The sequence below is a fragment of the Chryseobacterium shigense genome (assembly GCF_900156575.1).
Lineage (GTDB): Bacteria > Bacteroidota > Bacteroidia > Flavobacteriales > Weeksellaceae > Chryseobacterium > Chryseobacterium shigense.
In genome coordinates this window covers 173,014-230,684 of record NZ_FTNY01000005.1, presented here as the reverse complement: position 1 = coordinate 230,684, position 57,671 = coordinate 173,014, and the positions used below count along the sequence as shown (strand labels likewise).

General features: G+C 39.0%; 50 protein-coding genes and 2 riboswitches (2 of these 52 only partly in view). Of the genes, 27 read left to right on the top strand and 23 right to left on the bottom strand.

Going from position 1 to position 57,671, the window contains the following annotated elements; translation table 11 throughout:
- A protein-coding gene (locus BW964_RS18125; protein ID WP_076509311.1) for a bifunctional aconitate hydratase 2/2-methylisocitrate dehydratase crosses the window boundary here: on the top strand, positions 1 to 1,450 show its 3' portion. 1,331 nt of this gene lie to the left of the window's left edge; 1,450 of the gene's 2,781 nt are visible here — the last part of the coding sequence; its start codon lies beyond the left edge, outside the window; it ends in the stop codon at positions 1,448 to 1,450.
- A gap of 340 nt (positions 1,451 to 1,790) precedes the next feature.
- Entirely contained in the window at positions 1,791 to 4,058 is a 2,268-nt protein-coding gene (locus BW964_RS18120) for an aconitate hydratase (RefSeq protein ID WP_076509309.1), read from the top strand.
- Between the two features lie 49 nt (positions 4,059 to 4,107).
- Here the strand turns inward: BW964_RS18120 and BW964_RS18115 are convergent, their stop codons facing one another.
- Together BW964_RS18115 and BW964_RS18110 are read right to left on the bottom strand one after the other, a co-directional pair.
- Positions 4,108 to 4,791, bottom strand: coding sequence for a LytR/AlgR family response regulator transcription factor (locus BW964_RS18115; protein WP_076509307.1), 684 nt, complete (start codon positions 4,789 to 4,791; stop codon positions 4,108 to 4,110).
- Positions 4,778 to 5,794, bottom strand: coding sequence for a sensor histidine kinase (locus tag BW964_RS18110; protein WP_076509305.1), 1,017 nt, complete (start codon positions 5,792 to 5,794; stop codon positions 4,778 to 4,780). The genes BW964_RS18115 and BW964_RS18110 overlap by 14 nt, the downstream gene beginning before the upstream one ends.
- Positions 5,795 to 5,955: 161 nt before the next feature.
- On the opposite strand from BW964_RS18110, the gene BW964_RS18105 reads away from it, so the two are divergent.
- Positions 5,956 to 8,076: an outer membrane beta-barrel family protein gene (locus tag BW964_RS18105; RefSeq protein WP_076509303.1), complete on the top strand. Its 2,121-nt coding sequence runs from the start codon at positions 5,956 to 5,958 to the stop codon at positions 8,074 to 8,076.
- 493 nt (positions 8,077 to 8,569) lie between these two features.
- On the opposite strand, the gene BW964_RS18100 is transcribed toward BW964_RS18105, so the two are convergent.
- Positions 8,570 to 11,314 carry a TonB-dependent receptor domain-containing protein gene (locus tag BW964_RS18100; RefSeq protein ID WP_076509476.1) on the bottom strand — a complete coding sequence of 915 codons (2,745 nt, stop codon included), beginning with the start codon at positions 11,312 to 11,314 and terminating at the stop codon, positions 8,570 to 8,572.
- A 537-nt stretch (positions 11,315 to 11,851) separates the two neighbouring features.
- A riboswitch (SAM-I-IV-variant riboswitch) is annotated at positions 11,852 to 11,949 on the bottom strand.
- Positions 11,950 to 12,070: 121 nt separating this feature from the next.
- Between BW964_RS18100 and BW964_RS18090 the strand changes: the two genes are divergently transcribed.
- Entirely contained in the window at positions 12,071 to 14,284 is a 2,214-nt protein-coding gene (locus BW964_RS18090; protein WP_076509299.1) for an outer membrane beta-barrel protein, read from the top strand.
- A gap of 68 nt (positions 14,285 to 14,352) precedes the next feature.
- On the opposite strand, the gene BW964_RS18085 is transcribed toward BW964_RS18090, so the two are convergent.
- The 11 genes from BW964_RS18085 to BW964_RS18035 form a co-directional block, all read right to left on the bottom strand.
- Positions 14,353 to 15,063: a HesA/MoeB/ThiF family protein gene (locus BW964_RS18085; RefSeq protein ID WP_076509297.1), complete on the bottom strand. Its 711-nt coding sequence runs from the start codon at positions 15,061 to 15,063 to the stop codon at positions 14,353 to 14,355.
- A 141-nt stretch (positions 15,064 to 15,204) separates the two neighbouring features.
- On the bottom strand, positions 15,205 to 16,323 hold the full coding sequence (gene thiH / locus BW964_RS18080; protein ID WP_076509296.1) for a 2-iminoacetate synthase ThiH: 1,119 nt from the start codon (positions 16,321 to 16,323) through the stop codon (positions 15,205 to 15,207).
- A gap of 14 nt (positions 16,324 to 16,337) precedes the next feature.
- A complete protein-coding gene (locus BW964_RS18075; protein ID WP_076509294.1) occupies positions 16,338 to 17,114 on the bottom strand; it encodes a thiazole synthase in 777 nt (258 codons plus the stop codon).
- Complete coding sequence (locus BW964_RS18070) at positions 17,111 to 17,725, bottom strand: thiamine phosphate synthase (protein WP_076509292.1); 615 nt, start codon at positions 17,723 to 17,725, stop codon at positions 17,111 to 17,113. Before BW964_RS18070 ends, BW964_RS18075 begins: the two co-directional genes overlap by 4 nt.
- 46 nt (positions 17,726 to 17,771) lie before the next feature.
- Positions 17,772 to 18,362 (bottom strand): thiamine phosphate synthase, encoded by a 591-nt coding sequence (locus tag BW964_RS18065; protein ID WP_076509291.1) that lies wholly within the window; start codon positions 18,360 to 18,362, stop codon positions 17,772 to 17,774.
- Positions 18,359 to 20,170 (bottom strand): phosphomethylpyrimidine synthase ThiC, encoded by a 1,812-nt coding sequence (gene thiC, locus BW964_RS18060; RefSeq protein WP_076509289.1) that lies wholly within the window; start codon positions 20,168 to 20,170, stop codon positions 18,359 to 18,361. Before thiC ends, BW964_RS18065 begins: the two co-directional genes overlap by 4 nt.
- 25 nt (positions 20,171 to 20,195) lie before the next feature.
- Entirely contained in the window at positions 20,196 to 20,402 is a 207-nt protein-coding gene (gene thiS / locus BW964_RS18055) for a sulfur carrier protein ThiS (protein WP_076509287.1), read from the bottom strand.
- A 58-nt stretch (positions 20,403 to 20,460) separates the two neighbouring features.
- A riboswitch (TPP riboswitch) is annotated at positions 20,461 to 20,559 on the bottom strand.
- 115 nt (positions 20,560 to 20,674) lie between these two features.
- Positions 20,675 to 21,352: an RluA family pseudouridine synthase gene (locus BW964_RS18050; RefSeq protein ID WP_076509286.1), complete on the bottom strand. Its 678-nt coding sequence runs from the start codon at positions 21,350 to 21,352 to the stop codon at positions 20,675 to 20,677.
- Between the two features lie 3 nt (positions 21,353 to 21,355).
- The gene (locus BW964_RS18045) at positions 21,356 to 21,679 is read right to left on the bottom strand and encodes a hypothetical protein (RefSeq protein ID WP_076509285.1); all 324 of its coding nucleotides are present in this window, start codon (positions 21,677 to 21,679) and stop codon (positions 21,356 to 21,358) included.
- Positions 21,680 to 21,682: 3 nt separating this feature from the next.
- Positions 21,683 to 22,498 (bottom strand): 3-methyl-2-oxobutanoate hydroxymethyltransferase, encoded by an 816-nt coding sequence (gene panB / locus BW964_RS18040; protein WP_076509283.1) that lies wholly within the window; start codon positions 22,496 to 22,498, stop codon positions 21,683 to 21,685.
- Between the two features lie 63 nt (positions 22,499 to 22,561).
- Positions 22,562 to 23,275, bottom strand: coding sequence for a Crp/Fnr family transcriptional regulator (locus BW964_RS18035; protein ID WP_076509280.1), 714 nt, complete (start codon positions 23,273 to 23,275; stop codon positions 22,562 to 22,564).
- A gap of 88 nt (positions 23,276 to 23,363) precedes the next feature.
- Between BW964_RS18035 and BW964_RS18030 the strand changes: the two genes are divergently transcribed.
- The 10 genes from BW964_RS18030 (at position 23,364) to BW964_RS17985 (ending at position 33,894) form a co-directional block, all read left to right on the top strand.
- Positions 23,364 to 25,742: a heavy metal translocating P-type ATPase gene (locus BW964_RS18030; protein WP_076509474.1), complete on the top strand. Its 2,379-nt coding sequence runs from the start codon at positions 23,364 to 23,366 to the stop codon at positions 25,740 to 25,742.
- Positions 25,743 to 25,851: 109 nt separating this feature from the next.
- On the top strand, positions 25,852 to 26,079 hold the full coding sequence (gene ccoS / locus BW964_RS18025; protein ID WP_076509278.1) for a cbb3-type cytochrome oxidase assembly protein CcoS: 228 nt from the start codon (positions 25,852 to 25,854) through the stop codon (positions 26,077 to 26,079).
- 5 nt (positions 26,080 to 26,084) lie between these two features.
- Positions 26,085 to 28,346, top strand: a complete 2,262-nt coding sequence (gene ccoN / locus BW964_RS18020; protein ID WP_076509276.1) for a cytochrome-c oxidase, cbb3-type subunit I — start codon at positions 26,085 to 26,087, stop codon at positions 28,344 to 28,346.
- Positions 28,347 to 28,362: 16 nt separating this feature from the next.
- On the top strand, positions 28,363 to 28,563 hold the full coding sequence (locus BW964_RS18015; protein WP_062652071.1) for a cbb3-type cytochrome oxidase subunit 3: 201 nt from the start codon (positions 28,363 to 28,365) through the stop codon (positions 28,561 to 28,563).
- 10 nt (positions 28,564 to 28,573) lie between these two features.
- Complete coding sequence (locus BW964_RS18010) at positions 28,574 to 29,455, top strand: cbb3-type cytochrome c oxidase N-terminal domain-containing protein (protein WP_076509274.1); 882 nt, start codon at positions 28,574 to 28,576, stop codon at positions 29,453 to 29,455.
- A 92-nt stretch (positions 29,456 to 29,547) separates the two neighbouring features.
- Positions 29,548 to 31,002, top strand: coding sequence for a cytochrome c oxidase accessory protein CcoG (ccoG, locus tag BW964_RS18005; RefSeq protein WP_076509272.1), 1,455 nt, complete (start codon positions 29,548 to 29,550; stop codon positions 31,000 to 31,002).
- A gap of 77 nt (positions 31,003 to 31,079) precedes the next feature.
- On the top strand, positions 31,080 to 31,532 hold the full coding sequence (locus BW964_RS18000; RefSeq protein ID WP_076509271.1) for a FixH family protein: 453 nt from the start codon (positions 31,080 to 31,082) through the stop codon (positions 31,530 to 31,532).
- Complete coding sequence (locus tag BW964_RS17995) at positions 31,523 to 32,281, top strand: sulfite exporter TauE/SafE family protein (RefSeq protein ID WP_076509269.1); 759 nt, start codon at positions 31,523 to 31,525, stop codon at positions 32,279 to 32,281. Before BW964_RS18000 ends, BW964_RS17995 begins: the two co-directional genes overlap by 10 nt.
- A 16-nt stretch (positions 32,282 to 32,297) precedes the next feature.
- Complete coding sequence (locus BW964_RS17990; RefSeq protein WP_076509267.1) at positions 32,298 to 33,038, top strand: hypothetical protein; 741 nt, start codon at positions 32,298 to 32,300, stop codon at positions 33,036 to 33,038.
- 79 nt (positions 33,039 to 33,117) lie between these two features.
- Entirely contained in the window at positions 33,118 to 33,894 is a 777-nt protein-coding gene (locus BW964_RS17985) for a hypothetical protein (RefSeq protein ID WP_076509266.1), read from the top strand.
- Between the two features lie 76 nt (positions 33,895 to 33,970).
- Here the strand turns inward: BW964_RS17985 and serS are convergent, their stop codons facing one another.
- Entirely contained in the window at positions 33,971 to 35,239 is a 1,269-nt protein-coding gene (gene serS / locus BW964_RS17980) for a serine--tRNA ligase (protein ID WP_076509264.1), read from the bottom strand.
- A gap of 67 nt (positions 35,240 to 35,306) precedes the next feature.
- A complete protein-coding gene (locus BW964_RS17975) occupies positions 35,307 to 35,831 on the bottom strand; it encodes a hypothetical protein (RefSeq protein WP_076509263.1) in 525 nt (174 codons plus the stop codon).
- Positions 35,832 to 35,902: 71 nt separating this feature from the next.
- Here BW964_RS17975 and BW964_RS17970 point away from each other — a divergent pair, with 71 nt between their 5' ends.
- Both BW964_RS17970 and BW964_RS17965 read left to right on the top strand, forming a co-directional pair.
- Positions 35,903 to 37,135 carry a lipopolysaccharide biosynthesis protein gene (locus BW964_RS17970; RefSeq protein WP_076509261.1) on the top strand — a complete coding sequence of 411 codons (1,233 nt, stop codon included), beginning with the start codon at positions 35,903 to 35,905 and terminating at the stop codon, positions 37,133 to 37,135.
- Entirely contained in the window at positions 37,122 to 37,730 is a 609-nt protein-coding gene (locus BW964_RS17965; protein WP_076509259.1) for an acyltransferase, read from the top strand. Before BW964_RS17970 ends, BW964_RS17965 begins: the two co-directional genes overlap by 14 nt.
- A gap of 21 nt (positions 37,731 to 37,751) precedes the next feature.
- On the opposite strand, the gene BW964_RS17960 is transcribed toward BW964_RS17965, so the two are convergent.
- The 5 genes from BW964_RS17960 to BW964_RS17940 all read right to left on the bottom strand — a co-directional run bounded on the left by BW964_RS17960 (position 37,752) and on the right by BW964_RS17940 (position 43,792).
- A complete protein-coding gene (locus BW964_RS17960) occupies positions 37,752 to 38,240 on the bottom strand; it encodes a hypothetical protein (RefSeq protein ID WP_076509258.1) in 489 nt (162 codons plus the stop codon).
- A 103-nt stretch (positions 38,241 to 38,343) separates the two neighbouring features.
- Complete coding sequence (locus BW964_RS17955; protein WP_076509256.1) at positions 38,344 to 39,129, bottom strand: (Fe-S)-binding protein; 786 nt, start codon at positions 39,127 to 39,129, stop codon at positions 38,344 to 38,346.
- A gap of 79 nt (positions 39,130 to 39,208) precedes the next feature.
- Positions 39,209 to 40,552 (bottom strand): 4Fe-4S dicluster domain-containing protein, encoded by a 1,344-nt coding sequence (locus BW964_RS17950; protein ID WP_076509255.1) that lies wholly within the window; start codon positions 40,550 to 40,552, stop codon positions 39,209 to 39,211.
- Between the two features lie 7 nt (positions 40,553 to 40,559).
- Positions 40,560 to 41,510: an MlaD family protein gene (locus tag BW964_RS17945; protein WP_076509253.1), complete on the bottom strand. Its 951-nt coding sequence runs from the start codon at positions 41,508 to 41,510 to the stop codon at positions 40,560 to 40,562.
- A gap of 131 nt (positions 41,511 to 41,641) precedes the next feature.
- The gene (locus BW964_RS17940; RefSeq protein ID WP_076509251.1) at positions 41,642 to 43,792 is read right to left on the bottom strand and encodes a peptidylprolyl isomerase; all 2,151 of its coding nucleotides are present in this window, start codon (positions 43,790 to 43,792) and stop codon (positions 41,642 to 41,644) included.
- A gap of 260 nt (positions 43,793 to 44,052) precedes the next feature.
- Here BW964_RS17940 and lon point away from each other — a divergent pair, with 260 nt between their 5' ends.
- Positions 44,053 to 46,458, top strand: coding sequence for an endopeptidase La (gene lon, locus BW964_RS17935; RefSeq protein ID WP_076509248.1), 2,406 nt, complete (start codon positions 44,053 to 44,055; stop codon positions 46,456 to 46,458).
- 379 nt (positions 46,459 to 46,837) lie between these two features.
- On the top strand, positions 46,838 to 47,950 hold the full coding sequence (locus BW964_RS17930; RefSeq protein WP_076509246.1) for an AI-2E family transporter: 1,113 nt from the start codon (positions 46,838 to 46,840) through the stop codon (positions 47,948 to 47,950).
- An 87-nt stretch (positions 47,951 to 48,037) separates the two neighbouring features.
- Here the strand turns inward: BW964_RS17930 and BW964_RS17925 are convergent, their stop codons facing one another.
- Positions 48,038 to 48,277 (bottom strand): bacteriocin-like protein, encoded by a 240-nt coding sequence (locus BW964_RS17925; protein ID WP_076509243.1) that lies wholly within the window; start codon positions 48,275 to 48,277, stop codon positions 48,038 to 48,040.
- A 157-nt stretch (positions 48,278 to 48,434) separates the two neighbouring features.
- Between BW964_RS17925 and BW964_RS17920 the strand changes: the two genes are divergently transcribed.
- Complete coding sequence (locus BW964_RS17920) at positions 48,435 to 48,812, top strand: DoxX family protein (protein WP_076509241.1); 378 nt, start codon at positions 48,435 to 48,437, stop codon at positions 48,810 to 48,812.
- A 101-nt stretch (positions 48,813 to 48,913) separates the two neighbouring features.
- Here BW964_RS17920 and BW964_RS17915 read toward each other — a convergent pair whose 3' ends face one another.
- Entirely contained in the window at positions 48,914 to 50,272 is a 1,359-nt protein-coding gene (locus BW964_RS17915; protein WP_076509239.1) for an acyl-CoA dehydrogenase family protein, read from the bottom strand.
- Positions 50,273 to 50,482: 210 nt separating this feature from the next.
- Here BW964_RS17915 and BW964_RS17910 point away from each other — a divergent pair, with 210 nt between their 5' ends.
- The 8 genes from BW964_RS17910 to BW964_RS17870 all read left to right on the top strand — a co-directional run.
- Positions 50,483 to 51,385 carry a DUF4349 domain-containing protein gene (locus tag BW964_RS17910; protein WP_076509237.1) on the top strand — a complete coding sequence of 301 codons (903 nt, stop codon included), beginning with the start codon at positions 50,483 to 50,485 and terminating at the stop codon, positions 51,383 to 51,385.
- 157 nt (positions 51,386 to 51,542) lie between these two features.
- Complete coding sequence (locus BW964_RS17905; RefSeq protein ID WP_076509235.1) at positions 51,543 to 52,412, top strand: TraB/GumN family protein; 870 nt, start codon at positions 51,543 to 51,545, stop codon at positions 52,410 to 52,412.
- A gap of 25 nt (positions 52,413 to 52,437) precedes the next feature.
- Positions 52,438 to 52,947 carry an RNA polymerase sigma factor gene (locus BW964_RS17900; protein ID WP_076509233.1) on the top strand — a complete coding sequence of 170 codons (510 nt, stop codon included), beginning with the start codon at positions 52,438 to 52,440 and terminating at the stop codon, positions 52,945 to 52,947.
- Complete coding sequence (locus BW964_RS17895) at positions 52,937 to 53,545, top strand: hypothetical protein (protein WP_076509231.1); 609 nt, start codon at positions 52,937 to 52,939, stop codon at positions 53,543 to 53,545. The genes BW964_RS17900 and BW964_RS17895 overlap by 11 nt, the downstream gene beginning before the upstream one ends.
- A 464-nt stretch (positions 53,546 to 54,009) precedes the next feature.
- Complete coding sequence (pgi, locus tag BW964_RS17885) at positions 54,010 to 55,650, top strand: glucose-6-phosphate isomerase (protein WP_076509227.1); 1,641 nt, start codon at positions 54,010 to 54,012, stop codon at positions 55,648 to 55,650.
- Between the two features lie 3 nt (positions 55,651 to 55,653).
- Positions 55,654 to 56,478 (top strand): class I SAM-dependent methyltransferase, encoded by an 825-nt coding sequence (locus tag BW964_RS17880; protein ID WP_076509225.1) that lies wholly within the window; start codon positions 55,654 to 55,656, stop codon positions 56,476 to 56,478.
- A gap of 21 nt (positions 56,479 to 56,499) precedes the next feature.
- On the top strand, positions 56,500 to 57,384 hold the full coding sequence (locus tag BW964_RS17875; protein ID WP_034701320.1) for a bifunctional 5,10-methylenetetrahydrofolate dehydrogenase/5,10-methenyltetrahydrofolate cyclohydrolase: 885 nt from the start codon (positions 56,500 to 56,502) through the stop codon (positions 57,382 to 57,384).
- A 7-nt stretch (positions 57,385 to 57,391) separates the two neighbouring features.
- Positions 57,392 to 57,671: the 5' end (the start) of a 7-carboxy-7-deazaguanine synthase QueE gene (locus BW964_RS17870; RefSeq protein WP_076509223.1), read on the top strand. It continues 350 nt past the right edge of the window; the window shows 280 of its 630 coding nt (coding positions 1-280); the start codon lies at positions 57,392 to 57,394; its stop codon lies off the right edge, out of view.

The window sequence follows — 57,671 nt, the reverse complement described above, 5'->3', positions numbered from 1 at the left end:
AGGTCTTATGACTGCCCAGGAGCTTGAATCAATGGCAGCAACGGTCATTTCCCCAATTGTTGACGGTGCATACCAATCAGGTTGTCATACGGCTTCTGTTTGGGATAAAAAAGCGCAGGCCAATATTCCAAAACTAATGAAATTCATGAACGAATTCGGTTTGATCACAGCCCGTGACCCGAAAGGTGAATATCACGCGATGACGGACGTTATTCACAAAGTTCTGAACGATATTACAATTGACGAGTGGGCGATCATCATTGGTGGTGACTCTCACACAAGAATGTCTAAAGGAGTTGCTTTCGGAGCAGACTCCGGAACGGTTGCTCTTGCACTGGCTACCGGTGAAGCTTCAATGCCAATCCCTGAATCTGTAAAAGTGACGTTTAAAGGAGATATGAAAGAGCACATGGATTTCCGTGATGTGGTTCATGCTACCCAAGCTCAGATGCTGAAGCAGTTTGGCGGAGAAAACGTATTCCAGGGTAGAATCATTGAGGTTCACATCGGAACACTTCCTGCTGACCAGGCCTTTACCTTTACAGACTGGACTGCTGAAATGAAAGCAAAAGCTTCTATCAACATTTCTGAAGACGAAACACTTATTGAATCATTGGAAATTGCAAAAGGCAGAATCCAGATTATGATCAACAAAGGCATGGATAATCACAACCAGGTTCTTCAGGGATTAATTGATAAAGCGAATAAGAGAATCGCTGAAATCAGATCTGGTGAAAAACCAGCTTTAACTCCGGATGCCAATGCTAAATATTATGCTGAAGTAGTGGTAGATCTTGATATCATCGTAGAACCTATGATTGCTGACCCGGATGTAAACAATGATGATGTTTCCAAGAGATATACTCACGATACCATCAGAACCCTTTCTTTCTATGGAGGTGAGAAAAAAGTAGATCTTGGTTTTGTTGGATCTTGTATGGTTCACAAAGGAGATTTAAAAATCGTTTCTCAAATGCTTAGAAATATTGAAAAGCAACAAGGGAAGGTAGAATTCAACGCTCCTCTTGTCGTAGCTGCTCCCACCTATAATATCATTGATGAATTAAAAGCGGAAGGAGACTGGGAATTTTTAGAAAAATATTCAGGCTTCGAATTTGACGATAAGGCTCCTAAAGGGGAAGCCCGTGTTGAGTACAAAAACATGATGTATCTTGAGCGTCCTGGCTGTAACCTTTGCATGGGTAATCAGGAGAAAGCAGCTAAAGGAGATACCGTATTGGCCACTTCTACCCGTCTTTTCCAGGGAAGAGTAGTTGAGGATTCTGAACGTAAAAAAGGAGAATCTTTATTGGCTTCAACTCCGGTTGTTGTACTTTCTGCCATCATCGGAAGAATTCCTAATATTGAAGAATATAAGGCTGCTGTTGAAGGCATTGACCTGACTAAATTCGCTCCCCCTATTAAAGAGCTGGTTCAGGTTGGTCATTAACCGAGTTTGACGATAAGCCTTAGGGCAATTTTATACATTACATAATTGAAAGATTTTGATCCTGCGGGTTTTAAAATCTTTCAATTTTTGTTTAGAACCTTTCTATTTAAGACTGATTAAGAATTATTTTAAATAGAATAGAGAAAAGAAATTCTATTTTTTCTTAACTTGATAGATATAAAATAGATATAGAAAATCCTGATTATTTATTGTAATTATCCTTTTTATAGATTGAAGGAACAGAATTTGATGGATTGCAGTAACGAAGAATATTTTCCGTCGTAGATATGAAATATTGACGGAAAAAGTCTATTAAAAAAAAGAAAAATTAAATTAAGATATGACTTTTGATATTGATATGATCAAAAAAGTGTACGAGCGTTACCCTGAAAGAATTGCTGCGGCAAGAAAAATTGTGGGAAAACCTCTTACCCTTTCAGAAAAAATCCTTTACACCCATCTTTGGGAAGGAAATGCTACCTCAGCACATGAAAGAGGAAACTCTTATGTAGATTTTGCACCGGACAGAGTAGCGATGCAGGATGCCACTGCTCAGATGGCGCTTCTACAATTTATGCAGGCCGGGAAAGCTAAAGTTGCTGTTCCCTCCACCGCTCATGCCGATCACCTGATTCAGGCAAGAGTAGGTGCAGAATCCGATTTACAGGAAGGTATCAACAAAAACTCGGAGGTTTTCAACTTCCTGAGTTCTGTTTGTGATAAATACGGAATTGGCTTCTGGAAACCGGGAGCTGGTATTATTCACCAGGTTGTGTTGGAAAATTATGCATTTCCAGGAGGAATGATGATCGGTACGGATTCCCACACTGTAAACGCAGGAGGATTGGGAATGGTGGCCATTGGTGTAGGTGGTGCTGATGCAGTAGACGTTATGGCGGGAATGGCCTGGGAGCTTAAAATGCCCAAACTTATCGGTATAAAATTAACTGGTAAAATGAGCGGGTGGACGTCTGCAAAAGACGTTATCCTGAAAGTAGCAGGTATCCTTACCGTAAAAGGAGGAACAGGATGCATCGTAGAATATTTCGGAGAAGGAGCGGAATCTCTTTCAGCAACAGGTAAAGGAACCATCTGTAACATGGGTGCTGAAATCGGAGCGACTACTTCCACTTTCGGATATGATGATTCCATGAGAAGATATTTAGCGGCAACCGGAAGACAGGATGTCGTAGATGCTGCAGACCAGATCGCAGAGCACTTAACAGGTGATGCTGAAGTATATGCTAATCCTGAACAGTATTTTGATCAGGTGATTGAGATCAACCTTTCTGAACTTACCCCACACTTAAACGGACCTTTCACTCCGGACCTGGCTACACCAGTCGCTGAATTCAGAGCTAAAGCTGAAGCTAACGGATGGCCGATAGAAGTAGAATGGGCGCTGATCGGTTCTTGTACCAACTCTTCTTATGAAGATTTATCAAGAGCGGCTTCCATCGTAGAAGATGCGGTAGCCAAAGGAGTTAAACCTAAAGCAATATTAGGGATTAATCCAGGTTCTGAGCAGGTGAAATTCACGGCGGAAAGAGACGGATTCTTAGATTCTTTCAGAAAATTTGAGAATACAAGAATCTTTACGAATGCTTGCGGACCTTGTATCGGACAATGGGACAGAGAAGGCGCTGATAAAGGGGAGAAAAACTCCATTATCCACTCTTTTAACAGAAACTTTGCCAAGAGAGCGGATGGTAACCCGAATACCCACGCCTTTGTAGCTTCTCCGGAAATGGTAGCTGCAGTAGCGATCTCGGGAAGATTAGACTTTAACCCGATTACAGATACATTGACCGCAGAAAACGGCGAACAGGTGAAGCTGAATGAGCCTAAAGGTTCAGAACTTCCTGCCAAAGGTTTTGCGGTGGATGACAATGGATATCAGGCCCCTTCGGAAGACGGTTCTTCAGTAGTAGTGAACGTAAGTCCTACTTCAGACAGACTTCAGTTGCTGGAAGAATTCCCGGCATGGGACGGTAAAAATATCGAAGGAGCTAAGGTTCTGATCAAAGCATTCGGAAAATGTACTACCGACCATATTTCTATGGCTGGACCATGGTTGAAATACAGAGGACATCTTGATAATATTTCGAATAACATGTTGATTGGAGCTGTGAATGCTTACAACATGGAAACCAACCACGTTAAAAATGAATTAACGGGTGAATTTGGTGAAGTTCCTGCTGTACAGAGAGCTTACAAAGCTGCAGGAATCCCTACCATCGTTGTTGGAGACCAGAACTATGGTGAAGGTTCTTCAAGAGAACACGCCGCTATGGAACCAAGACATCTTGGGGTAAAAGCGGTACTGGTAAAATCATTCGCACGAATCCATGAAACCAACCTTAAAAAACAAGGGATGTTGGGAATCACTTTTGCTAATGAGGCTGATTATGACAAAATCCAGGAAGATGACACGGTTAACTTCTTAGATCTTGATCAATTCGCTCCAGGAAAGCAGCTGACTTTAGAATTCGTACACGCTGACGGAACTAAAGACATCATCATGGCGAATCATACGTACAATGATCAGCAGATCGACTGGTTTAAGGCAGGTTCTGCTCTTAACCTGATTAAGAGACAGGAAAATTAATTAAATCAACAATTAATTATACTAAAGCGGCTTCCAAGGGAAGCCGCTTTTATTTGATCTTACTCAGAAGATTGCTCCGGTAGCTCTCTCCAATTGGAATTTCCTGTTCGGAAAGCAGAACAATTCTCTTTATTCCGATATTTTTAGTTTTATCCAGATTGATGATGAATGATTTATGGACACGGACAAACCTTCCAGAAAGCTGGTTTTCCAGAGATTTCAGAGTATCCAGTACAATGAATTCCTCATTTGAAGTCTTTATATTCACATAGTCTTTAATACTTTCTATGTAAAGAATATCGCTGAAATTGATGCGGTGTTGCTGACCGGAAGATTTCACGAAAAAATAAGATTCGCCGGTATCTTCAGGAAATACAAAACGCTCCTGCGCTTTTACTGCACTTTTATAAAATCGGTCAAAAGAAACCGGCTTCAGAAGATAATCTATAATATTGTGCTCATATCCTTCCAGTGCATATTCCGAATAGGCCGTTGTTAAAATATATTTTTTCTTCTCCCCTACAATCTTCATAAAATTGATTCCCGAAAGTTCTGGCATCTGAATGTCCAGAAAGATAAGATCAGCATCATTGTTTTGTATATATTCCAGCGCCAGAATAGGATTTTCCGCAGAAAAAACCAGCTCTAAAAAAGGAATTTTGCGGACGTAATTTTCCAGTAGCGAGATCGCCAGCGGTTCGTCATCTACAATGATGCATTTAATCGTTCTCATAGGGGAAAATTATTCTTAAATCTACGATAAATTCAGATTCCAGATCCTTTATAAAGAGTTCATGTTTTTTAGGATATAAAATTTCCAGCCTCTTTTTTACGTTGTCAATCCCGATTCCGGACGCGGTATCTTTCATTCTTTGATTTTTATAATTATGAAGATAAAAATGAAGTACTTTATTGTCATCCGAAACTTTCAATACAAAGCCTTTATCTCTGAAGTCTCCGTGTTTAAAGGCATTTTCAACAAACGGCACCAACAACATAGGAGAAATATTGATTTTAGGATGACTGATATTTTTCTCAATAATCAATAGTTCCGGGTTTTTGATTCTGAGTTTTTCGAGACCAATTAAGCTTTCGATGTATCCTATTTCCTTATCCAGACTGATCACCTCTTTTTCAAGATCTTTAGTGCTGTACCTCAGCAATTCGCTTAGTTTTTCGATGGCCGGAAGTGCCTTATCTGAATTTTGATAGACAAGCGAGTAGATATTATTCAAAGAATTAAAAATAAAATGGGGATTGATCTGCGTTTTTAAGGCCTGAAGCTGGGCATGTTTCCTTTCTTCAATAAGGACAGACTTTTCTTCTTCAACCTTCAGATAATACTTAAAGAACCATAAATTCGTACTTACAAAAACCGTCAGGCTCGAATAATAGATGTTATCATAAAAATAGTACAGGAAAGTAGTTCCCTCCGCATAATTTCTGAAACCAGCCACCACAGGAAGCAAAAGCTCTTCCATTGAATATCTGAAAAGTACGAAAACAAATACCCCCACAAAAAAACCGATGATCATCAGGTAAAATCTTTTAGGATCAAAAAACCTTGGTACAACGAAAAAATAATTAACGTAAAACCCCAGAATATTAGCCAGGAATATGGTGACATCCAAAATATCAAGACCTCCTTCACTGTAAACAGCCCTGGCAAGGAGTCCATTAAAGATAATCAACAGCCAATAAAAAAAATGCAGAAAGAAAACTTGTTTTTGCTTCATGCTCAAATGTAAGCCACAGAACTTTTACATTCCTACTCATTTCCGATGAAACCCGTTTTTTTTCCGATGAAAATCTTTTGAGCGGATTAATTCCACCTGAAATCTAAATGCCATTTCATAAAAAGAAGTTTGAAAATACCTTTGGACCAAGATTTTAAACTATGAAACTAAAATATATTTTTATCGGCACCCTTTTATCTGCAACGCTATCCGGACAGACCCAAAAAGACAGCATCCGGAATGTGGAACAAATCAATCTTTTGGTCAAGAAAAAACTTCTTGAAAGAAAAGCAGACCGTCTGATCTTTAATGTAGAAGCATCGGTAGCTTCTCAAGGGATGGATGCAACAGAAACATTGGCGAATGTTCCTATGCTGAAAGTAGATGAAAACATGGGCTACATTTCTATTACCGGGAAAAGTACCGTGAGTGTGATGATCAATGGAAGAATGCTGAATCTTTCAGGCAATGCTCTTTTAAATTACCTGAAATCTATCCGTTCTGAAAATATCTCTAAAATCGAAGTGATTACTACCCCTCCTTCAAAATATGAAGCTCAGGGAAACAGCGGACTTATTAATATTATCCTTAAAAAGAATCCGAATTTAGGGTTCAGCGGAAATATCAATTCCAACCTCATCCAGCGAAGTTATTCCGGTTTCAGTTCCAATGGCTCCCTTAATTATCAGACCGAAAAATTCAGCAGCAGCCTGAAACTGACCTATTATGATTCAGCGAAGCGCACCGACGAAAATTACAATATTATCGGAGCTTCCCAAAATTACAGCAACTCGATCCGGAAAGATATGTGGAAGGAACTCACTCCAACCCTTAATCTATCTTATAAAATCAGCAAAAATGCCGAAATCGGAATGGAATACATCTATGCCCATCAAAAATCCGGGATGGATATCGTCAACACAACAAGGAATATTGATTCCCATCTTAAGGAGGAAAACCTTTTAACCAACACCTTCCACCGTGAAAAACTTCCCACTCATACATTAAGCGCTTATTATGACCTAAAACTGGACTCATTGGGTAAAAAACTGAGCATTGCCGGGAATTTTTACAACAACAATTCTGATACTGAAGTGAATTTTTCTACCTTAAAATCTTCAGACCATTCTACTCAGGACGTGAAAACAGTATCTTTGATTTCCCCACAGATTTTCTCTGCTCAGGCAGACCTGGAACTTCCATTCTCTTTCGGAACCATTGAAACCGGAGTGAAGTTTAATCAGTTTAAAAACAGTTCAGACATTCAGTATTTTAATTTGAATGGCGGAGAATATATTTCGGACCTTTCGAGAGCTAATTTATTCACGTATCAGGAAGAAAATTACGCAGCCTATTTCAGCTATGCCAAAACATTCGGTGAACACTGGGAAACGAAAGCTGGTATCCGCTATGAAAACACCCATGCAGAAAGCTTTACCCCTTCTTCCAATTCAGGAAATAAATATAATTACGGACAATGGTTTCCCTCCGCTTATGTTTCGTATAAAGAAGACAAAAATGTATTCAGCCTGTCGTATTCAAGAAGGATCAACCGCCCGAGTATGAGCAATCTGAATCCGTTCCGATGGTATGAAAACCCTTATTCATATTCTTCAGGAAATCCTCTTCTTACGCCTGCTTATATCAATAATTTAGAGCTGGGATATACACTTAATAACAAGTTTTCCGCCAGTGTTTATTATTTGAGAATGAAAAATGGATTCGGCCAGATCTCTTATATAGACGAACTTTCACAAATCAGCACCTATCTGAATTATTACAACAATAATTCTTTAGGACTCAATGCCTCTTACACCGATACTTTCTTCAAGTTCTGGGAAACCAACCTTTCCCTGAATGCTTCCCTTCAGACGTCCTCCGTGTTCAATATTCAGGCAGAAACCCAAAAAGGCAGTTCGTTCAGCTATTCTATCAACAATACTTTTACGTTAAACAAAAATAAGACACTGGTCTTTTTCCTGAACTACAGTCACAGCCTTGCTTACAAAAATGTGAACTCCTATTTCCAGGCTTTCCCGGAACTAACTTCAGGAGTAAAGGTTTCACTTATGGAAAAGAAACTTCAGATCAATGCTACGGTAACCAATATTTTTGCCCAGAGATACCGAGGAGAATTGTATTTTTCTGATAACACCCAATACATGAATAACTATTGGGACGGCAGAAGCTTTCGCTTAAGTGTTAATTATACTTTTGGAAGTAACAAAAAGAAAATCAGTAAGAAAAATATCAATTTTGAGGAAAAAGAAAGAGCACAGTAATTGTTTTTGTTGGCTCAATTTCAAAACTTCGGGAGTAAAATAAATGCAATCAAACCTTATAGGTTTCGTTCTCTAACATATACATTTTGATTTTTTAAAACTACAAAAGAGTGTTTATAATGATAGCTCTCGCAGATCTGGAAGATGGAACAGATTCTTATTTCATACTTTTTTTAAAACATTAAGATCAATGAAGGAGGTAAGGTCAGTTAAGAAAAAAATCAAATGATTTTTTTAAGTTGCACGTCTTAAAGAGAAGCTAAAAACTTACAATTCTTAAAAGCTTAATACAACCTTAATGGTTTAAATTTTTACTCCCGCGGATGAACGAGCAAAAGTGAAAAATCTGCACCATCTCCATCATCTGCTTGAAATTTTAAAATGATGTGATTTCTATCCATTTCCACTTTTTGCAATTGATCCTTTGCCCTATTCACCCAAACAAAAAAACAGAGAATCATTCTCTGTTTTTCTGTTGTATCCTTTATCAGTTTTAAAATTTAAATTCTAATCTCGCGAACACGAAACGTCCACCTATCCCATATTGCGAAACCTGTCTGGAATACACAAACTGGTTATCGGCTGTCAGTGAACTGATGTCCGGACTCCTGGAAGGTAATATGTTGAATATATTATTGCTTCCTATCGTCGCTGAAATATTTTTATTAAAATCATATCCTACAGAAAGATCTGTCACAATACGGTCATTTAAAATAAAATGTTCCCTATTTTCGGTAACGCCATCAAAATTGGCATCCAATACATCGGCATCTGTCACTTTACCAAAGTAGGAATTCCTAAGAGAAACAGTAAGTGCTGAAAATTTCACCGTATTGGCAAGGGTGGCTTTAATACGGGGTACCGCTTCTTCAAAATAGACTCTGTTAGGCTCAGAAAAATAATTATCAATCTGGCTTACCAGTTTCGGAGAGGCATGTATATCGCCCACTCTTCTGGTCTGATTCAGATTAAGTCCAAGATTGTTTTCCAAAGATATTCCCTCTGCAATTCTTGTATTCTGCGAAATAGTGATGTCTAATCCTTTCGTCTGGGAATCTACCGCATTGGCAAAGAAATTTGCAGCACTGGCTCTCGCAAGATCGAAAGCTCCCTGCAACACAGCCTGGTCAGATCCCGGGGCAAAACTTCCTTCTGGACGGTAGAATAAATCTGTAAGCACTACCCTGTCTTTAATCTTTATCAGATAAGCATCCGCTGTCAATACAAGACTTAAAGCCGGAATCTTCCAGGTAATTCCCGTGCTGTACGACTGTGACGTTTCCTGTTTCAATTTTGGAATTCCCAAAGCCTGAGCAGCCTCAGAATTATTTCTGAAAGTGCCCACTTGTGTTGTTTTCCCCTGCTGGATCAATGTAGACGTGGAACTATAATAAATCTGTGCTAAAGAAGGCGCTCTGAATCCTGTGGAAACAGCACCTCTCACATTGAAATTTTTAGCCAGTTTTATATTCGTTGCCAATTTATAATTAAAAGTAGACCCAAAGTCGGAGTAGTTTTCGTACCGTACAGCTCCTTCTACTAACCACCAATCTGTTGGCTCAATTTCAACGTCAGCATAGGCCGCGACACTGTTTCTGCTTCCGGAAACCGCATTATCAGGACTGAATCCCGGGAAAACCTGTGACCCGGCAGGTCTTATATGTCCAAAAAAATCGGTAACCTTTTCATTTTCAGGAGTAGCAGCAGTTACTACACGTCCGAAAATATCGTAGGAGACATAGGAGTTTTCATTTCCTGCATTCACTTGATAGTTTTCATAACGGTATTCTCCTCCGAAAGCTACATTTAAGCCGTGAAGAACGTCATATTTCTTTGAGAAATCCAGATTCAGAGTATTCTGTAAAAATTCTGATCCTCCTGCTTTAAAAGTTCTCGGTGAATTGTCACCCAGAGAGGCGTTAAATGTATTCACGACCCCAAAATTGAAAGCATTCTTCCCGAAAGTATTGCTCAGATCTACATTCCAGCCGTTCCATTTTCCTTTGATTCCTCCGGCTAAGGAATAATCATTTACACTGGCTTCAATTTGCGGAAGGTATCCATTCGGGGTAACCGCATTGATATTTCTTTCTGTGTTGGGCAGACGGAAGAATCCTCCGGCATTTCCCAAACGGTAACTGTAGCCTCCAAAGGAATAGACTTTCCAGTCTTCATTCACCGGAATTTCAGAATTGAAATAAAGCTGTGCCGACTGCAGCTTGGACTGCCCCGCCCTAAGGCTGAAATCTTTTCTTTCCAATCCTCTGTAATTAAGCTCATCATTCGTAAAATCTTTCCCTAATAAACCTTGTAGTGCAGCAATAGTATTGGCTCCTGAGATCTGATCCCTGAAATCCTGTGAAAAATAGCCTACCTGCGAGGCATATTGTTTGACGGTATTGATGATCTGCTGGCTGTTGGAAGTATTGGTAATGTTTTTGTAAAGTCCGTCGATATTGACTCCATCCTGCAATGCTCTGTAATTAATGGCATTATAAGCATTATAGATGTCTCCCTGACGTACGCCTGCTCTTGAATACGGATCACGGTATTGTACCGATCCGGTCACATTAATGAAGCCCTTCTCCCCGATTTTAGCTCCGTAGTTCAGATCTGCGGAGATCGTCTGCCCGTCTACTCCTCCGGAAAAATTATTGGCGACAGGGGAAGCATATCCTCCAAGGAAAACCTGTCCTGAAAGCCCTAATCTTCTTTTAAGTCCTAAATTCACGACTCCTGCAATGGCATCAGAACCATATTGAGCAGATGCTCCGTCTCTTAGTACTTCTATTTTCTCAAGAGCAAAAGCAGGAATTGCATTAAGATCTGTTCCTACCGATCCTCTTCCCGGAGTCAACGTAACATTGATCAGAGAAGACTGATATCTTCTTTTTCCATTCAACAAGACCAGGACCTGATCCGGACCAAGTCCTCTGAGGAGAGCAGGATCTACAAAATCGGTTCCGTCATTGACCGTATGTGAAGTGGAAGAAAATGAAGGCACCACATAATTGAGGGCCTGACTTATATTGTTAACCGGACTTTGTCTTAAGATTTTTGAAATATTGATGATATCTACGGGAACAGGAGTGTCTGTAAGCGACCTGCCGGCCCCTCTTGATCCGAGGATAACCACGTCATCAATTTTTTTGGATGTTGCCGAATCCGACTGGCCAAAGTAAAAGGCTGAGATAAGAGCTGCTGAAGCTATGATTGTTTTTTTCTCGAAATTGCGCATGTGTTTTCTATTTTTTATTACTGATTGTTGGTTTGATTTCAGGCCATAGTTTTCCTGCAACCTCTATTTCAGGTCGCTGTATAAAGCCGGAATATTTAAATTATTTTTTAGAGAAGTCTGGGATCATATGCAAAACTTGGAAAGAAAAAATGGTTTTTAACGCAAAGCTTCATCTTGTTAACGTTTAGTTTTGAGGAAGGCAAAGAATGTGACTGCGTCACTGATGAAGCTGTCGGTTTACAACACTTGCTTAATCGAATCAATGAAATTGATTCCGCCTTTGCTTCCCTTTATCAATGGAATAATTAATTTCTTTGCGTCAAAAAAAGCTTATCTCTAACACAGGTTTTGAAGTTGATTCAAAGTCTAGAAACAACAACACATGCGCATATGGAAATGGCATGAAAAGAGGTCAGAATAACGAAGTGAGACTTCATGATCTGAGAAACGAAAATTTAAATTGGTCTTGTGGTTTCCCTTGTCTTTAAACATTGATTTTATTTTTAATACAAAAATGTCAAGATGGGATGAAAATAGAGAATAAACATTTTTTCCGGGCATACCGGCTTATCTATTGTAGCACCTTGCTTGTTTTGCAGGTTGCTATCCCATCTATGAGATTCTTGATAATTACCTGGCAAAGATATAATTATTTCGGAATAAAAAAAATAATTGCTTAAAAATTTAACTTTTCGCAAATTTTGCCGTAACAAATTGCTCTTTTTTACGTCTAACTGGGGAGTAGTAAAAAACATTATGAAAAAAACTATACTAGCTTTATCCCTTTTGGGGTCTTTTTTCGCCTATTCACAGGAAAAGAGTACGAGCAGTCCAGAGAAAGAAAAGCAGATCGAAGGCGTAGTTATCACCAAAACTAAAAAAGCCGTTGAACAGAAAGCAGACCGTACTATTTTTGACTTTTCTGAACAGCCACAGCTGAATAACGGGAACGTTCTGGAGGGCATCAAAAAACTTCCGGGACTGGTTTCTACTGATATCGCGGGAATGATGTATCAGGGGAAAATTCTGGATGTTTATCTGAACGGAAGACCTTTAAATATTACTTCGAATGAATTAAATTCTTTCCTGGAAGGGATGCCGGCCAACTCGGTAGACAGAATTGAGGTGATCACACAGCCTGGTGCTGAATATCCTGCGACTTCCGGAGGAGCAATCATGAATATCATTACGAATAAAAATGCCAATAAGTATTTAACGGCAACGTATTCCGGCAACTACTCCTTTACCAACTACGACAGGTTCAGAAGCAGAACAACCCATTCTGTGAACCTGAATGCAAGAAATAAAATTTTCGGCTGGCAGCTGAATGTAGGCCAGAATTACCGTGAAAGTATGCTGAATGGTGATCAGGATGTTATTCTGCACAACAATACGGACAGAATAGGACGCGGATATTTCGCTAAATCAGGTCTGACTTTTGATCTTGGACAAGACCGATTACTGGTGAACTACGATATTTATCACAATAATAACGACAACTACACCGCGAGTAGAGGACTTGCCGACATCCTTGTCAACCTTAATCCTGTCACTTACCGTGAAGCTGATTATGAAGCATCAGATGTTGCTCATACCAACAACCTGAGACAGGAGGCCGTTGTGACGTATCAGAAGCGTTTCAGTGACAAGTCTCAAAAGCTGGATTTTCAGTTTGGATATACTAAATCTACGTCTAAATTCGCTCAGGATAACTTTTTCCAGAGAGGATTTTATACAGATCTTTGGCAGCCTTTTCTTAACGTTGGTGGAGAAAATGTGCTTGACAACAAATCGGATATGAGGGTCGCCAATTTCAAGATAGACTACTCACAGCCGATCAAGCTTATGGATGGTGGGAAAGTAAGTTTAGGAGGTTTATATGAAAGACAGGATTATGACACGGAAAACAGAGGCCTTACCAATCTGGAATACCAGAGACAGACGGCTTCCACTTATCTTGAATTTCAGGCAAAACTGAAGAAGTTTGATTTTACGCTGGGTGCCAGAGCTGAAAACTATGACATTTCCGGGATCACAAGAATCATAAAGGACGATGCTGTTCTTGAGAGAGATCTTACCCCCTTCAACAGGTTTAAGCTTTTCCCTAATGCAAGTGTACAGTACAGCCTGATGAATCAGGTGTATGTAGCAGCCAACTATAACAAAAAGATCAGCCTTCCGAGCATTTCTGCCCTGAACCCGAATAACGTAACGTTCGGCAGCCCGAATACACAGGTTACCGGTAATCCGGATCTTCAGCCAACAATCTTTGATAATTATGAATTAAAAGTATCGGCTTTTGATTATGCTTTTATCGGGTACAGTGTGAGTTCTGCTAAAGATCAGGTAGCACAGATCGTGATGAAAGAAGGCAAGAATCTTTTCAATAAGCAGGTGAATATTTCGAATATGAGAATTCACAATTTCAACCTGGGTCTTCCGATTCCGTTTATGATCTTCAGCAAACCGATGAGTGAGATCATGAAGTTCAATTTTAACCCTGATAAAATTAATTTCATGTATCTGTACGCCGGATATCAGAAGCACGAGATCGATAATGTAAACAATAAAGGTTTCTGGATCTTCAATATCATGACCCAGTTGCTTTTACCGAAAGATATCAAAATGACGGCTAACTACAGCTATCTGACTCCAAAAGCGGGATATTTCTACTTTACGGCGGATAAACCTTTCAACAATAATCTGGATATCACGCTTACGAAGAAGTTTATGAACAACCGTCTTACGGTTTCTGTATTCGCAAATGATATTTTCAACGGACAGGTGATGCAGGTTTACTCCAATCCACCTGAAGGGCAGGCTGTGATGATCAGAAGTAAGTATGATACAAGAAATTTCGGAATTTCCATTAATTATAAAATTCCAACAAGAAATAAACTGGCGAAGGAAGATCCAAACATCCTGAACCAGACTAAAAAAGAGGAGACAGGCGTAATGCAAACTCCATAGTAATTAATTCCCATAAAATGAGGCCGTAAAATTTCTTTACGGCCTCATTTATTTAAAAACAATATCATTTAAAAATCTATAGTCTGGAATCTCCAGTTCAGGATATCAATAAGTGTAAGCTGATCAATAGGTACAGGAAGTCCGGTAATCATCTTTAAGATCTGCATTGCCATCATACTTCCTACAATTCCAGGCAGCGCTCCCAAAACTCCGAGACTGTCACAGTCCGGCAAATCTTCATCGAAAGGCGGTTCCGGAAACAGGTCTCTAAGGTTTTTACTGCCTTTATAATTGAATACCGCAGTTTGTCCCGAAAAACCGAGTATGCTTCCGTATACCAGTGGCTTCCCAAGTTTCACACAGGTATCATTGATGAGGTATCTGGTTGTAAAATTATCAGATCCATCTAAGATAATATCATATTGCGAAAGAATTTCGTCTGCATTTGCACTTTCAATTTTTTTATCAATTCCTATAAACTCGACGTGATGATTTAAATTTTTCACAAAGGCTGCCGCACTTTTAACCTTCGAAACTCCAACTGTATTTTCATTGTGAATAATCTGCCGGTTCAGGTTGTGAAGTTCCACCTCATCAAAATCTGCCACGCCCAAAATTCCCACACCGGCAGCTGCAAGGTATTGAATAACGGGACTTCCCAAACCTCCTGCTCCAATGACAAGGACTTTGGACGACCTGATCTTCTTTTGTCCCTCCAGCCCGATTTCTTCTATGAATATCTGCCGGCTGTATCTTGCAAAAATATCTTCGCTTTTCATTCTAAATTATCTACTTTGAACCATTAAGTTTTTTTAAGAGGTGAAGAAGTATTAAGGTAAGCTCTGCTTTAGGATTTAAAAATGGATTTGATCTTTCTTAATTGATCTTAATGACTTCAATATTCTTAATGGTTTAATTTTTTAAAATCCGCTGTACGCAGAATCCCAGTCTTTCATCACCGGATCGTAACCCGCTTTTCTGATGCTGGTTTTCACTTCTTCCATGCTTCGTTCGTCACTGGTTTCAAACTGTTCCAATGATTCTATGTCTACAGCATAACCTCCGGGGTTGGTTTTAGATGCTGCACTCATAGCGGTTGCTCCCAGTGATATGATATTGTTCCTGAATTTTTCATTTTCTCTTGTGGATATTGAGATTTCAAGATCTTCGTTCCATATTCTGTAGGCACAAATCAGTTGTAGCAGATCTTTATCTTCCATGATAAAATTCGGTTCAATGATTCCTTCCGCTGGTCTTAGTCTGGGAAATGAAACTGAAAAACGGCTTTTCCAGTATTGCTTCTGGAGATAATCAATATGAAGAGCATTAAAGAAACTGTCTACGCGCCAGTCTTCAAGCCCGAGCAGAACGCCGAGCCCTATTTTATGAATTCCTGCTCTTCCGATCCTGTCAGGAGTATCCAAACGAAAATGGAAATTGGATTTTTTCCCTTTGGGATGGTATTCCTTATACACTTCCTGATGATACGTTTCCTGATAAACCAACACGGAGTAAACCCCTTCCTGATGCAACTGCAAGTATTCTTCTTCTGACAAAGGCTGTACCTCGATCGAAATATTGGCAAAATGAGGTCTCAGCAGGCTGACAGCATTGAGAAAATAAGAAATCCCTACCGTTTTATTGGCTTCTCCACTGACCAAAAGGACGTGATTAACGCCCATCGATTTTAAGACAGAAGCTTCTATCATGACTTCCGTATCAGAAAGCGTTTTTCTTCGCACATCATTATCGAGACTGAAACCGCAGTAGGTACAGATATTCTGACATTCATTGCTGAGATACATCGGTGCATACAGCTGAATGGTCTTTCCAAAACGTTTCTGGGTAAGTTGCCTGGTCATTTTGGCCATCAGTTCCAGCTCCTGTGCGGCGGCTGGGGAAAGCAAATTCAAAAAATCATCCAATGTTTTGTTTTTCTTCTGAAGGCTGTTCAGCACATCTGAATGCGTCACCTTTCCGATCCTGTCTTTTATCTCATCCCAATGATAACGTTCAAAGATATCTTTAAAACTGTTCATTTTTTTCTGCTTTATTATTCAAATAAAAAAGAGGTCAACGGACTTGAGGCTTCTGCATGGTCTGCTATTGCTCCCAGGCCTGATTCAAAAGCTCTTCTTCCCGCAATGACTCCTTCTTTAAAAGCTAAAGCCATATTAACCGGGTTTCTTGCTACAGCAATCGCGGTATTCACAAGAACGGCATCCGCACCCATTTCCATGGCTTTTGCCGCATCGGAGGGCGCTCCGATTCCGGCATCTACTATAACAGGAACCTTACTTTGGCTGATGATAATTTCTAAGAAATCCAATGTTCTCAATCCTTTATTAGTTCCGATCGGAGCTCCCAAAGGCATGACCACAGCTGTTCCTGCATCTTCAAGACGTTTGCATAAAACCGGATCGGCATGAATGTAAGGCATCACGATAAATCCCAGTTTTGCCAATTCTTCAGTTGCATAGAGGGTTTCGATAGGATCCGGAAGAAGGTATTTCGGGTCGGGATGGATTTCCAGTTTCACCCAGTTCGTTTCCAGGGCTTCTCTAGCAAGCTGAGCTGCCAATACAGCTTCTTTTGCCGTTCTGGCGCCTGAAGTATTGGGAAGAAGATGAACATGGGTTTCTTTTAATGAATCCAATAACCCATCTTCAGCTGCACCGGAATCTATTCTTTTTAAGGCCATGGTGACCATATCTGTTCCTGATGCTATCACAGAGGTTGCCATTTCACTGAGATTACCGAATTTTCCGGATCCCAGAAAGAGCCTCGACTCAAATATTCTGTCTGCTATTATTAATTTCTGATTATTCATATCATTGCTTTTTTAAATTCATTAATGATAGTCGGCTGGTTCGTAATCTGCCCTGAAACCGCCACTCCATAAATTCCGATTTGCTGTAGTGTCTGAATATCTTCAAGATTTACCCCTCCAATGGCAAATATTTTAGGAATCATCATTGATTTTTCATGAAGCTGATCTATCATTTTCTGGTACCCTTCAAACCCAAGAATAGGACTTAATTTTTCTTTTGTAGAAGTAAATCTTAAGGGTCCAAGGCCGATATAATCACACTTTTCCTGTATTCTTTGGATCACATCCGACACTGTATTGGCTGTCCCTCCAATGATCTTATGATCCCCTAAAACAGTTCTTGCCGTATCAATTGATACATCGTTTAACCCCAGATGCACCCCATCAGCATCGATTTCTTTTGCGATCTGAACATGATCGTTGATGATACAGACCGCCTGGTATTCTGAGCAGAGTTGTTTTGAAACCATACAAAGCTCATTTAATTCTTTCTCTGAAGCGTTTTTCCAGCGGACCTGCACCCATTGTATCCCGTTTTCCAAGGCCGTTCGGATATTAAGTTCCTGTTCATGCCTTGTTTGACCTTGTGATATGTATTGTAACTTTTCCATTATTAATTTAAACTGAATGATCTACGATTTTCTCTCCGGATCTGTTTTATGAGGAAAGAATTGTCTTTCTGCACTTTCTGAATGAGTTTATGGGTTCACTACTTTCCCATATGCCACCCAAAAGCGCTGCTCCGTCTGCTCCTCTCTCAAAGACTTTACTGATATTATCTTGATTAATTCCTCCCAAAGCAATCAATTTGACCTTCTGGTTATTTCTGTCTTTGACATCTTCCATAATAGTAGACTGTTCACCATAACCTTTTTTAGAAATACTAGGAAAAAAAGGACTTATCAATGCATATTCCCATTCTTTTTCCAAGGCATTAAATCCTTCGATGTCATGAACTGATGTTGAGATGATAGTTCCGTCTGCAAAAACTTTATGCCACTCTTCCAAGCGATCTGCTTCCCTGAAATGAAGACGGGAAATAGAATACTCTTTCCTCATATCATAAAATCCGTGTACTACCAATTGAGAATAAAACTCCTCATCAATACCATTCAGAAAACTTTTCATTTCTTCATTGCTGAACATGGGTTTCCTGATGTGAAGCAGATCCAATCCTTCGTGAAACAGCTGATTGATGATTTCTGTCTCTTTTGAAACGGGAGCTTCAGGAGTAATCACAATAATCATAGGTAAATTTCTTTTCCTTTTTCAATAAATTCCTGGGATTTGTCCAGCATTCCTTTTTCTGCAGAATCGCGGATTTCCTGGGTAATTTTCATGGAACAGAATTTTGGTCCGCACATAGAACAGAAGTGGGCGATTTTAGCTCCTTCCGCAGGTAATGTTTCGTCATGGTAGGCTCTTGCCGTATCGGGATCCAATGATAGATTGAACTGGTCTTCCCATCTGAATTCAAATCTGGCTTTACTTAGCGCATTGTCTCTGTATTGGGCTCCCGGATGACCTTTTGCCAGATCTGCAGCATGAGCAGCTAGTTTATAAGTAATAACCCCAACCTTTACATCTTCTTTGTTGGGAAGCCCTAAATGTTCTTTCGGGGTTACATAACACAGCATGGCACATCCGAACCAACCGATCATGGCAGCCCCGATTCCTGAAGTGATGTGATCATATCCCGGAGCAATATCCGTCGTCAATGGGCCTAAAGTATAAAACGGAGCTTCCTGACAAACTTCCAGTTGCTTCTCCATATTTTCTTTGATCATATGCATGGGCACGTGACCAGGCCCCTCAATCATTACCTGTACATTATGCTTCCATGCGATTTTGGTCAGTTCACCTAAAGTTTCCAGTTCTGCAAACTGGGCAGCATCATTGGCATCTGCGATAGATCCGGGACGCAGACCGTCTCCCAGTGAGAAAGCCACATCGTATTTCTTCATGATCTCGCAGATCTCTTCGAAATGGGTGTACAAAAAGTTTTCTTTATGGTGGTAAAGACACCATTTTGCCATGATAGAACCACCTCTGGAAACAATTCCCGTTACTCTTTTTGCGGTCAGATGGATGTATCTCAGCAATACTCCGGCATGAATCGTAAAATAGGAAACGCCCTGTTCTGCCTGCTCGATCAAAGTATCTTTAAAAACTTCCCATGTGAGATCTTCAGGAACTCCTTTAACTTTTTCTAAGGCCTGATAAATCGGAACCGTGCCGATAGGAACAGGGCTGTTTCTGATGATCCATTCTCTGGTTTCGTGGATATTTTTCCCCGTGGAAAGATCCATGATGGTATCTGCTCCCCAACGGCAGGCCCAAACCGCCTTTTCCACTTCTTCATCAATACTGGATGAAACGGCACTGTTTCCAATATTGGCATTAATTTTAACCAAAAAATTACGGCCGATGATCATCGGTTCGCTCTCCGGATGATTGATGTTGTTGGGGATGATTGCTCTTCCTGCAGCAATTTCATCTCTAACGAATTCGGGACTGATCTTTCCTTTTGGGGTATTGGCTCCGAAACTATTTCCCGGATGCTGCAATGCCATTTCTCCGGAAACCGTGTCCAGTTGTTCAATACGTTGGTTTTCCCTGATGGCTACATATTCCATTTCAGGGGTAATGATTCCCTTTTTGGCATAATAGAGCTGGGTAAGCTCCAATCCGTCTTTCGCTACCTTAGGTTTGTGATCGTATCCGAAACGCAATTCATCAAGGCGCTGATCCGCAAGACGTGCTTTTCCGTATTCTGAAGTGATTCCGTTCAGGATATCCACATCCTTTCTATCCAGTATCCATTGTTCCCGGATTCTTGGAAGCCCCTTCATGATGTCAATTGATGCATTTTCATCCGTATAAGGACCCGAAGTATCGTAAATGGTTACAGGAGGGTTTTCCTCCAGGGTTCCATTGGTAAGACGGGTCGGACTGAGATGAATTTCACGCATTGCTACGCTGATAGGATGTATTTTTCCTTCAACATAAATTTTCCTGGCGTTCGGAAATGGTGAACAGGTGATTGAATGAGCCATAAATTTTTGCTTTATTAAATGAGAATTATCCGCCTTGAGTGGCAGTAATGATTAACACTGAATCTTTATCTTTAAGGAAGGTTTCTGCCCAGGCGGACAGTGGAATAATACGGTTGTTGAGGGCTACGGCGATCCCTTTTTTCTTTCCGGGAATTTCCATAGCGATAAGCGCTTCCAGAGTATCGGGAAGTACTTCAAATGTTTTCGTTGTGTGGTTGATTGTAATTTCCATTCCTAATTATTTTATCTATACTTTAGGAATGGCCATTATTGTACAATAGAATGTACAGCAAAAGTCATTTACTTTTCCCTACGCTGGTATGATCCAGATCAGGTTCAAAGGGTAAAGTCTCAGTCTGTAAAGTCTACAGACACCCCTAAAGTTGTGACGAAGGTAGGAATTTTTTGAGAACGGGCAAAATCTAAGTTTTACTCAAAATAAAAAAGACCATTTCAATGATGAGATGGTCTTCTATTATTTTTAAAGTTTTAATCCAATAATCTTTATTCTTCACAAGCTCTCCAGATGGCGTCGTTCTGTGGAACGGGCGCTATAATTTCTATTTCTTCTTTAGTTACCGGATGAATGAACTCTAGTTTTCTTGCATGAAGATTGATACCACCGTCCGGATTTGAGCGGGGTGATCCATATTTCAGATCTCCTTTGATAGGAATTCCTGTTTTTGACAGCTGAGCACGGATCTGATGATGTCTTCCGGTTTCCAGATCAATCTCAAGAAGCAAATAATTATCTAATGTTTTGATAAGATGGTAGGTGAGAATAGCTTCTTTTGCGCCTTCGGTTACTTTTGTAAAAACAATGGCTTTATTATTCTTTTCATTCTTCTTTAAATAATGAACAAGCCTTTGGGTCTGAGGAATCATTTCTTTTCCCACTACAGCCCAATATGTTTTTTTGACTTCTCTGTTTTTCACCATCTGGGTAAGGCGGGAAAGTGCTTTGGAAGTTTTGGCGTAAATCACCAGACCCGAAGTTGGGCGGTCTATACGATGAACCAAGCCAAGAAAAACATTTCCCGGCTTGTCATCTCTTATCTTTATAAAATTCTTAATGGACTCCAGTAAAGATTCATCACCGGTTTTATCGCCCTGAACAAGCTGTCCTACTTTTTTGTTAACAACCAAAAGATGGTTGTCTTCATATACAATCTGCTCTTTCATACCTTACGAGCGTCTTGGCCTGTTGGTAAAAGAAATAATAATTCCTCCAAGAAGACCAATGGTTTTAAGCATTGAAAGTTTAGAATCTGCCGGTAAAAATGCCCCGATTACACAAAGTGCCGCCGCAGCATACATTCCGTACATAAAATTTTTATTAGAAAGTAATGGTGCCTGAACGAAGAAACTCGCTCCTATCAATACGTAAAAAACTTTTCTGGAGAGAAGCTCGTTGATCTCCGGAGAGAATAAATTAAACCAGCCTACCGCCATGCATATAATGGCTGCAATTGATAAAATGCCCTGAAGTGATTGTTGTTGGTTCATCATCAATTAGTAGCTTTCATTTTCATTAGGGAATTCAACACTTTTCACATCTTTTACGTACTGAGCCACGGCTCCTGTAATTTCTGTATAGAGATCAAGATATCTTCTTAAGAACTTTGGACTGAAACCTTTGTTCATTCCAACCATATCATGGTAGACAAGAACCTGTCCGTCACAATCGGCTCCGGCTCCGATTCCGATCGTTGGAATCGTAATGCTTTCGGATACTCTTTTGGCTAAATCAGCAGGGATTTTTTCTAAAACGATAGAGAAACATCCCAGTTCTTCCAAAAGCTGGGCATCACTGATCAGTTTTTCTGCTTCCGCTTCTTCTTTGGCTCTTACTTTATAAGTTCCGAATTTATAAATGGACTGTGGCGTTAACCCCAGGTGTCCCATGACAGGAATTCCTGCGTTGATAATTTTTTTAATAGATTTAGAGATTTCTTTACCTCCTTCAATTTTTACAGCGTGAGCCCCTCCTTCTTTCATCATTCTAACCGCAGACTCAAGGGCTTTTTCAGGATTACTCTGGTAGGTTCCAAATGGAAGATCTGCTACGACAAGAGCTCTGTCTACTCCACGAACAACGCTTTGAGCATGGTAAATCATCTGATCTAACGTGATGGGCAGAGTGGTTTCAAAACCAGCCATTACATTGGCCGCAGAATCCCCTATCAAAATAGCATCTACCCCTCCGGCATCTACCATTTTTGCAGTGGTGAAATCATAGGCTGTTAGCATTGTTATTTTTTCCTTGTCGAATTTCATTTTACGCAAGGTTTCAGTCGTAACTTTTTTAATTTCAGAGTGAACAGACATAATGTATCTATTTTTTAAAAGTTAAAAAGTCGGCTTTCGCCGACTTAAGTTTTTGTATGATGGTTATAAAACTACGTGACCTAGTTTCATCAGTTTGTCGTGGTTCAGAATTTTGATATTTCTTCCGTCTACTTCTATAAGACTATCCTGTTTGAATTCAGAGATCAAACGGATGGCACTTTCTGTAGCGGTCCCGATGATGTTGGCAATTTCTTCTCTGGTGAGCGAAATTTTAATAAATCCTTCGGGATCTACACCCAATTTCTGTTCCAGAAGAATGAGAATTTCTGCCAGTCTTTCCCTTACTGTTTTCTGGGCAAGGAAGGTAATGGTATTGGATGATTCTCCCAATTCGTAAGAGATTTTCTGAAGCATCGCAAAAGAAAGTTGCGGATCTACTTCCAGAAGATACATGAAAATATCGGCGGGAAGGAAAATGCATTCAATGTCTGTCATAGCTTCTGCTTTTGCCTGGAAATTTTCCCCGCAAAGCAATGAACGATAGCCGATGATGTCCCCCTCTTTGATAAATCTTAAGATCTGATCTTTTCCAAAAGCTCCTGACTTCGAAAGTTTGGCAGCTCCTTTTTCTAAAAAGAATACCCCCTTTGGTGTTTCTCCGTCTTCAAAAATAGTGTCGTGCTTTTGAAAACTTAATTTTTTCTTGCTGTTAAAATACTTTTCAAAATCAGTGCTAGAAAGTCTTTCCTTAAATGATTTATCATTAAAAACTCTGGCGAACCTCTCTTCAATTGCAATCTGTTGTTCCTGCGACATTTTATATGACATTTATCACAAAAATAGAACTTTTTAACACGATAAACAAAAAAATTTGTTATAATTTTGTCGTTCAATATATTATGTGGTGAGCGAGAACTGTTTTCATTGTGGTCAAGGTATAGAAAAAGAGAGAATTTTGTTTGATGAAAAGACTTTCTGTTGCAACGGATGTAAGTCTGTCTACGAAATTCTGAATATCAATAATTTAACTAATTTCTACGAACTTAATAAAAGAGCAGGAATTCGCCCTGGTGATGAGAGTTCTTCACAGTTTGAATATCTTGACACTCCTGAGATCTTTGAAAAGGTGACCGATTTTTCCGAAGGAAAAACCAGTCTTGTTACTTTTAAAATCCCCGTAATACACTGTTCATCATGCATATGGCTTCTGGAAAGCCTTCATACACTGAACGATCATATCAATTATTCACAGGTTAATTTCACAAGAAAGACCTTACAGATCTCATTCAATCATAACGATCTTAAATTAAGCGAACTAGCTAATTTCTTAACTAATCTTGGATATAAACCCGTGATCAGTCTTGAAACAGCTGATAAAAATGTAGATCATCTTGATAAATCCCTTCTTATAAAATTTGCTATCGCAGGGTTTGCATTTGGAAACAGTATGTTCCTTGCTTTTCCTGAATATGTAGGTGGTGAAGATTTCTGGATGGAACATTATAAGGGTCTTTTCAGAACACTGATGTTTCTTCTGGCATGTCCTGTTGTATTTTATTCCGCATCAGATTATTACAAATCTGCATGGTATGGATTAAAAAACAAGATCGTGAATATTGACGTTCCGATCGTACTGGGTATTCTTGTTCTTTTCGGACGAAGTATTTATGAAGTAGTAACCAATTACGGTCCAGGATATTTTGATACCCTGTGTGGATTATTATTTTTCATGCTAATGGGTAAAATCTTCCAGAAGAGAACCTACAGCGCGCTTTCATACGACAGAGATTATAAATCATTTTACCCTATTGCTGTTACCAAAGTGGATTTCGAAGGGAAGCAAAACAACATTCTTCTTTCCGAGATTAAAGTTGGAGACAGAATTCTGGTGAGAAATCAGGAAATTATTCCCGTAGATGCCATCCTGATCAACGGAGAAGGAAATATAGACAACAGTTTTATCACCGGAGAAAGCGAAAGCATCAGCAAACAGCCGGGAGATAAAATATTTGCAGGAGGAAAGCAGATCGGTTCTTCACTAGAGCTTGAAGTGATTAAAGATGTCGATCAGAGTTATCTGACTCAACTTTGGAATAAAGAAGCATTCAAAAAGCACGAAACCGGTCTTGACACATTAACCAATAACGTCAGTAAATATTTCACATTCATTATTTTAGGCATCGCTGTGGTCTCTGGAATCTACTGGTCTTTCATTGATCTGAAGATCATGTTCCAGGTCATTTCAGCTATTCTAATCATTGCATGCCCGTGTGCTCTAGCTTTATCGGCACCTTTTACTTTCGGGCACATTATGCGGATTTTAGGCCGAAATAAATTTTATGTAAAAGATACTTTGACTATTGAGAAGATTGCCAAACTAGACACTATTGTTTTTGATAAAACAGGAACTATTACCCACAGAAAAAAATCCAATATCAGATATGAGGGTATTGAAATCAGTGATTTTGATCAATTGAATATCAAAACGTTATTAAAGAACTCAAACCATCCGCTTTCCAAGTCATTATATGAATTTATTGATATCAATGACGACTATTTCCCTGTCGAGAAGTTCCAAGAGATTTCCGGAAAAGGATACGAAGCAAGTGTCCGAGGAAACCTTTATAAAATAGGCTCCGCCCGATACAATAATCAGGAACCGAAAAATCTTGAAACGGCTGTTTATATCAGCAAAAATGGTGAATTCATTGGCAAATTCATCTTCAAAAACGAATACCGTCCGAAACTAAAAGAACTGTTTACAAAACTCAGTTCTTACAAAATATTTATCCTGAGCGGAGATAATTCTTCCGAAGAAAACCAACTTAAGGAACTTATCCCGAACTACAAGGGAATGGCTTTCAATCAAAGCCCTGAGGACAAGCTGAACTATATCAAAAATCTTCAGGATCAGAATATGAAAGTAGCGATGCTCGGGGATGGACTGAATGATGCGGGAGCTCTTAAACAGAGCAACGTAGGAATCGCCATTTCGGATGATACCAATAGCTTCACCCCTTCTTCCGATGTCATCATGAATGGTGACAAAGTTGTAACTCTGAACAACTACCTGAATGTCTGCAAAGGCTCAATCACCATTGTAAAAATGACATTCATAATTAGTTTTCTATACAATATTGTTGGTTTAAGTTACGCAGTTACAGGCCACATGCATCCGCTCTTCGCAGCAATCATCATGCCAATTAGCTCCATCACTGTCGTTACATTTACGACTATTTCCACATGGATTTTGGGCAGAAAACATTTCAAAAAGCAGGCTTAGAAGGCCTTATTTAGACTGATTTTAAATTAGCTGAAATCGGCATTTCGTGATGAATGTCATTATTTTTCACTAAATTTGAACCCCGAAAATAGGTTAATTTTGTTGTCCAATGGATATTCTATATTTAATGATCCTCTGCAGTGTTTCTTTGGCTGCGATTTTCTTGATCGTATTTATAGTGTATGCCCGAAAAGGACAGTTTGAAGATGATGAATCTCCTGCTGTAAGAATTCTTTTTGATAGTGGAGAAATCAAGGAAAAGGATGAAAAGGGCAACAATGATAAAGACAAGAAAAAAATAGGAGAGAATAATAAAATTGAAGAAAAAAGTGAATAGTTGATATGGAAACACAAAAGTTTAGTTATGACAACAGTATTGTCCGTGCGTTCCTTTATGCGACCTTAGTTTTCGGTCTTATAGGATTTACGTTCGGGCTTACGGCGGCATTAATGCTTTTTTACCCTGAATTACCGGAATTTATATTCGGTACTGATGATACAACCATCAAGAGTCTTGCATCAGGCAATATTCAAGGGTTAATAAACACTCATGGTGCATTTGGTTTTGGTAGAATCAGAATGCTTCATACCAATACCGTGATCTTTGCATTCGTATGTAATATCGTTTATACCGGTATTTATTACTCATTACAGAGATTATTAAAAACAAGAATGTACAGTGATACATTATCCTGGTTACATTTCTGGACTTGGCAGTTTATGATCGTTGCTACGTTCGTTACCTTCTTTATGGGGATCAATACCTCAAAAGAATATGCTGAACACGAGTGGCCGATCGACATATTGATTGCTTTCTCATGGATCATTTTCGGGATCAATATGTTCCTGACGATTTCAAAAAGAAGGGTAAGACACCTTTATGTAGCCATCTGGTTCTATATCGGAACATGGATTGCCGTGGCGATGCTACACATCTTCAACAACCTTGAGGTTCCTTTATCTTTCACTGGCTGGAAATCTTATTCAGCATATGCAGGGGTAAAAGATGCTATTGTACAGTGGTGGTACGGTCACAATGCGGTTGCATTCGTACTGACAACTCCGGTTCTTGGTTTGATGTATTACTTCCTTCCGAAGGCAGCAGACAGACCGGTTTTCTCTTATAAACTGTCTATTATTCACTTCTGGTCATTAATTTTCGTCTATATCTGGGCTGGTCCTCACCACCTTCAGTATACAGCTCTTCCTGCATGGGCGCAGGCTGTGGGAACTGGTTTCTCCATCATGCTTATCGCACCGTCTTGGGGAGGAATGCTAAACGGACTTCTTACGCTGAGAGGAGCTTGGGATAAAGTAAGGGAAAACCCTATTCTTAAGTTTTTCGTAGTAGCGGTTACATGCTACGGTATGGCAACCTTTGAAGGTCCGCTTTTAGCCACTAAAAACATCAACAAAATTGGTCACTTTACAGACTGGGTTATTGGTCACGTACATTTAGGAGCTCTTGGATGGAATGGTTTCATGGCATTCGGGGTTATCTATTACCTGGTACCGATCATGTGGAGAACTAAACTTTGGTCTGTAAAATTAGCTAACTGGCATTTCTGGTTAGGGACATTAGGAATTATTTTCTATGCAGTCCCGATGTATATTTCAGGATTTACACAAGGATTGATGTGGAAGCAATTCAACCCGGATGGTACTTTGATGTATAAAAACTGGTTGGATACCGTTACTGCAATCATCCCTTATTTCAAAATGAGATTCGTAGGAGGTCTGTTCTATATTTCAGGATCTATCCTAATGATCGTTAACGTAATTGCTACGGTAAGAAAAGGTTCATTCCAGAAAGAAGTTCCTGCTGAAGCACCTGCTTTGGCCAACATCGGAAACAAACGTAAAGAAGGTGAAGGGACTCACTTATGGCTTGAAAGAATGCCTGTATTATTAGGTATTTTATCTTTCATCACCATTTCAATCGGTAGTTCGGTAGAGATTATTCCTACCCTGTCTTTAAAGAAAAGTGTACCTACGATTTCAGCGGTAAAACCATATTCACCCCTAGAATTAGAAGGTAGAGATCTTTATATTCGTGAAGGATGTAATGCTTGTCACTCTCAGATGATCAGACCTTTCAGGGATGAGATTACGAGGTTCAACGGTAAAAACGGACAATATTCGAAAGCGGGAGAATTTGTATATGACAGACCATTCTTATGGGGTTCTAAGAGAACAGGACCGGATTTACATAGAGAAGGAGGGAAAAACCCAAGTTCTTGGCACTACAAACACATGTACAACCCAAGATCTACCTCTGCAGGTTCTATCATGCCTCGTTATCCTTGGTTAATTGCAACTAACCTTGACAGAACTAAAATGGTTGACAAAATGAAGCTTATGAAGAACGCATTCGATGTTCCTTATAGCAAAGCTGAAATAGACTCTGCCAACGCATGGGCAGACAACCAGGCAACGAAAATTGTAAAGGATATTTTCTCTGAAGCGAATGACCTGAAGGTAGCATATGCTAAGAGACCTAAAGGGGAATTAGAGAAAAAAGAGATCGTAGCTCTTATCTCTTATCTTCAGAGATTAGGTACAGATATCAAGACGACGGAAATAAAAACAGCAAGTACTAACTAAACATTAAAAGGTTCACATGATTCCTCAGAACTTTAAAGATATATTATCCAATACAGAAAACGCTGGTCTATACCAGACGCTGGCTCTGATTTTCTTTATGCTATTCTTCGTAGCTCTGGTAATCTATGTTTTTAGCAGGCCTAAAAAATATTACAAAGAGGAAGAAGAGGCACCGCTTGGGGATGATGAGGATGACGATTTTAATTTAAAAAATTAAACTATTTATTATGAAACAAAGAACACCTGTTGTTGTAAACATCTTAATAATAACTGGACTTCTAATAGTTTTTTATTATTTGTTTGTACAGAGCTACTCGTTTCTGGCTTCACCATACTTCTGGGGAACTGTAGTGATCAGTGCTATTCTGGCATACATTCACAGTGCTATTGGAGATTTGATTGAAAACAATAAATTCAAAAAATTATCTCCGGAAGAAAAAGCAGCTTATTTAACAGAGAAAAAGATACCTTTCCTGAGAAGAATGTACGATGCTGCATTCAAAAAGCAATCTGAAACTGAGGAAAAGGATATCCTTATCGACCACGGTTTCGATGGAATTATGGAATTAGATAATCAACTTCCAAAATGGTGGGTAGGATTATTCTATTTTGGGACTGCTTTTTGTATTGTATATATCGCAGCCTATTCTTTCACAGATTTTGCACACCCGTTGAGCGAGTACGAACAGGAATATAAAGAACAGATGGCTAGTATTGCAGATTACGAAAAATCTCAGCCTCCTGTTACAATAGAAACTGCAAAATACTCTGCTGACAATATTGCAGAAGGTAAAGAGCTATTTAAAACCAACTGTGCCTCTTGTCATAAAGAAGACGGTAGTGGTGGTATCGGTCCAAACCTTACGGATAACTATTGGATCAACCAGCCTGAGAAGACTTTGTTTAAAAATGTTTTCCACATGGACTGGAATGGTTCTCCTACGAATCCTGCGATGAGAGCCTTCGGTAAAAACGGAGAGGTTTCCGGAGCAGAGATTGAGAAGATTGCAGCGTATGTATATCACATCAATCAGGAACAACCACCAGTGACTCAGGCTCAGGGAGGAGCAGCTCCTCAAGGAACTGAAGCACATTGGGAAAAAGAATAATTTAAAAAATTAGAAACATATGAAAAAAACATAATTTGTTATTAAAAAAATAGTAACGAATTATGTTTTTTCTTTTTTAAACCTATTACGAAATGTCAGAAATAGAAGAAACAGAAGTACGCGGCGGACAGGGACAGGTTCTGGACCCTGAAACTTACAGGGATTCTATCGGGACAATGGAGCAATCCGGTAAAAGAAGATGGGTATTTCCAAGAAAACCAAAAGGGAAATACACCAACTACCGAAACCTTGTAAGCTATGCTTTATTAATTATTTATTTTACAGTACCATTCATTAAGGTTAATGGTAACCCTTTCTTTTTATTTAATGTTATCGATAGAGAGTTTTTCATCATTGGGCAGCCTTTCTATCCACAGGACTTTTTTATCCTTACTTTAGGAGCTATTGCATCTTTAATTTTTATTATCATTTTTACGATTGCGTTCGGAAGAATTTTCTGCGGGTGGATATGCCCTCAGACAATTTTTATGGAATCGATCTTCCGTAAAATTGAATATCTTATTGAAGGTGACCGGAATAAGCAAATGAAACTGGACAGACAGGAGTGGAACAGCGAAAAGATCTGGAAAAGAAGTTTAAAATGGACTGTTTATGTGATTATTTCCTTAATTATCACCCACTTCATGCTGATGTATATCGTCGGGTATGAAGAAATCTTAAGAATCATCTCCGAAGGACCGTTTGCCCATCCTACGAATTTTATCGTCATGGTACTCTTTACCTCTGCATTTTACTTTGTATTTGCTTGGTTCAGAGAACAAGTTTGTACGTTGGTATGCCCATACGGTAGATTACAGGGAGTCCTTATTGATAAAGATACAATCAACGTTTTCTACGACTTTAAAAGAGGAGAGAACAGATCGAAATGGAGAAAAGGCGAAGACCGTAAAGCAGCGGGAAAAGGAGACTGTATCGACTGTCATCAGTGTGTCGTAGTCTGTCCTACAGGGATTGATATCAGAGACGGGCAACAACTGGAGTGCGTTAACTGTACGGCATGTATTGATGCCTGCGACGAGGTGATGGAAAAAGTTGGTCTTCCTAAAGGATTGGTAAGATATGCTTCCGAGAATGAAATTGAGAACCAGACTGAGTTTAAGTTCACAGGAAGAATGAAAGGCTTTGCTGTCGTTCTTGTTTTATTGGTTGGATTCCTTGGATTCCTTCTTTATAGCCGAGGCGAAATGGAAGCCAAATTCATTAAACCCGCGGGAAGTACATTCTTTGTAAGGGATGGTAAAATAACCAATACGTATAATTATACCTTCCTGAATAAAACCAATGACAAGAAGATTGTCACGATAAAAGTGATTGAACCTGCTCATGGTGAGATTATCTACAGTGCATCAAGCAAAATTCAGGTAGATCGAGATAAAATTTCGAAAGGAACCATCAATATCAGTTTCCCTGAAAATGAGATGAAACTGTCCAAACAGAATATCACCATCGGCGTTTATGATATGAAGGGCAAACTTGTCGATTCCTATCAGACGTATTTCGAGGGACCATTCAAACTGCAATTCTAATTTTAGGGAACCTCCAGGGTTTAACCCATTTAGAGGCTCCCTATTACTATAAAAAATAAATAAAAAATCCGGAAGAAATGAAAAACTTTAGTTGGGGACACGGTGTTGTACTTGCATTATTTGCATTCATTGTTTTTATATTATCCATGCTGTTTCTTTTCCCGAACGGGCAGAAGAATTCTGAGATGGTAACCGATAATTATTACGAAGAGGAGCTTAAATACCAGGACGTCATTGATGCTAAAAAGAAAGCTGATGATTTACAGGAAAAACCAGTATACAGTCAGGAGAAAAACGGAATTAAGATTGTTTTTCCAAAAGAATATAATAATACGAATACTACGGTAAAATTTGTTTTAAACAGAACCGACGACCAGAATTTGGACATTAAAAAACCTGTTCAACTGGATGCTGCACAGTCTTTCATGATCCCTGCACAGGTATTAAAAGTAGGAAACTACACCCTGAGACTGATGTGGACGAAAGACAAAACAGACTACAGAATGGATTATGATGTGATATGGAAATAGGACTTATTGTATCGGCAATCGCACTAGGCTTTGCTTCCGGTTTTCACTGTATCGGAATGTGCGGCCCTATTGCTTTATCGATGGGATTGACCAAAAAACAGGCCGCTAACTTTTATCTTCAGAACCTTACCTACCAGTTCGGAAGAATATTCACCTATTCAGTATTGGGTGCCCTTTTGGGAATTATCGGACAGGGATTTGAAATGGCGGGATTTCAGAAATATCTTACCATTACTGCAGGAGTTCTTCTGATTATTATGGCTGTATTTTCATTTGGTGGAAAAGATTTTGCTTCAAAAATTCCTTTTCTCTCAAAATTCTTGTATTCTGTAAAGTTGAATCTGGGAAAACTTCTTCAGAAATCAGATTACCGCTCAAGGTTTACAACAGGGATTCTGAATGGCTTTTTACCATGTGGTATGGTGTATATGGCTCTTACTGCCAGCCTAGCAGGCGGCGGAATATGGCAGGGAGCTTCATACATGGCTTTATTCGGGCTAGGAACCCTTCCATTCATGTTTGCGGTAGTTCTTGCCGGCAACCTCGTGAATCAGGCCTTTAGAAGCAAGGTTTTAAAAGCAGTTCCTGTCATCATGATCATTTTAGGTGGATTATTCATTCTAAGAGGTCTTGAGCTGGGAATTCCTTATATTTCGCCACGGGCAGAAGCTATGACCATCTCTAAAGATCATAATGGAGCCAACTGCCATATTGAAGGACACGATCACAGTTCAACCAACTGTCATTAATACAACTACTAACCCCATGAAAAAAATATTCTTCTTCTTGATTGCAGCGGCATTTGTCCTGCAATCATGTATCATTAATTCTGAAATTGTCTATCACAAAGATGCCGCCTCCACTGCTGTCACTGATATCAATATGAAGCAGTTTATAGCAGAAATGAAGGCCATGACTCCCGACTCGCTGAAACAGCAGAAAGAATTCGGTGAAATGGATAAGCTTCCAACGGTATGGACAAGTATTTTTGATATACAGAAGGGAGAAGGAAAACTGAACACCACAGATCCTGACTCTATCAGAATTATGAAAAAGGTTTTCATGAAAACCACCAAAGAAAATAATGAACCCACAGGGTTTTCTCTAAAAATGGAACATTTTTCTCAGGCAGATTATCAGATACTGAACAACTACAACAAAAAAGAAAAGCTCCCCTTTGATCAGAATATTTTCAATAACTGGGATGGAAAAACACTGACCATCAACACCGAGAATTTTAACCTTAAAAACATTGAGGAAACGATTAAAAATAAAACTTCAAAAGATGAAGCTGACAAGGTGGAAGGAATGATTACCCTATTTTTCAAAAGCATCGGAACGACTCTGAAATTTGAAAACAAGATAAAATCCATCACCGGAAAACATGATTGGGTGAAGCAGGTTGACAACTATACTATCAAAATAGATTACGATCTCAAAACGATGTACGATCAAGAGGCTCAATTCAAGAATGCGGACAAAGCGATTGTCATTGTAACAGAATAACACTACCGGCTGAAATTTCAGTCGGTTTTTGCTTGGTATCCCTTTTGTAATATATATAGAAACAGTAAAAATTTTAGCAATGAGAAAACAGATAAAGTTTTTATGGGCTGCCATTTTATTGGTGATCCTTCAGTCCTGCTCTATCGATACGGAAACCACCTATTATAAAGATGCCGCTACCAGCATGCAGTCCAACATCCTGATGGACAAAAATGTAATGGGGATGATGAGCATGATGGGATCAGACTCGAAGAAATTGAGCGAACTTGATAAACTGCCTACCGACTGGACCAGTCTTTATATGGTACAGAAGCATGGAAAAGTAACCCTTAATGAAGATTCGGCAAAGGTGCTGAAAAAAGTCTACATGAAAGTGGATAAAGATAAAAACGAAATTGTTGGTCTTTCCCTGAAATATGATAAACTTATGCCCTCCGAAATTACCCAGCTTTTAGCCAGCGACAAGCGCCTGAAAAAGATCCCTTTACAGGATATTGCTGTCTGGAATGGCCAATCACTGACTATTAATACGGATAAATTTAATTCTGACGGTATCCTTAAAATGCTGGAAGAAAAAGATTCAGAAGAAAAAACGGTACCCAAAACCAAAAGTGATTCTATTGAAGCATACGGAAAGCAAATGGCCTCGGGAATGGCGGGAATGCTCAGAATGTTCAACCTTACCTTTACGAACACTCTGAAGTTTCAGAAACCAATCAAAAGTATTGAAGGAAAACATGATTTCGTCAAACAAGTGGATAATAAAACCATTCAGATCATCGTAAGATCCAATGATCTTGTTGATGGTAAAAACCTGATCAACAAGGATAAAAAGGTAGTGATTACAACAGAGTAATTTTCAATACCCGGAAAAATATAAAAATCCCCTTTCAATACTGAGAGGGGATTATTTATGATATAGGAATATTCTTCTAGTTAATCAGATCAAATCTTGCATATTCTGCAATCTTTTTAGGTATTCTGATTCCTTCTTCAGTCTGGTTATTTTCCAGCAATGCGGCCATAATTCTCGGAAGAGCCATTGCAGAACCGTTTAAAGTGTGTACCAACTGAGCTTTACCATCAGTTTTGAAACGGCATTTCAGACGGTTGGCCTGGAAAGTCTCAAAATTAGAGACAGAGCTTACTTCCAGCCACATTTCCTGAGCAGCACTCCACACTTCAAAGTCATAGGTCATCGCAGACGCAAAGCCCGTATCTCCTCCGCAAAGTCTTAATACTCTAAATGGAAGCTCAAGATCTGTAAGGATTTCCTTGATGTGTTCTACCATTTCCTCTAATGCCGCATAAGAGTTTTCAGGTTTTTCAAGTCTTACGATCTCTACTTTTTCAAACTGATGAAGACGGTTCAGGCCTCTTACGTGCGCTCCGTAGCTTCCCGCTTCTCTTCTGTAGCACTGAGAGAAAGCTGTATTTTTGATAGGAAGATCTCTTTCTTCCAGCAGCACATCACGATAAAGGTTTGTTACCGGAACTTCAGCTGTAGGGATCAGATACAGATCATCAATACCTATATGATACATTTGGCCTTCTTTATCAGGAAGCTGCCCTGTTCCATAGCCTGAAGCTTCATTCACAACGTGAGGCGGATTAACCTCCATATATCCCTTTTCAACATTTTTATCCAGGAAATACTGAACCAATGCTCTCTGAAGTCTTGCGCCTTTACCTAAATAAACAGGGAAACCGGCACCGGCAATCTTTACTCCCAGTTCAAAATCTATCAGATTATATTTTTTAGCCAGTTCCCAGTGAGGGATCGCGCCTTCTCCAAGGCCTTCCACATCATGAGACTGGTAAATATTCTCATTGTCTTCTGCAGAAGATCCGCTTTTTACCAATTGAAAAGGAACGTTTGGAATCTGGTATAAAATATCCAGCAATGCCTTTTCCGTTACCTCCAACTGAGCCTGCAGTTCTTTACTCGATTCTTTGTATTGAGCTGTTTTAGATTTTGAGGACTCCGCTTCTTCTTTTTTTCCTTCTTTCATCAAAAGTCCAATTTCTTTGGAAATTTTGTTGATTTCGGCAAGTTGGGAATCTAATTCAAACTGAATTCTTTTTCTTTCGTCGTCAGTAGCGACAGCATCGTCTACCAACCCAAGATTCTTGAATTGTCTTTTTTGAAGACCTTCTAAAACGCGCTCTTTATTGTCGCGTAAAAAATTGACTTGTAACATTGTATTTAGATGTTAAATATTAGATGTTAAACTTAAATACTAAGCTAACAGTTTTACAAATTTAGAATTATTTTATGATAGTAAAGGTATTAATTGCATTGGGAGCATCAGCCGCTTTGGAAAACACAACCTGACCATTGTAAAGCACCTCTGAAACCTGAAATAACGAAGGAGTCCACCGGTAATGAATTTCCATGGCATCCGTAACGGTAACCACCTGGTTGTTCACCGTTCTGCTAAACGAGAATCTCAAATCCGAGCGGTATGTTTTATTTTCCGGACTGATAGAGTCCTTGATAATTCTTCTTGCTCCGCTCAAATATTCAAAATAATATAATGAATCTGTCGTCATTTTAAGGGGAATCGATACTGGAGCCACATCCGTTAAGCCATTGAAATCATTCACAGAATAAGCGGTGTATGATCCGGCCTTTTTACCGTTCAGCAGATCTTGTCCGGCACTGTTCTTGAGAGAAAAGTTCATGATCTGATCAATCCTCTGTAAAGATTCATCGTCACTTCCGCATGAAACTGCTAAAAAAAGTAAGGCTGTAAGCTGAAGCAGGAAAATATAATTGGGCTTAAATTTCATCTTTCGTTAATTTTCAATAATCTTTTTTATGCAAATGTATAATTATATATTTGTTCTCGTAATATTTTACCATGTTTTTAGACAAACTCAAAAGATTAAACAGCAGCCACATCACCACCATTTTTAAAGGGAACTTTATTTCCAAGTTCGTTTTGGTGATCGGAGGGCTTCTGCTGGCAAAATATTACGGTTCCTCCGAATATGGTATATTCAGCATCTACCTGAGCATCATGAGCATATTCACCGTAGTTCTGAGTCTTGCACAGGAACATATGATCATGCTGGAGGGAAATGAACAGGAGGTGAATAATAATTTCAGTGCGGCCGGCATTGTTTCAGGCGCGGTCATGATTTTGGCTTTCCTGTTGGTATTCATTCCTTTCGACATTCCTAAAAATATCTTATTTCTTGGGATTTTTACGGGTTTCATTTATTTATTTACCAATAATGCGAAATTCCTTCTGGCCAAAAAGAAACTCTTCAAACTGGTTTCGGTACTGACGATCGTAGATTCTCTGGTAAGCTTTCTGTTTCAGGTGGTATTTGTATTTGTTAAAATAGAAAACGGCCTTGTGATCGGCAGTCTGATCGGATATATTGCCGCTTTCCTTGCCGCTATCTATTACTCCAGAAAATACTATGTAAAACCTGATTTCAAAAGATATATAGCCAATGCGAAAAAACGACCCGAGCTTTTTAAATACTCCTACCCTTCAACGCTGATCAATGCATTAGGGAATAATATCATGCCGATCCTGATATCGCTTTATTTTGCAGATTCATTGCTTGGAGAATATTCTTTAGCGGTAAAAATTATGTCCGTCCCCCTTCTTTTGATTTCCTCTTCTATTGCAACGGTTTATTATCCGAAAGCCGCAGAAATCAATAATAGAGGGAGAAGCAGAAGTGAGCTGTTTGCCTATACGAAGAAAATGAGCTTAACGAATTTTTACATTATTTTTGCGCTTTATATCCTCGTCAACGTCGTTGGAATTCCCATTCTGGAGATGTTTTTCAATAAAAACTGGGAACATCTCGGACTATTTATTTTCCTCATGTCATTTGGCTACCTTACCCGAAGTCTGATCAATCCTATTTCAGATATTCTCACGATTCTGAAGAGAAATAATGTAGCGATGGTCTTTAACATTTATCTTTTCCTTGCGAATATTGCTGCTATACTGATCGGAAAGGAGAAAGGAATCACTTATCTGGTGGGTATTTTTTCTCTATTCTTGTTTGTAGGCTATGGATTTTTGTACTTTTACATTATGTTTATTCTGAAGAAAAATGAATCCGATTAAAAAATTTATTGAATACCAGATTTTCCATAGAATTAATAATTTTTTCTATCCGGAGTATTACCGTCAAAAATATGATTATCTGCTTCCTCATGTTCTTTTTTTCTATTATTTGATTCCACAAAAGATCTTGAGAATCAATGGAAAAGTTCCATGGCCGGTGCATTTTACATCAGAAATCAGGGGATACCAGAATATTAAAAAGGGGATCATGTGTGATCCGGGAGACAATCCAAACATCTATATTCAGGCGAACAATGGGATCATTATCGGACATAATGTAGGTTTCGGAGCAGGAACATCATTAATATCTGCCAATCATAACCACAACGACCACAGCATCCATGATCAATGCCCGCCCATCACAATAGGTAATAATGTTTTTGTAGGAACGAATTCAGTGATCCTTCCTGGCGTAAAAATAGGTGACAACGTTGTTATCGGAGCAGGTTCTATCGTGGCAAAAGATATTCCTTCAAACTCTATTGCAGTAGGAAATCCGTGTAAAGTTATTAAACAAAAAGAACCTTACATTGAAGACTTCACGAAGACTGTTTTCAACAGAAAACTCCCTGAAGGCATCAATCTAAAGTTCTAGAAGATTGTATTTTATATGATGCTACGCAATCCCTGCAGCCCAGCTTTTCTCCAATGGCAGAAGAAAATGGCTCAAAAAGTCCAGATAAGTATTTTTAGAGAAATCAAAAACCTGGATGTCTTTTGGCAATTCACCATTTCTCAGTTGAGATTTAAAGTCCTGAAGCTTTAGCGTTTTTACTTCATTATTCTGCACAAAGCTAGCCTTCATTCTGTCAAAAAGTCCCAGCTGATACTCGCCGTCGATCTCGCGCATAATCTTCCCTAAGGCATCAATACTGCATCCTGAAGCCATTTCTTTCTCCTCGTCTACACATACCACGATAAACTGATTTTTCTCAATTTTAAACGATGAATCAAGCGGTTTTCCGTGGGCAGCCCAGGTGGCAAGGAAATCGAACAGTTTTTCTGTGATCACTTTAGCTTCTTTGGTTTCAAATGGTCTGGATGCCGGGTATATAATGACTCTGTAGTCGTTGGTTTCTACTATACTAGATTCTTCAATTTTCATATCCTTTCGGTTTTAAAGTATAAAATTAAGAAATATTCCTGAGTTTATAATAAAGAAAAACCCAGACCTAAGCCTGAGTTTTTATATCTCTTGAATGAAGTTCTTATAAATCTTCTGCTTCAGCTAGAAGTTCTACAATATCTTTCACTACTACTTCTTCGTTTTTATTAAAGTGTTTGACTCCATCTGTCATCATGGTGTTACAAAACGGACATCCTGTAGCAATAACTTTAGGTTGGAAAGATAAAGCTTCTTCCGTTCTTTCTATATTGATGTCTTTGTTTCCTTTTTCTGGCTCTTTAAACATCTGCGCACCTCCTGCTCCACAGCACAAACCGTTGGTTTTGCAACGTTTCATTTCTACAAGCTCAGCATCCAGCTTCTCAAGAAGGATTCTTGGAGCTTCATATTCATTGTTGGCTCTTCCCAGGTAGCAAGGATCATGGAAAGTGATCTTTTTTCCTTTAAAAGCACCTCCTTCGATCTTTAGCCTTCCTTCTTCCATTAATGTTTTAAGAAACTGAGTATGGTGAACTACTTCGTAGTGTCCTCCCAGGCTTGGGTATTCATTTTTTAGGGTATTGAAACAGTGAGGGCAGGCAGTAACAATCTTTTTTACTTCGTAGGCGTTCAGGACCTCAATATTGGTAAGGGCCATCATCTGGAAGACAAACTCGTTTCCTGCTCTTTTTGCGGGATCTCCGGTACAGCTTTCTTCTGGTCCCAGAACTGCAAATTCAACTCCTATTTTGTTTAATATCTTGCAAAAAGCTTTTGTGATTTTTTTGGCGCGGTCGTCAAAACTTCCGGCACATCCCACCCAAAATAAAACTTCCGGGGATTTTCCTTCGGCAGCATATTCTGCCATTGTTTTTATATTGAAATCCATTTTCTCAAATTTACGAATATGCCAATGTACCAGTTTACCAATGAATTGCTACATTGTTACATTATTTTACATTGTTACATTAATTCTCATTGGCCCAGTTCAGACGGTCTGCCTGATTGTACTGCCAAGGAGCAGCATTGTTTTCTACATTCGTCATCATCAGATTCAGTTCCTGAGGGGCAGCGGACTGTTCCATCACGAGGAATCTTCTCATTTCGAAAATAATAGAAAGCGGATCCAGCAATACCGGACATGCTTCTGTACAGGCGTTACATGTGGTACATGCCCAAAGTTCTTCTTTGGTGATATAATCATTCAGAAGCTTCTTACCGTCGTCTTCGAATTTTCCGTTTTTGTCGATATTTCTGCCTACTTCTTCCAGTCTGTCTCTGGTCTTCATCAGAATAAGTCTTGGAGAAAGTTTTTTCCCGGTGATGTTAGCAGGACATACCGAAGTACATCTTCCGCATTCTGTACAGGAATAGGCATTGAGTAATTGTACCTGATTCAGGTCAAATATATCTTCTGCGCCAAACTTAGACGGAACATCAGCAGCATCTCCTTCAGCCGGTGCGGCATAAGGATCAGCGTTAGGGTCCATCATCAGTTTGATCTCTTTGGTGACAGAGTCAAGATTATTGAATTTTCCTTTTTTATCAAGATTCGCCAACCAGGTACTTGGAAATGCAAGAATGATATGAAGGTGTTTGGAGTAATACAGATAATTCATGAAGAACAGGATTCCCACAAAGTGAAACCACCAGGCACTTCTTTCAACAAATACTAAAAATCCATTATCAAAGCTGAATACTTCTAAGAACGGAACAAAAAGCATCTGGCTAATGGGGAAAGATCCGATATGATGAAAACCTTCTGCATTTCTTGCCTGTAAAACAGATTCTGAAGCATTCATGCTAAAGAAAGCCATCATCAGAGCAAATTCTATGATCAGAATCCAGTTGGCATCATTTTTAGGCCAGCCGAAAAGCTCTTTCATAGTAAGCCTTTTAACGCCATAGAAGTTTCTTCTGATAAAGAACAAAACCACTCCAATGATTACTAAAAGCGCCAGTACCTCCAATGTTGCTGTAAAGAAATTGTAGAAAGTATCTCCAAAGATTGAAGCTAAAAACCGGTGGGTTCCAAAGATCCCATCTACAATAATTTCTACCAGTTCAATGTTGATAATCACAAAACCTACATAGACGAAAAGATGGAGAATACCCGCTACAGGACGTTTTACCATTTTGCTCTGGCCCATCGCCACTCTGGCCATGGTTTCCCAGCGCTCGGCTTTCCTGTCGCTTCTATCGATTTCTCTTCCCAGCCTGATATTTCTGTAAATCTTTTGCAGGCTTTTGGCAAAGAGCCCAAATCCAGCAACTAATAAGATCAGAAAAATAATGTTATCGATGTACTGCATAAGGTGATTAGTCTTTATTGTTCTTTCCGAAAACAGAGAAATTAATATATCTCTTAGGGTTTGCTTTCATGTCTTCAATTAATGAATTCAGATTGGTAGAAGCAGAATTCAGATTATTGTATAGCTGCTCATCCTTCATTAATTTTCCTAAACTTCCTTGTCCGTTATCAACTCCTGCAATGACCTGATTAAGCTTTCCTACGGTAGCATCTAAATTTGAGATGGCCGCATTCAGTTTTTTAGTATCGATACTTTCTGCAAGATTTCCGTATTTATCCAAAGTTACTTTTCCACTCTGCATGGTAACGCTTGCATCATCAAGTACTTTTTGCAGCTTTGGATCATTATGTCCTACAAGGCTGTTTACACTTCCTGCTGTAGTCTGCAAAGCACCTACGGTCTTATTAAGATTGGAAAGCAATGCTTTGATTTCGGCTCTGTTCTGACCATCAACCAATAGATTGGCATTAGCCATTAAAGAGTCCACACGATGTAAAACCGTTTGCAGCTGATCCTTCACGGGTCCTACCTGAGAAGAAAGGCTTCCCAATGTTCCCAACTTGAAAGAACCCTGAAGGGTGTCTCCATCCTTTGCAGTCTGACCACCGTACATAAGATTTACCCTCATTTCTTTTCCGGACATCAGTCCAGGTTCAAAGATCTCAAGGGTTGAATTTTTGGAAAACTCGAACTTGTCATCTACCGTAATTTTTACTACAAAACTGATCTTTCCGTCTTTTGCTGTCCTAGGAATGATCTTGTCGACCTGTCCTACTTTCAAACCATTGATGGAAACTGCAGATGACTGAGCCAGCCCTTCTACATTATCGTATTTTGCGTAAAATATATTATCGGTAGTAAAAAGACTTCTGCCTTTCATAAACTGAAACAACACTACAAAGCCTACAATAGCCAGAAGTGCGATCACACCAGCTTTTAATTCTTTACTGAACTTCACTTGCTAAATTTTTTCTAATGAGCAAATATAACACATTTTAAATTAATCTTTTTCTTTATTGTTCTGCGTTAAATACAAAAAAAGCGACAGAAAAATCTGCCGCTTTTATATCTGTAAAAATTAATTTCTTACTATTGTCGATTTCCAACCTTGTTCCAGATCTCGATTCTGTAATCTTTGATATCTGCATTATCCTGAAGGCTCTTCATCCAGGCCGGTCCGAACATCTGAGCTCCTCTCTGGGTAATAGACTCAGTAAATTGTTTAAGATCACCCGGCTGTTTGTTGATGGTTTCTGATTTTTTGATCAATACATAAACCCCTGTTCCTCCTTCGATAGGATTAGAAAGTTTTCCTTTGGCAACACCGAAAGCTGCACCGGCAACTTTAGGCTCCATAGAACCTGCTACGGAAGGATTAAGCATATTCACCTGAGCAGTTTGCTTCGTTGAAGCAAATAGTTTAGCAATCTGATCTAAACTTGATGCTTTAGCGCCTGCAATTTTATCAGAAATCTGTTTTGCTGCTAATTTATTTTTAACAATCACTTCAATCTGGTCTCTTACAGATTCAGCATCTGCAAGACCTGCGTCTTGTTTCCCGTTAAGATAGGCTACAATTTTATCTCCTGTTCCTTCTACAGTAAAGAATTCTGTATCTCCTTTAGATGTTTTCTTATTGAAAGCCCAAGCTAAGATTTCTCCATCTTTATCCGTACCCAGTCCCTGAAGTTGTCCGTCAAATCTTTTGGCGGCTTTAGGGTTAGAGAACTGAAAGTTTTCTTTCTTAGCAATGTTCACGAAATCGTTGAAAGATTTCCCCTGAACCTGCTGAATAAATCTTCTTGCTTTTTTATCAGATTCTGCTTCTGTAGCATCCGAAGGCTTCACTTCTTTTACAAGGTTCGCTACTTTATAGCTCATTGAACCTGGTTTTTTATCTTCAATATTGATGATATGGTATCCAAACTGTGTTTCTACAACACCAGTAGCTCCTTTAGGATTGTTGGCCAAATAGGTAAGGAATTCCGGAACGAAAGGCGTTTCAGGCGTTGTCCATCCTAAGCTTCCTCCCTGTGCTGCAGAACTTGGATCATTAGAAAGTTTAATAAACTCTGTAAATTTCCCTGGATTCGCTTTTACAATAGCTCCGATAGAGTCTGCCAATTTCTTAGCCTGCTCCTTAGATCTTGTCACTCCTTCTCCTGCAGGGCTTCCTTTGAAAGCAATCAGGATGTGTCTCGACAATGTAGAGTCAGAAGTCTTTTTATCTAAAAGTTTTGAAACCACGTAGAAGTTTTGCTCTTTGTAAGGTCCAAAAGTCTGTCCGATAGCGGCAGATGCGATTTGTCCCTGAATAGTCTGAGGCAATTGGTTAGGCTTTGCATACTGATTGTTATAAGGCATATCAGAATTGGCCATTACAAACATAGAGTCATTCTTTGTATTCTGGAAGTTTTCAGTTCCTCCACTTGCATCTGTCCCTCCAGAGAAAAGTTTATTGATTTCCTTCTGAGCCGCGGCATCATCTGCCGGGCTAGGTTTGGAAGGGAAATATACAATTCCAATATTTCTGCTAGGTTCAGCTTTGAACATTACCGGGTGTTGCTTGATATAGTTATCAAGGTCTGCCGTAGTAACGTTAATTTTCGTTTTCTGAAGGTATGCTGCATAATCGATCTTTACAAAATCGATATCTGCCAACTGGTCTCTCTGCTTCATAAGCTCTTCAGCTTCTTTCTTACCCGTTGTAATACCCGCTGAAATATTAGAAAACACCTGTCTCGCCATGAGTCTGTACTCCACGGTTTTTCTGGTTTTCAACCATTGGTTGTAACCTTCCGGATTGGTGCCTTTTAATGTTTCAATCTCTTTTTTAAGTTCTTGAGTTTTAAAATTACCTTTCTCGTCAAAGAACTGTTGTTGTTGGGCAAACATCTGATCATACTGGATCTGATTCCAGAAATAGTCGTCAGTCATCTCAAAGCCCAATTTCTCAAACTGTTGCTTGATAAGTTTAGATTGTACAAGTAACTGCCAAGCCTGCTCTTCAAGTCCCGTTTTTGGACGGCCTTGTTGTCCAGCCTGCTGCTGCAGTACGAAAAGCTGATCATTGAACTCTTCGCGGGTGACTTTCTCACCGTTTACTTTTCCTAAAACGTCAGGATTTTTCCCAAAAACCTTGTCGATGCTATCAGGGTTTACCAGAAACGCTAAAAGCGCCAATGCTATCACTCCCATCAAAAGCCAAGGCTTACTCCTAATCTGTCCTAAAATTGCCATTTTATATATTATAGTTTTTTATCAGTTTGCGAAAATACACATTTTTAAGAAATTAGAGAAGCAGAAGTCCTTTATTTTAATTTTTAAAATGAAAGATTGTTGAAAAAAGGAAATTTTGACCATATTTTTTAGCAAAAAACAAATGGCATAGGTATTGTGCAATGTAGAGAACCGTAATACGCTGCACGTTTTCAGCGCATATTGTAAAATATCATTTTAACGATTTAAAACGAAGATGACAATTTGTCATTTGATTTACTATGACAGAATTTGAAGATATTAGTTTAGAGGAAATGATCAGCGATGGGTTTGACATTGTAGCCGAAGAGATCAATCTTTCAGACTTCTCGGAGACTGATAAAAATTCCGAACAAAAAATATTCCCTATACTTCCGGTAAGAAATATGGTTATGTTTCCGAACGTAGTCATTCCTATTACTGCAGGAAGAAAAACATCGATACAGCTTTTGGAAGAAGCACAGAAAAACGGTGATTTCATTGGGATCGTCAGCCAGAAAAACTCAGAACTGGAGCAGCCTGGTGAAAAAGACATGTACTCCACCGGCACATTAGCCAAGATCATAAAAATTATAAAACTTCCTGAAGGTAATATCACTGCTATTACAAAAGGCTTCCACAGATTTAAGATCAAAAAGATCGTAGAAAGCAAACCGTATTTTAAAGCGGAAATCACAAAATTAAAAGATACCCGTCCGAAAAACAAGGAAGAGTATGATGCCTTGCTTGAAAATATAAAAGATCTGGCTCTAAAGATTATTGAGCTGGATCCGAATATTCCAAATGCAGCCAATTTTGCGATCAAGAACATCACCAACAACGATGATCTGCTGAATTTCATCTGCACGAATTCCAATTTCCCATCCATAGAAAAGCAAAAACTTCTTGAAGAAAAAAGCCTCGTAGAAAGGGCGAACAAGTGCTATGAGATGATGCACGAAGATTTCAGAAAACTGGAATTAAGAAATCAGATCCATCAGAAAACTTCAAAAGACCTTGACAAGCAGCAAAGAGAATATTTTCTGAACCAACAGATCAGAACGATTCAGGATGAGCTTGGAGGAGGGCCTGAAAGTGATGTGGAAGAACTGATTGAGAAGGCCAGTAGAAAAAAATGGAATCAGGAGGTGGAAGATCATTTCCAGAAGGAGATCAACAGACTTCAGCGTCAGAACACGAACTCTCCCGATTATAATGTACAGAGAAATTATCTTGATTTCTTTACAGATCTTCCATGGGAAACCTATACAAAAGATGTTTTTGATATTGCTAAAGCGGAAAAGATCTTGGATAAAGCTCATTTCGGACTTGAAGATATTAAGAAAAGGATTCTGGAGCACATGGCGGTTTTAAAATTGAAAAACAACATGAAATCTCCAATTCTACTATTGGTAGGACCTCCGGGAGTAGGAAAAACGTCTTTGGGGAAATCTGTGGCTGATGCACTGGGAAGAAAATATGTAAGGTTATCTCTGGGGGGACTTCATGACGAAAGTGAGATCCGGGGACACAGAAAAACATACATTGGAGCGATGGCGGGAAGAATCCTGCAGACGATCAAAAAATCAGGTACTTCCAACCCGGTGATTGTTCTTGATGAAATTGATAAAATTGCGCAGGGACTTCACGGTGACCCGACTTCAGCGCTTCTTGAAGTTCTTGATCCTGAGCAGAATAAATCTTTCTATGATAATTTCTTGGAAATGGGGTATGATTTGTCTAAAGTAATGTTTATTGCAACTGCCAATTCACTTTCTACAATTCAGACGCCGCTTTTAGACAGAACAGAGATCATCCAGATTGCAGGATATACGATGGAGGAAAAAACGGAGATTGCGAAAAGACATTTAATAAAAAAACAACAGGACGAAAACGGATTGGATGCCAAATCATTCAAACTTGGAAATCCTGAGCTTAAACATATCATTGAAGCCCATACTTCGGAAAGCGGGGTGAGAACTTTAGAAAAAAGAATTGCTGCCATTGCAAGATGGGTCGCTCTTCAAACGGCTTTGGTGAAAGAATACGACCCCAAAATTACTATTGAAAAAATAGATGAAATCCTTGGGGTGCCAAGACCTAAAAGTCTTTCTGAAATCACCGGTGTACCTGGTGTTGTGACTGGCTTAGCCTGGACGAGTGTCGGGGGAGATATTTTATATATTGAAAGTATTTTAAGCAACGGAAAAGGAAGCCTGACGATGACCGGAAACCTCGGAACCGTCATGAAAGAGTCTGCAACAATCGCCTTAGAATATATCAAAGCAAGACATGATGACCTTGGCATCGCACAGGAAGATCTGGATAAGAAAAACATTCACGTTCACGTTCCGGAAGGAGCCACACCGAAAGACGGACCGTCTGCGGGTATTGCTATGCTGACCTCTATGGTTTCTTCATTCAAAAACAAGAAAGTAAAACCTCATCTTGCGATGACGGGAGAAATAACACTAAGAGGAAAGGTACTTCCTGTAGGAGGAATTAAAGAAAAACTTCTTGCCGCAACAAGAGCTGGTATCAAAGAGGTGATCCTTTGCGAAGCCAACAGAAAAGATGTAGAAGAGATCAAAAAAGATTATCTAAAAAATCTCACTGTCCATTATGTCAACAGAATGGAAGAGGTGATTGATATAGCGATCGAAAAATAATTCAGAACATATCAACTCTCAATAAGAAAACGCATCTCAGATTATGTCTGGGGTGCGTTTTTTATTGAACCACAAAAGACGCAAAAATTTTTACACTTAATTGATTTTAAGCTAAATATATGGAGTATAGGAAGAGCACAAAAGGTTTATACACCTCTAAGATTTTCTTCAATATCATAAATCTTAGAAATCTGCATTAGATTTATGAAATTCAAATAAAACTATTAATGATAAAAAAAGTTAGGATTAATTTTAAGAAAGACATACCACACGGTGCTGTAGTCCTTCTTCTCTATCAAAAAGAATTATGTTAATTAAACGAAAAGGGCCCATTAATTAGATGGGTTTTCTTATTTTTATCCGACAGATCTGAAAAATTATGAATCTCCTCAAACTCCCCTTTCTTGTTAAACTCACGCTTGTCATCATTTCCATTATCGGTCTTGGTTACCTGCTGACGCTTGGACAGAGCATTTTAGCTCCATTCTTCTTAGCTTTTTTAATGGCTATGCTCTTTCTTCCGGCGGCTAATTTCCTGGAGAAAAGATTAAGATTTCCGAGATCTATATCTACGATGGCTTCCGTTTTTGTTATGCTTGCCATTTTATCAGGGATCATTTATTTTTTCGGATCGCAGCTTTCTGATTTCAGTAAAGATTTACCACATCTCAGAGATCAGATGACCACAGTTTTTAACAATCTGCAACACTGGATCTCAAAAACATTCAACGTAAAGATTGATGAACAGCTTGATTACATTAATCAGGGATTAAATAAACTATTGTCCTCTTCCGGAGTCATTCTGGGTTTTACTTTCGGTATATTTTCAAGCGGATTTGGTTTTATCGTGTTTTTCACCCTGTTCTTTATCTTTATTTTAAATTACAGAAGAATCCTTAATAATTTTATTGTAACCGTTTTTAACGAAAAGCATAAAGCCAGTGTACAGGAAGTGGTTACCGAGATCAGAGTGATGACGAAGAAGTATATTTTCGGACTCTGTTTACAGGTGCTGATTGTTTCGATTTTGTCATCTATCCTCCTCACTGTTTTAGGGGTGAAATACGCCATCCTTCTTGCAGTTCTGACCGGTTTATTAAATGTAATTCCTTACCTGGGAATCTGCCTATCTCTTTTAATCTCCTGTTTTATTGCCTTTGCCACGGGAACACCCTCTACATGTGTGTACGTAGCGATTGGATATATTGCGATTCACGTTATTGACGGAAATATTGTCCTTCCCTTTGTAGTAGGTTCGAAGGTAAAGATCAATGCCTTATTTTCTTTTATAGGAATTATTCTGGGGGAACACCTTTGGGGAATTGCTGGAATGTTTCTTTGCATCCCTGCTATTGCTATCATTAAAATTATCTTTGAGAGAGTAGACGGTTTAAGGCCTTGGGGGAAACTGCTCGGAGAAGAAGAAAAACCCGATAAAAAGAAAAAGAGCTATAAAATCTCAAAGAACATTACGCTGAAAGAAATGGACTGATCAGAATGCCCTGGTCATTCAAGATTTTATCTGTAAAATTATTCAAAAAAAAGACTGTCCCGATTGAGACAGCCCTATCTATACGTTTTACAATGCACACAATGGATCTCTTCCATCAGGACAAGTTTGATTACATGGAATATATGCGTGACTGTCAGGACAATATCCCAGATCCTGGCCTCCACCTCCTGAGCCTCCTAAACAAGGATCTCCAGGTGGAATTTTACATGGGCATCCTTCGGGTCCAATATCACAAATAGGCGGCTTTCCTCCTCCATTAACTTTTTTTAAATTTTCACGATTTAATTTTTGAAGATTTTTAAGCATAATACTTTGTTTAGTTTGATTTGTACAACAAATATATTAAATTCGATTTACAAATTACACTAGATTCAAAATAAAAACAAGAGATATTAACAAATTTTAATAAAAATAAATAAACGAATGATATTTTTGTTTTACATTTGATGTAAAATCAACAATTATGAAAATCGTAAAATTTATCTTTTCTTTCCTATTTGCTTTAATCTTCATCAATGCCGGTTTGAACAAATTCCTCCACTATTCGCCCATGCCTAAAATGACTCCTGAGCAGACGAAGATCTTTGCTGCCTTCAGTGAAATCGGCTGGCTGTTTCCATTAGTGGGAATTGTGGAAATTTTGGGTGGGGTATTATTTATCTTTCCGAAAACCAAAGCTTTGGGTGCCATCATCCTTCTTCCTGTCATGGTAGGGATTGTTATTCACAATCTGTACAGAGATCCTAGCCAAATGGGAATCATCACCGCAATAGTGATGTTTCTGATCAATATTTGGGCAATTATTGACGAAAGAGAGAAATATAAGGCTTTGATTAGTTAAAAAACTACTGGTGAATAGTGAATGGTCAATTAGCTTCGCTGTCAATTTTTATATCACGCGAAAAATTCACTGCTGACCATTCACAATTCACATTAAATAATTTATACAAATGCACTGAATCCGGTGATGGATCTTCCTACAATCAGTGAATTAATCTCTTTTGTTCCTTCATAAGAATAGATGGCTTCCGCATCGGCCACAAATCTTGCGACATCATATTCAAGGAGAATACCATTTCCTCCCAATACTTCTCTTGCTCTGGAAACAATATCTCTTGTTCTCAAAGTACAGAAAACTTTGGCCAGCGAAGCATGCTCATCCTTTAAAATTCCTTCATCCTGCATTTCAGACAGCCTGAAAACCATGGTCTGCATGGCCGTAAGATTGGAAAGCATTTCTACCAAATGTCCCTGAATCATCTGAAATGACGCAATCGGTTTTCCGAACTGTTCTCTTGTTCTGGTATATTGCAGGGCACTTTCGTAAGCCCCTCTTGCACAACCAGTAGCCATCCAGGCCACTCCCGCCCTCGTCATACGCAATACTTTTCCGGTATCTTTGAATGAATTGGCATTTTGCAGGCGGTTTTCTTCCGTGACCACACAGTCCGTTAAAGTGATCAGCCCGTTCTGCACAATCCTCAATGCCATTTTTCCTTTGATTTTTTCAACCGAATAGCCCGGATTATCTTTTTCTACGATAAATCCTTTCACCTCTCCACTATCGAGATCTCTAGCCCAGATGATGATTAAATCAGCAAAAGTGGCATTTCCAATCCATTTTTTCTGTCCATTAAGGATCCAGCCTTCTTCTGTTTTTTTACAGGTCACGGTAAGGCCACCCGCAGCTCCGGATCCTACTTCCGGTTCTGTAAGTCCGAAAGCTCCTATTTTTTCAAATTTCTGCATTTGGGGAAGCCATTTCTGTTTTTGCTCTTCTGATCCGCAGATATAAATAGACCCCATCGCCAATCCGGACTGAACGCCGAAAAATGTAGCGATAGAAGCATCGATTCTCGCCATTTCCATTGCAATCACCCCTTCCATCAGAAAAGGCATTCCCGGGCAGCCATATCCTTCATAAGTGACGCCGCAAATATTCAGTTTCTGGAATTTTGGAATGAGTTCAAATGGAAATTCGTCTCTTAACCAGTAATGATTTACCAAAGGCTTTACTTCTTTTTCCATGAACGCTCTTACTTTAAGCTGAATCTCACGTTGCTCGGGAGTCAAGGTATGGTAGATATCATAAAAATCCCCATCAATGGGAGGAAGTTCCCGTTTTTTCTTATGAGGATCAAGCATTTTCATCATTCCGTTCAGCTGTTTATCATCCAGTTTGGAGAAATTCTGCATCAGCTTGGGCAGATCAACTTTTTGAGAAATAGCACTCAGCTGATCAAAATCTATCGACCTGAATAATTCTAAAGCATTTCTGATTTTGGAAAAAGTATTTGACATAGTAATGTTTTGTGGGGTTGATTTGTAAAAGTTAAGCAAAAATTGCTCCGAAAATAAGCCCTCAAAGGATAATCTATTTTACAAAACACTCATTTACAATTCATTAAAATGGAAATATTTCTTTACAATTTTTTTACGGTGGATTTTCAAACATTACATACGATCCTTACAGAACTTTGACCTAAGTAAACCCACAAAAAAATCAACGCTATGAAAACGACTTACATTCAACTATCCCTGTCAGCAGTTCTTTTATTAGGAATTTATTCGTGTAAAAAAGGAGAAGTGGCCGCCACAGAAGTTTCTGCTTCAGATTCTACTGTTGCCACGGTTACAGACAGCGTTTCTTCTGCTGCCACTATGGAAGTAAAGGACAAACAGTTCATTAAAACAGCTGACGTGAATATGGAAGTCAAAGACGTGTACGAAGCAACGGTTTCCATTGAAAAAACAGTTCAGGATCTTGGAGGATTTGTGACGCACAGCAATCTTCAGAGCAGTATCCTTTCAGAGGACACCTACAATACTTCCGATCATGAAGCCATGCTGATCAAAAAATACCACACAGAAAATACTATGCAGGTACGTGTTCCTACGGAAAAACTAGGTGAACTGCTTACAAAAATTAATGATAAAAAAGTATTCCTCAATTACAGAACCATCAATGCGGAAGATGTAACCTCCAACATCAAGTATGCTGAAATGGAAGGCAAAAGAATTAAAAAAACAGGTGAAAATATTGATCAACTTAAAACGAATAAAGACAAAGTAAAGCTGGACAATGACAATATGGCGGAAGGAAACCTGCAACAGCTAGCCACTATGGATACTACCGATAACATCAAATACAGCACAATAGACATTTACATCAAAGAGCCTAAACTTCGTATCGCTGAAATTGCAGTAAGCAATACCCGCAACATTGACAATCAATATAAATTTAATTTTATCTATGACGCTAAAAATGCTTTCGTAGAAGGGTTTTACCTGATTCAAAAGATCGCTGTGGGACTTATCACTATTTGGCCTTTAGTCTTAATCTTAGGTGCCGTTCTTTACTTTTTGAGAAAAAGAAAATTGACAAAGACTGAACACAAAAAAGTTCAGGAATAACAAAAGCAATCCTAACCAGCTGGTTATCATCATAATTTTAGATTTTACAGACCTCCTTTTCCGGGAGGTTTTTTATTTTTTCAAAAAAAACTGTAACGATCATTGTACTCCCCTTACCTACTGATTAAAAGAATAAATAATTAAAAACTTTAATCATATGAAAAATTTAGTACAACTTGGGTTCGCAGTATTGTTATCAGCAACCTTTATGAGCGCAAAAGCTCAGAACGCGAATGCAGAAAACAGCACACTCTGGGAAATTTCCGGAAACGGTCTTACCCAACCTTCTTATATTGCAGGCACCTTTCATGTCATGTGCAGCAAGGATTTTGAGATCAAACCTAAAATAATGAAAGCTCTTGAAAAAACTGATCAATTTGTGATGGAGATCAATTATACAGATCCCGCTGAAATGACAGCCCTGCAGAAAATGTATCAGACAGATAAAAAACTATCAGACCAGCTTACTCCTGCGGAAGCAAAGGAACTGGATAAAGTCCTCGCTGACTATGGAACAGATTTAAAAAAGATGGATAATTCCAGTTCACAGGCATTGTATGCATTGATTTCGATGAAAGCCTTACCGTGTCCACAGAATGACATAAAAATGTATGAAATAGAACTTCTCAAAAATGCAATGAAAAGCAAAAAGAAAGTTTCCGGACTTGAAAAAGTAGAGGAGCAGATGACCTCCATTAATAAAGCTTATGATCTGAAAGCCGTGATCAACCAGTTAAAAATGGGAAAGGAATATGAAATTCTGCTTAATAAAATGGTCACTGCCTTTAAAAAAGAAGATGTACAGTCCCTTTATACCCTCTTTAAAGATGATAAAATAATGAATGCCAAGCAGGAAAAAGCCATGCTGACGGACAGAAATAAAAACTGGGCAGAAAAAATGCCTGAGATGATGAGAAAAGAAAGTTCTTTCTTTGCAGTAAGAGGCGCACATCTTATGGGTGACAATGGCGTGATCCGTCTCCTGAAAGCGAAAGGATACACCGTAAAACCTGTATTAAGCTTATAATGTGTAACCAAACCATGAAATCATCGTGAGCAGTCAAACTGAAACCGCTTTTTTAAAGCTCGTCAATCAGCACAAGGGCATTTTGTTCAAGGCTTCCCGTATCTATGCGGATTCTTTAGAAGACCGGGAAGACCTGCAGCAGGAAATCCTTATTCAGCTGTGGAAATCTTACCAAAACTTCAAGGGGAACAGTGAATTTTCAACATGGATGTACCGTGTAGCCATCAATACCGCCATCACTTATTTAAAAAAAGAAAAACAACGGACAAGTAATCAGACGGATACTCCCCATCACTTTGAAGTACAAACCGAAGACTACAATCCGGCGAAGGACAAGCAACTGGAAGTCTTTTACAGTGCAGTCCAGGAACTCAAAGCCCTTGAAAAAGCCATTATATTTTATTTCATGGAAGGAATGTCTCACAAAGAAATCGGAGACAACCTGGGACTGAGCGAAGGCAACGCCCGTGTAAAGCTAAACAGAACCAAAGAAAAAATACAGCAAATCATAAAAAAATCAGGCTATGAATTTTGATCAATTAAAAGAACAGTGGAATAACGAAGACGACAGCAGCCTCACTATTCCCAACACCATAGAACAGCTAAAGAAAAGTAAACATCCTATTGAAAAGATCCAGAAAAGTATGAAAGCAGAATTTCCCATGCAGGTCATTGCCGTGATTCTTATCGCTTTCTTTCCGCAGCAGCTCCATTTTCCGGAATCTCAGTATATTATTTACTATACCTCATATGCGATGCTCGTGGTGATCTCCTCTTACTATCTGTTCGGATTTTACAAATTTTATAAACAGACCGAGCTGTATGACGGAAACACCAAAAACAGCCTTTGGAAAATATACCACGAACTGAAACTGAACATGGAAAGATACCAGTCTTTCGGATTCCTGCTTCTTCCTCACTTTATGATCACATTAGGATTGGAATTCTATAATATACTGGAGAAAAAAGGAAAGTCTTTAGGAAATTTCGCTGATTCTTATCAGCAGGTTTTAATCATCAGCGTTCTTATCGGAACCGTCGCAATTGTAGCCGGTATTGTGCTATGGACAAAATACATCTACGGAAGAAATGCCAAACGTCTGGAAAACATCCTGAACGAAATGGATGAATAACTTCAAATTACCTGCAAAACCTGGGGAAAACATGAAGTTTTTTTAACGCAAAGCTTCCTCTTCTTAATGTTTAGTTTAAGGAAGGCAAAGACTTTGACTGCGTCACTGATGAAGCTATCGGTAAAAAGCATCTGCTTCATCGAATCCATGAAATTGATTCCGCCTTTGCTTCCCTTTATAAATAAGATAATCAATTTCTTTGCGTCAAAAAAAACTTATCTGCTCTATCTGTACAATCTGCGAGAACACGTCACTATAACTTTCCCTGGCTATCTTTCATCCATCAATAACCATGAAACCTCAGACCTGATCTGGGGTTTCTTTTTTAAAAAAATGTTATTTATCGTGCTCAAATTTATCTGAGGTTTTATTTTTCCTTAAATTTGCACATCAGAAATAAAATGATATGGATTTAAAACATTTGATCCAGCCTTTCTTTTCTGAACCTATCTAATTTCTAACATATGCTATCAAAAATAAATCCTATACAAACCAATAGCTGGAAAGCGCTTGACGAACATTTTGCAGATAATGACTTTGATTTAAGAAGTCTTTTCCAGTACAATCCTGAACGTTTCAAAGAATTTTCTTTGCAGAGAGATCATTTCCTTTTTGATTATTCTAAAAATCTGATCGATGCAAGAACCAGAGAACTTTTACTGCAATTGGCAGAAGAATGTCAGCTGAAAGATGCTATCTCAAAAATGTTTTCCGGAGACAAGATCAATGAAACAGAAGGAAGAGCCGTACTGCATACCGCTTTGAGGGATTTTTCAGATAAAGAGATCTTGGTAGACGGTGAAAATATCAAGCCTCAGATCAGAAGAGTTCTTGACCAGATGAAAGCATTCTCTGAAAAAATCATTTCAGGGGATCACAAAGGTTTCAGCGGAAAAGAAATTACCGATGTGGTGAATATCGGAATCGGAGGTTCAGATCTTGGTCCCGTGATGGTTTGTTCTGCTTTAAAGCATTTTAAAACCAGATTAAACGTTCATTTTGTTTCAAATGTTGACGGGAACCACATTGCTGAAACCGTTAAAAAACTGAATCCCGAAACAACATTATTCATTATCGCTTCCAAGACCTTTACGACTCAGGAAACGATGACCAATGCCAATTCAGCGAAAGACTGGTTTTTGAAAGCAGGAAAAGAAGAAGATGTGGCGAAACATTTCGTGGCTTTATCCACTAATGTTGAAGCTGTTAAAAAGTTCGGAATTGCTGAAGAAAATATTTTTGAATTCTGGGACTGGGTAGGCGGAAGATATTCTCTTTGGAGCGCTATCGGTTTAAGCATTGTTCTGGCAGTAGGATACGATCATTTTGAAGAACTTCTAAAGGGAGCTTCTGATACTGACCAACATTTCCAGACTGCTGATTTCTCAGAAAACGTTCCGGTACTCATGGGACTTTTAGGGATTTGGTACCGTAATTTCTACGCGGCAACAACGTATGCCATTCTTCCTTATTCTCAGTATCTGGACAGGTTTGCAGCTTATCTTCAGCAGGGAGACATGGAAAGCAACGGAAAATGCGTAGATAGAAACGGAGAATTTGTAGAATACGAAACAGGGCCTATCATTTGGGGAGAACCGGGAACCAACGGACAACATGCTTTCTACCAGCTTATCCATCAGGGAACTGAACTAATTCCCGCAGATTTTATCGCCTATGTCAAAAGCAGCAATGCTGTTTCTGATCACCAGCCTAAACTTTTAGCCAACTTTTTTGCACAGACTGAAGCACTTGCCTTTGGAAAATCTGAAGAGGAAGTAGAGCAGGAATTAAGAAATGAGGGTAAATCTGAAGAAGAAATAGACCGATTACTGAATTATAAAGTATTCCACGGAAACACCCCTACCAACTCTATATTATTCAACGAATTAACTCCTTTTTCATTGGGCCAGTTGATTGCGATGTATGAGCATAAGATTTTCGTTCAGGGCGTTATCTGGAATATTTTCAGTTTCGACCAGTTCGGGGTGGAATTAGGAAAAGTTTTAGCCAATAAAATTCTTCCCGAGCTTGAAAACAATGAATCGATCAAGTCTCATGACAGCTCTACAAACGGACTGATCAATTATTATAAAGGAAATAAGTAGCAGATGTCTGCATTACGATCATATTATTATAAACTTCCTCCCGGTCTCAGACTTTTGGGAAGAAAGATCTATTATTTCCCGATAGACCTCTACGAAGGTCTTACCGGGAAAAGATCCAAGAATGAACCTAAAAAAGGAGATATTTATGTGGGAGGCAGCGACTTTATTCCTCATGGGATTCGTCAGGTGAATGCGCTGAAAAAATACATTGACCTGCAAAACACAGATCATGTCCTGGATGTAGGATGCGGAATCGGAAGAACCGCCGTAGCCCTTACAGGAGTGATTGATAAAGGAACTTATGACGGCTTTGATGCCGTAGAAAAAGGAATCAGCTGGTGTAATAAAAATATTGGTCAGAAACATCCGAATTTTAAATTCAAGTTTACCCCGATTTATAATGATCTGTACAATACTTTCAGCCAAAAAGCAGAAAACTTTACATTTCCTTATAATGATGCACAATTTGATAAAGTATTCCTGTTCTCTGTTTTTACACATATGCAGATTCCCGAGATCAGAAGATATCTGAGTGAGATCAGCCGGGTTTTGAACAGCGGCGGACAGTGCCTGGCCACGTTCTTTCTGTATGATGATTCCAAAACGGAATTCGGCACCATGCCTTTCCCCCATCAATATGAAGGCTACAGGCTGATGGATGATAAAGTGACCGCAGCTAATATTGCGGTAAGTATTCCTCTACTGAATCAGATGGCTGCAGAAGCCGGTTTAAAAGTGACCACAGTAAAAGAGGGATTCTGGAGAACGAATGTAGACAAGGAAAGTGCGGATGAATTCCAGGATATTGTTGTATTCAATAAAATCTAAATAAAAGTAAAAAAAGTAAAAATGGCAGAAATTCTTGACGGACTTAAAGTATCCAAAGAAATCAAAGCGGAGATCAAGGTTGAAGTGGAAAAGATCCTTGAAAGCAAGAAAAGAGCACCACATTTGGTCGCCATTCTTGTAGGAAACAATGGAGCGAGCAAAGCGTATGTAAACAGTAAAGTAAAAGACTGTGAGGAAGTAGGATTCCGTTCTACGCTTGTTAAATTCCCAAGTACAGTTTCTGAGTCTGAATTATTGGAAAAAATCGATGAGCTTAATAAATCTAAAGCAGTAGACGGTTTCATCGTACAATTACCTTTACCGGACCAGATCGATCAGGAAAAGATCATTCTGGCTATTGATCCAAGAAAAGATGTAGATGGTTTCCATCCTGAAAACTTCGGAAAAATGGCTTTGGAAATGGACACGTTCCTTCCCGCTACTCCTTTCGGAATTTTGACATTATTGGAAAGATACAATATTGAAACTAAAGGAAAAGACTGTGTGATCATCGGAAGAAGTAAAATCGTAGGAAGACCTATGAGTATCCTGATGGGAAGAAAAGATTTCCCGGGGAACTCTACCGTGACTTTAACACACTCTTACACAAAAGACATCGAAGAATATACAAAAAAGGCCGATATCGTCATTACTGCTTTAGGTGATCCTCACTTCTTAAAAGGAGACATGATCAAAGATGGCGCAGTAATCGTAGATGTAGGGATTACAAGAGTAGATGATGACTCTCCGAAAGGATACTACCTGGCAGGTGACGTAGATTTTGACAGCTGTGCAGCTAAAGCAAGCTGGATCACACCAGTACCGGGAGGAGTAGGCCCAATGACAAGAGCCATGCTGATGAAGAATACCATCATCGCATACAAAACTTCGGTCTATAACGACTAATTTTAAAATGAATAAAGAAGAAGATATTTTATTAAAAGAAGGTAAAATGCTCCCCGTAATGGAGCATTTTTACACTTTACAGGGAGAAGGAGCCCACACCGGAAAAGCATCCTATTTCATCAGATTGGGAGGCTGCGACGTGGGATGTCACTGGTGTGATGTAAAAGAAAGCTGGGACCCTAACCTCCATCCATTGATGAATGCAGAGGAAATTGCCGAAACGGCAGCAAAACACTGTAAGACTATTGTGCTGACGGGCGGAGAACCGCTGATGTGGAATCTGGATA

Coding starts and splice junctions, on each gene's coding strand:
- BW964_RS18010 (WP_076509274.1), top strand. CDS start 28,574: ATGAAACAAAGAACACCTGTTGTTGTAAACATCTTAATAATAACTGGA.
- BW964_RS17880 (WP_076509225.1), top strand. CDS start 55,654: ATGTCTGCATTACGATCATATTATTATAAACTTCCTCCCGGTCTCAGA.
- BW964_RS18000 (WP_076509271.1), top strand. CDS start 31,080: ATGAAAAACTTTAGTTGGGGACACGGTGTTGTACTTGCATTATTTGCA.
- BW964_RS17940 (WP_076509251.1), bottom strand. CDS start 43,792: ATGGCAATTTTAGGACAGATTAGGAGTAAGCCTTGGCTTTTGATGGGA.
- BW964_RS18085 (WP_076509297.1), bottom strand. CDS start 15,063: ATGAAAAGCGAAGATATTTTTGCAAGATACAGCCGGCAGATATTCATA.
- BW964_RS17985 (WP_076509266.1), top strand. CDS start 33,118: ATGAGAAAACAGATAAAGTTTTTATGGGCTGCCATTTTATTGGTGATC.
- BW964_RS17925 (WP_076509243.1), bottom strand. CDS start 48,277: ATGCTTAAAAATCTTCAAAAATTAAATCGTGAAAATTTAAAAAAAGTT.
- serS (WP_076509264.1), bottom strand. CDS start 35,239: ATGTTACAAGTCAATTTTTTACGCGACAATAAAGAGCGCGTTTTAGAA.
- lon (WP_076509248.1), top strand. CDS start 44,053: ATGACAGAATTTGAAGATATTAGTTTAGAGGAAATGATCAGCGATGGG.
- BW964_RS17950 (WP_076509255.1), bottom strand. CDS start 40,552: ATGCAGTACATCGATAACATTATTTTTCTGATCTTATTAGTTGCTGGA.
- BW964_RS17990 (WP_076509267.1), top strand. CDS start 32,298: ATGAAAAAAATATTCTTCTTCTTGATTGCAGCGGCATTTGTCCTGCAA.
- BW964_RS17995 (WP_076509269.1), top strand. CDS start 31,523: ATGGAAATAGGACTTATTGTATCGGCAATCGCACTAGGCTTTGCTTCC.
- BW964_RS18115 (WP_076509307.1), bottom strand. CDS start 4,791: ATGAGAACGATTAAATGCATCATTGTAGATGACGAACCGCTGGCGATC.
- BW964_RS17905 (WP_076509235.1), top strand. CDS start 51,543: ATGAAAAATTTAGTACAACTTGGGTTCGCAGTATTGTTATCAGCAACC.
- BW964_RS17915 (WP_076509239.1), bottom strand. CDS start 50,272: ATGTCAAATACTTTTTCCAAAATCAGAAATGCTTTAGAATTATTCAGG.
- BW964_RS17875 (WP_034701320.1), top strand. CDS start 56,500: ATGGCAGAAATTCTTGACGGACTTAAAGTATCCAAAGAAATCAAAGCG.
- BW964_RS17970 (WP_076509261.1), top strand. CDS start 35,903: ATGTTTTTAGACAAACTCAAAAGATTAAACAGCAGCCACATCACCACC.
- pgi (WP_076509227.1), top strand. CDS start 54,010: ATGCTATCAAAAATAAATCCTATACAAACCAATAGCTGGAAAGCGCTT.
- ccoG (WP_076509272.1), top strand. CDS start 29,548: ATGTCAGAAATAGAAGAAACAGAAGTACGCGGCGGACAGGGACAGGTT.
- BW964_RS17965 (WP_076509259.1), top strand. CDS start 37,122: ATGAATCCGATTAAAAAATTTATTGAATACCAGATTTTCCATAGAATT.
- ccoS (WP_076509278.1), top strand. CDS start 25,852: ATGGATATTCTATATTTAATGATCCTCTGCAGTGTTTCTTTGGCTGCG.
- BW964_RS17920 (WP_076509241.1), top strand. CDS start 48,435: ATGAAAATCGTAAAATTTATCTTTTCTTTCCTATTTGCTTTAATCTTC.
- BW964_RS18035 (WP_076509280.1), bottom strand. CDS start 23,275: ATGTCGCAGGAACAACAGATTGCAATTGAAGAGAGGTTCGCCAGAGTT.
- BW964_RS17975 (WP_076509263.1), bottom strand. CDS start 35,831: ATGAAATTTAAGCCCAATTATATTTTCCTGCTTCAGCTTACAGCCTTA.
- BW964_RS17895 (WP_076509231.1), top strand. CDS start 52,937: ATGAATTTTGATCAATTAAAAGAACAGTGGAATAACGAAGACGACAGC.
- BW964_RS18110 (WP_076509305.1), bottom strand. CDS start 5,794: ATGAAGCAAAAACAAGTTTTCTTTCTGCATTTTTTTTATTGGCTGTTG.
- ccoN (WP_076509276.1), top strand. CDS start 26,085: ATGGAAACACAAAAGTTTAGTTATGACAACAGTATTGTCCGTGCGTTC.
- thiC (WP_076509289.1), bottom strand. CDS start 20,170: ATGGCTCATTCAATCACCTGTTCACCATTTCCGAACGCCAGGAAAATT.
- BW964_RS18070 (WP_076509292.1), bottom strand. CDS start 17,725: ATGGAAAAGTTACAATACATATCACAAGGTCAAACAAGGCATGAACAG.
- BW964_RS18050 (WP_076509286.1), bottom strand. CDS start 21,352: ATGAAAGAGCAGATTGTATATGAAGACAACCATCTTTTGGTTGTTAAC.
- BW964_RS18120 (WP_076509309.1), top strand. CDS start 1,791: ATGACTTTTGATATTGATATGATCAAAAAAGTGTACGAGCGTTACCCT.
- thiH (WP_076509296.1), bottom strand. CDS start 16,323: ATGAACAGTTTTAAAGATATCTTTGAACGTTATCATTGGGATGAGATA.
- BW964_RS18065 (WP_076509291.1), bottom strand. CDS start 18,362: ATGATTATTGTGATTACTCCTGAAGCTCCCGTTTCAAAAGAGACAGAA.
- BW964_RS17960 (WP_076509258.1), bottom strand. CDS start 38,240: ATGAAAATTGAAGAATCTAGTATAGTAGAAACCAACGACTACAGAGTC.
- panB (WP_076509283.1), bottom strand. CDS start 22,498: ATGTCTGTTCACTCTGAAATTAAAAAAGTTACGACTGAAACCTTGCGT.
- thiS (WP_076509287.1), bottom strand. CDS start 20,402: ATGGAAATTACAATCAACCACACAACGAAAACATTTGAAGTACTTCCC.
- BW964_RS18105 (WP_076509303.1), top strand. CDS start 5,956: ATGAAACTAAAATATATTTTTATCGGCACCCTTTTATCTGCAACGCTA.
- BW964_RS18100 (WP_076509476.1), bottom strand. CDS start 11,314: ATGCGCAATTTCGAGAAAAAAACAATCATAGCTTCAGCAGCTCTTATC.
- BW964_RS17910 (WP_076509237.1), top strand. CDS start 50,483: ATGAAAACGACTTACATTCAACTATCCCTGTCAGCAGTTCTTTTATTA.
- BW964_RS17930 (WP_076509246.1), top strand. CDS start 46,838: ATGAATCTCCTCAAACTCCCCTTTCTTGTTAAACTCACGCTTGTCATC.
- BW964_RS18075 (WP_076509294.1), bottom strand. CDS start 17,114: ATGAATAATCAGAAATTAATAATAGCAGACAGAATATTTGAGTCGAGG.
- BW964_RS18045 (WP_076509285.1), bottom strand. CDS start 21,679: ATGATGAACCAACAACAATCACTTCAGGGCATTTTATCAATTGCAGCC.
- BW964_RS18090 (WP_076509299.1), top strand. CDS start 12,071: ATGAAAAAAACTATACTAGCTTTATCCCTTTTGGGGTCTTTTTTCGCC.
- BW964_RS18015 (WP_062652071.1), top strand. CDS start 28,363: ATGATTCCTCAGAACTTTAAAGATATATTATCCAATACAGAAAACGCT.
- BW964_RS17955 (WP_076509256.1), bottom strand. CDS start 39,129: ATGGATTTCAATATAAAAACAATGGCAGAATATGCTGCCGAAGGAAAA.